This is a genomic window from Phytomonospora sp. NPDC050363 (assembly GCF_040655735.1).
In the GTDB taxonomy this organism is placed as follows: domain Bacteria; phylum Actinomycetota; class Actinomycetes; order Mycobacteriales; family Micromonosporaceae; genus Phytomonospora.
The window spans coordinates 221404-275336 of the sequence record NZ_JBFAKK010000008.1; the positions used below are offsets into that span (position 1 = coordinate 221404).

The 53933-nt window shown below is 70.3% G+C and carries 62 protein-coding genes and 2 tRNA genes (1 of these 64 running past the window's edge); 26 read left to right on the forward strand and 38 right to left on the reverse strand.

The annotated features are described in order from the left end of the window. The 6 genes from AB0I28_RS22925 to AB0I28_RS22950 all read right to left on the reverse strand — a co-directional run. Positions 1-1974, reverse strand: the 5' portion of a protein-coding gene (locus AB0I28_RS22925; protein WP_357496359.1) for a S9 family peptidase. 111 nt of this gene lie to the left of the window's left edge; only the first 1974 of its 2085 coding nucleotides appear in the window; the start codon lies at positions 1972-1974; the stop codon falls past the left edge of the window. Between the two features lie 31 nt (positions 1975-2005). Continuing rightward, positions 2006-2176, reverse strand: a complete 171-nt coding sequence (locus tag AB0I28_RS22930; protein ID WP_357496361.1) for a hypothetical protein — start codon at positions 2174-2176, stop codon at positions 2006-2008. A 131-nt stretch (positions 2177-2307) separates the two neighbouring features. Further along, positions 2308-3333, reverse strand: coding sequence for a class II fructose-bisphosphate aldolase (fbaA, locus tag AB0I28_RS22935; protein ID WP_357496363.1), 1026 nt, complete (start codon positions 3331-3333; stop codon positions 2308-2310). Between the two features lie 175 nt (positions 3334-3508). Then, complete coding sequence (locus AB0I28_RS22940; protein ID WP_357496365.1) at positions 3509-3658, reverse strand: hypothetical protein; 150 nt, start codon at positions 3656-3658, stop codon at positions 3509-3511. 34 nt (positions 3659-3692) lie between these two features. Further along, on the reverse strand, positions 3693-4667 hold the full coding sequence (locus AB0I28_RS22945) for a hypothetical protein (protein ID WP_357496367.1): 975 nt from the start codon (positions 4665-4667) through the stop codon (positions 3693-3695). A 9-nt stretch (positions 4668-4676) separates the two neighbouring features. Further along, on the reverse strand, positions 4677-5483 hold the full coding sequence (locus AB0I28_RS22950; RefSeq protein ID WP_357496369.1) for an SDR family oxidoreductase: 807 nt from the start codon (positions 5481-5483) through the stop codon (positions 4677-4679). Positions 5484-5612: 129 nt separating this feature from the next. Between AB0I28_RS22950 and AB0I28_RS22955 the strand changes: the two genes are divergently transcribed. Further along, the gene (locus AB0I28_RS22955; protein WP_357496371.1) at positions 5613-6179 is read left to right on the forward strand and encodes a helix-turn-helix domain-containing protein; all 567 of its coding nucleotides are present in this window, start codon (positions 5613-5615) and stop codon (positions 6177-6179) included. A 4-nt stretch (positions 6180-6183) separates the two neighbouring features. Here the strand turns inward: AB0I28_RS22955 and AB0I28_RS22960 are convergent, their stop codons facing one another. Both AB0I28_RS22960 and AB0I28_RS22965 read right to left on the reverse strand, forming a co-directional pair. After that, on the reverse strand, positions 6184-7059 hold the full coding sequence (locus AB0I28_RS22960) for a PAC2 family protein (protein WP_357496708.1): 876 nt from the start codon (positions 7057-7059) through the stop codon (positions 6184-6186). Continuing rightward, complete coding sequence (locus AB0I28_RS22965; protein WP_357496373.1) at positions 6945-7784, reverse strand: DUF4291 domain-containing protein; 840 nt, start codon at positions 7782-7784, stop codon at positions 6945-6947. The genes AB0I28_RS22960 and AB0I28_RS22965 overlap by 115 nt, the downstream gene beginning before the upstream one ends. A gap of 87 nt (positions 7785-7871) precedes the next feature. Between AB0I28_RS22965 and AB0I28_RS22970 the strand changes: the two genes are divergently transcribed. Beyond that, on the forward strand, positions 7872-8762 hold the full coding sequence (locus AB0I28_RS22970) for a hypothetical protein (RefSeq protein ID WP_357496375.1): 891 nt from the start codon (positions 7872-7874) through the stop codon (positions 8760-8762). A 46-nt stretch (positions 8763-8808) separates the two neighbouring features. Beyond that, positions 8809-9168: a hypothetical protein gene (locus AB0I28_RS22975; protein ID WP_357496377.1), complete on the forward strand. Its 360-nt coding sequence runs from the start codon at positions 8809-8811 to the stop codon at positions 9166-9168. 32 nt (positions 9169-9200) lie between these two features. On the opposite strand, the gene AB0I28_RS22980 is transcribed toward AB0I28_RS22975, so the two are convergent. The 8 genes from AB0I28_RS22980 to AB0I28_RS23015 all read right to left on the reverse strand — a co-directional run bounded on the left by AB0I28_RS22980 (position 9201) and on the right by AB0I28_RS23015 (position 15655). Further along, positions 9201-9611, reverse strand: coding sequence for a hypothetical protein (locus tag AB0I28_RS22980; protein WP_357496379.1), 411 nt, complete (start codon positions 9609-9611; stop codon positions 9201-9203). Positions 9612-9848: 237 nt separating this feature from the next. Next, positions 9849-10265 carry a DUF3151 domain-containing protein gene (locus AB0I28_RS22985; protein WP_357496381.1) on the reverse strand — a complete coding sequence of 139 codons (417 nt, stop codon included), beginning with the start codon at positions 10263-10265 and terminating at the stop codon, positions 9849-9851. Between the two features lie 132 nt (positions 10266-10397). Then, positions 10398-10583 carry a DUF1508 domain-containing protein gene (locus tag AB0I28_RS22990; RefSeq protein WP_357496383.1) on the reverse strand — a complete coding sequence of 62 codons (186 nt, stop codon included), beginning with the start codon at positions 10581-10583 and terminating at the stop codon, positions 10398-10400. A gap of 94 nt (positions 10584-10677) precedes the next feature. Then, entirely contained in the window at positions 10678-11334 is a 657-nt protein-coding gene (locus AB0I28_RS22995) for a response regulator transcription factor (protein ID WP_357496385.1), read from the reverse strand. After that, positions 11331-12584, reverse strand: coding sequence for a sensor histidine kinase (locus AB0I28_RS23000; RefSeq protein WP_357496387.1), 1254 nt, complete (start codon positions 12582-12584; stop codon positions 11331-11333). The genes AB0I28_RS22995 and AB0I28_RS23000 overlap by 4 nt, the downstream gene beginning before the upstream one ends. A gap of 33 nt (positions 12585-12617) precedes the next feature. Then, positions 12618-12785, reverse strand: coding sequence for a hypothetical protein (locus AB0I28_RS23005; protein WP_357496389.1), 168 nt, complete (start codon positions 12783-12785; stop codon positions 12618-12620). Between the two features lie 59 nt (positions 12786-12844). Next, the gene (locus tag AB0I28_RS23010) at positions 12845-14653 is read right to left on the reverse strand and encodes an NB-ARC domain-containing protein (protein ID WP_357496391.1); all 1809 of its coding nucleotides are present in this window, start codon (positions 14651-14653) and stop codon (positions 12845-12847) included. A 168-nt stretch (positions 14654-14821) separates the two neighbouring features. Continuing rightward, positions 14822-15655, reverse strand: coding sequence for a phosphoribosylaminoimidazolesuccinocarboxamide synthase (locus AB0I28_RS23015; RefSeq protein ID WP_357496393.1), 834 nt, complete (start codon positions 15653-15655; stop codon positions 14822-14824). Positions 15656-15814: 159 nt separating this feature from the next. On the opposite strand from AB0I28_RS23015, the gene AB0I28_RS23020 reads away from it, so the two are divergent. Together AB0I28_RS23020 and AB0I28_RS23025 are read left to right on the forward strand one after the other, a co-directional pair. Continuing rightward, positions 15815-16966: a DUF5925 domain-containing protein gene (locus AB0I28_RS23020; RefSeq protein ID WP_357496395.1), complete on the forward strand. Its 1152-nt coding sequence runs from the start codon at positions 15815-15817 to the stop codon at positions 16964-16966. A 62-nt stretch (positions 16967-17028) separates the two neighbouring features. Next, the gene (locus AB0I28_RS23025; RefSeq protein ID WP_357496397.1) at positions 17029-18177 is read left to right on the forward strand and encodes an AAA family ATPase; all 1149 of its coding nucleotides are present in this window, start codon (positions 17029-17031) and stop codon (positions 18175-18177) included. A gap of 4 nt (positions 18178-18181) precedes the next feature. Here AB0I28_RS23025 and AB0I28_RS23030 read toward each other — a convergent pair whose 3' ends face one another. Beyond that, entirely contained in the window at positions 18182-18646 is a 465-nt protein-coding gene (locus tag AB0I28_RS23030) for a cysteine dioxygenase family protein (RefSeq protein ID WP_357496399.1), read from the reverse strand. Between the two features lie 400 nt (positions 18647-19046). Between AB0I28_RS23030 and AB0I28_RS23035 the strand changes: the two genes are divergently transcribed. Then, on the forward strand, positions 19047-19901 hold the full coding sequence (locus AB0I28_RS23035; RefSeq protein ID WP_357496401.1) for an NlpC/P60 family protein: 855 nt from the start codon (positions 19047-19049) through the stop codon (positions 19899-19901). 1197 nt (positions 19902-21098) lie between these two features. Further along, positions 21099-21356 carry a hypothetical protein gene (locus tag AB0I28_RS23040; protein ID WP_357496403.1) on the forward strand — a complete coding sequence of 86 codons (258 nt, stop codon included), beginning with the start codon at positions 21099-21101 and terminating at the stop codon, positions 21354-21356. 58 nt (positions 21357-21414) lie between these two features. Here AB0I28_RS23040 and AB0I28_RS23045 read toward each other — a convergent pair whose 3' ends face one another. Further along, a complete protein-coding gene (locus tag AB0I28_RS23045) occupies positions 21415-21951 on the reverse strand; it encodes a hypothetical protein (protein ID WP_357496404.1) in 537 nt (178 codons plus the stop codon). 30 nt (positions 21952-21981) lie between these two features. Here AB0I28_RS23045 and AB0I28_RS23050 point away from each other — a divergent pair, with 30 nt between their 5' ends. Together AB0I28_RS23050 and AB0I28_RS23055 are read left to right on the forward strand one after the other, a co-directional pair. Next, positions 21982-22803, forward strand: a complete 822-nt coding sequence (locus AB0I28_RS23050; protein WP_357496406.1) for a winged helix-turn-helix transcriptional regulator — start codon at positions 21982-21984, stop codon at positions 22801-22803. Positions 22804-23031: 228 nt separating this feature from the next. Further along, positions 23032-24018, forward strand: a complete 987-nt coding sequence (locus AB0I28_RS23055; protein ID WP_357496408.1) for an NlpC/P60 family protein — start codon at positions 23032-23034, stop codon at positions 24016-24018. A gap of 148 nt (positions 24019-24166) precedes the next feature. Here the strand turns inward: AB0I28_RS23055 and AB0I28_RS23060 are convergent, their stop codons facing one another. Then, a complete protein-coding gene (locus AB0I28_RS23060; RefSeq protein ID WP_357496410.1) occupies positions 24167-25117 on the reverse strand; it encodes a WYL domain-containing protein in 951 nt (316 codons plus the stop codon). 101 nt (positions 25118-25218) lie between these two features. On the opposite strand from AB0I28_RS23060, the gene AB0I28_RS23065 reads away from it, so the two are divergent. The 3 genes from AB0I28_RS23065 to AB0I28_RS23075 are packed head-to-tail and all read left to right on the forward strand — an operon-like array spanning position 25219 to position 27229. Beyond that, a complete protein-coding gene (locus tag AB0I28_RS23065; protein ID WP_357496412.1) occupies positions 25219-25800 on the forward strand; it encodes a dienelactone hydrolase family protein in 582 nt (193 codons plus the stop codon). Continuing rightward, a complete protein-coding gene (locus tag AB0I28_RS23070; protein ID WP_357496414.1) occupies positions 25800-26312 on the forward strand; it encodes a DinB family protein in 513 nt (170 codons plus the stop codon). The genes AB0I28_RS23065 and AB0I28_RS23070 overlap by 1 nt, the downstream gene beginning before the upstream one ends. A gap of 44 nt (positions 26313-26356) precedes the next feature. Further along, positions 26357-27229 carry a 2-dehydropantoate 2-reductase N-terminal domain-containing protein gene (locus AB0I28_RS23075; protein ID WP_357496416.1) on the forward strand — a complete coding sequence of 291 codons (873 nt, stop codon included), beginning with the start codon at positions 26357-26359 and terminating at the stop codon, positions 27227-27229. A gap of 8 nt (positions 27230-27237) precedes the next feature. Here the strand turns inward: AB0I28_RS23075 and AB0I28_RS23080 are convergent, their stop codons facing one another. Further along, complete coding sequence (locus AB0I28_RS23080; RefSeq protein WP_357496418.1) at positions 27238-27426, reverse strand: hypothetical protein; 189 nt, start codon at positions 27424-27426, stop codon at positions 27238-27240. A gap of 116 nt (positions 27427-27542) precedes the next feature. Between AB0I28_RS23080 and AB0I28_RS23085 the strand changes: the two genes are divergently transcribed. Continuing rightward, the gene (locus AB0I28_RS23085) at positions 27543-28628 is read left to right on the forward strand and encodes a Vms1/Ankzf1 family peptidyl-tRNA hydrolase (RefSeq protein ID WP_357496420.1); all 1086 of its coding nucleotides are present in this window, start codon (positions 27543-27545) and stop codon (positions 28626-28628) included. 55 nt (positions 28629-28683) lie between these two features. Here the strand turns inward: AB0I28_RS23085 and AB0I28_RS23090 are convergent, their stop codons facing one another. From AB0I28_RS23090 to AB0I28_RS23105, 4 genes are all read right to left on the reverse strand, one after another. Beyond that, a complete protein-coding gene (locus tag AB0I28_RS23090) occupies positions 28684-28890 on the reverse strand; it encodes a hypothetical protein (protein ID WP_357496422.1) in 207 nt (68 codons plus the stop codon). 152 nt (positions 28891-29042) lie between these two features. After that, entirely contained in the window at positions 29043-31130 is a 2088-nt protein-coding gene (locus AB0I28_RS23095; RefSeq protein ID WP_357496424.1) for a catalase, read from the reverse strand. An 88-nt stretch (positions 31131-31218) separates the two neighbouring features. Then, complete coding sequence (locus AB0I28_RS23100) at positions 31219-31656, reverse strand: hypothetical protein (protein WP_357496426.1); 438 nt, start codon at positions 31654-31656, stop codon at positions 31219-31221. A gap of 115 nt (positions 31657-31771) precedes the next feature. Then, positions 31772-32974 carry a DUF418 domain-containing protein gene (locus tag AB0I28_RS23105; protein ID WP_357496428.1) on the reverse strand — a complete coding sequence of 401 codons (1203 nt, stop codon included), beginning with the start codon at positions 32972-32974 and terminating at the stop codon, positions 31772-31774. 110 nt (positions 32975-33084) lie between these two features. Here AB0I28_RS23105 and AB0I28_RS23110 point away from each other — a divergent pair, with 110 nt between their 5' ends. After that, positions 33085-33843 (forward strand): TetR/AcrR family transcriptional regulator, encoded by a 759-nt coding sequence (locus AB0I28_RS23110; RefSeq protein ID WP_357496430.1) that lies wholly within the window; start codon positions 33085-33087, stop codon positions 33841-33843. A 136-nt stretch (positions 33844-33979) separates the two neighbouring features. Then, positions 33980-34792, forward strand: coding sequence for a CPBP family intramembrane glutamic endopeptidase (locus AB0I28_RS23115; RefSeq protein ID WP_357496432.1), 813 nt, complete (start codon positions 33980-33982; stop codon positions 34790-34792). A gap of 171 nt (positions 34793-34963) precedes the next feature. On the opposite strand, the gene AB0I28_RS23120 is transcribed toward AB0I28_RS23115, so the two are convergent. The 5 genes from AB0I28_RS23120 to AB0I28_RS23140 form a co-directional block, all read right to left on the reverse strand. Beyond that, positions 34964-35037: transfer RNA gene (locus AB0I28_RS23120), tRNA-Asp, on the reverse strand. A gap of 36 nt (positions 35038-35073) precedes the next feature. After that, positions 35074-35146: transfer RNA gene (locus AB0I28_RS23125), tRNA-Glu, on the reverse strand. A gap of 149 nt (positions 35147-35295) precedes the next feature. Next, positions 35296-36123, reverse strand: a complete 828-nt coding sequence (locus tag AB0I28_RS23130; protein ID WP_357496434.1) for a polysaccharide deacetylase family protein — start codon at positions 36121-36123, stop codon at positions 35296-35298. 143 nt (positions 36124-36266) lie between these two features. Further along, entirely contained in the window at positions 36267-38165 is a 1899-nt protein-coding gene (locus AB0I28_RS23135; protein ID WP_357496436.1) for a DUF2264 domain-containing protein, read from the reverse strand. 6 nt (positions 38166-38171) lie between these two features. Continuing rightward, positions 38172-39176, reverse strand: a complete 1005-nt coding sequence (locus AB0I28_RS23140; protein WP_357496438.1) for a hydroxyacid dehydrogenase — start codon at positions 39174-39176, stop codon at positions 38172-38174. 246 nt (positions 39177-39422) lie between these two features. Between AB0I28_RS23140 and AB0I28_RS23145 the strand changes: the two genes are divergently transcribed. Genes AB0I28_RS23145 through AB0I28_RS23160 form a run of 4 tightly spaced genes read left to right on the forward strand, consistent with a single transcriptional unit; the run spans position 39423 to position 44054 of the window. Beyond that, entirely contained in the window at positions 39423-40439 is a 1017-nt protein-coding gene (locus AB0I28_RS23145) for an ABC transporter permease subunit (RefSeq protein WP_357496440.1), read from the forward strand. Then, complete coding sequence (locus tag AB0I28_RS23150) at positions 40439-41332, forward strand: carbohydrate ABC transporter permease (RefSeq protein WP_357496441.1); 894 nt, start codon at positions 40439-40441, stop codon at positions 41330-41332. The genes AB0I28_RS23145 and AB0I28_RS23150 overlap by 1 nt, the downstream gene beginning before the upstream one ends. 32 nt (positions 41333-41364) lie before the next feature. Continuing rightward, on the forward strand, positions 41365-42993 hold the full coding sequence (locus AB0I28_RS23155; RefSeq protein ID WP_357496443.1) for a hypothetical protein: 1629 nt from the start codon (positions 41365-41367) through the stop codon (positions 42991-42993). 23 nt (positions 42994-43016) lie between these two features. Continuing rightward, positions 43017-44054 (forward strand): LacI family DNA-binding transcriptional regulator, encoded by a 1038-nt coding sequence (locus tag AB0I28_RS23160; RefSeq protein WP_357496445.1) that lies wholly within the window; start codon positions 43017-43019, stop codon positions 44052-44054. 16 nt (positions 44055-44070) lie between these two features. Here AB0I28_RS23160 and AB0I28_RS23165 read toward each other — a convergent pair whose 3' ends face one another. Then, positions 44071-44616, reverse strand: a complete 546-nt coding sequence (locus tag AB0I28_RS23165; protein WP_357496447.1) for a hypothetical protein — start codon at positions 44614-44616, stop codon at positions 44071-44073. Positions 44617-44694: 78 nt separating this feature from the next. Beyond that, positions 44695-45162, reverse strand: a complete 468-nt coding sequence (locus tag AB0I28_RS23170; protein WP_357496449.1) for a peroxiredoxin — start codon at positions 45160-45162, stop codon at positions 44695-44697. Between the two features lie 286 nt (positions 45163-45448). Between AB0I28_RS23170 and nhaA the strand changes: the two genes are divergently transcribed. Both nhaA and AB0I28_RS23180 read left to right on the forward strand, forming a co-directional pair. Beyond that, positions 45449-46735, forward strand: coding sequence for a Na+/H+ antiporter NhaA (gene nhaA, locus AB0I28_RS23175; protein WP_357496451.1), 1287 nt, complete (start codon positions 45449-45451; stop codon positions 46733-46735). 40 nt (positions 46736-46775) lie between these two features. Further along, a complete protein-coding gene (locus AB0I28_RS23180; RefSeq protein ID WP_357496453.1) occupies positions 46776-47393 on the forward strand; it encodes a DinB family protein in 618 nt (205 codons plus the stop codon). Positions 47394-47459: 66 nt separating this feature from the next. On the opposite strand, the gene AB0I28_RS23185 is transcribed toward AB0I28_RS23180, so the two are convergent. From AB0I28_RS23185 to AB0I28_RS23195, 3 genes are all read right to left on the reverse strand, one after another. After that, on the reverse strand, positions 47460-47783 hold the full coding sequence (locus tag AB0I28_RS23185; protein WP_357496455.1) for a DUF3467 domain-containing protein: 324 nt from the start codon (positions 47781-47783) through the stop codon (positions 47460-47462). After that, on the reverse strand, positions 47780-48265 hold the full coding sequence (locus AB0I28_RS23190) for a GNAT family N-acetyltransferase (protein ID WP_357496457.1): 486 nt from the start codon (positions 48263-48265) through the stop codon (positions 47780-47782). The genes AB0I28_RS23185 and AB0I28_RS23190 overlap by 4 nt, the downstream gene beginning before the upstream one ends. Positions 48266-48342: 77 nt before the next feature. After that, positions 48343-48816, reverse strand: coding sequence for a carboxymuconolactone decarboxylase family protein (locus AB0I28_RS23195; protein ID WP_357496459.1), 474 nt, complete (start codon positions 48814-48816; stop codon positions 48343-48345). Between the two features lie 75 nt (positions 48817-48891). On the opposite strand from AB0I28_RS23195, the gene AB0I28_RS23200 reads away from it, so the two are divergent. Beyond that, complete coding sequence (locus AB0I28_RS23200) at positions 48892-49341, forward strand: N-acetyltransferase (RefSeq protein ID WP_357496461.1); 450 nt, start codon at positions 48892-48894, stop codon at positions 49339-49341. Here AB0I28_RS23200 and AB0I28_RS23205 read toward each other — a convergent pair. The 4 genes from AB0I28_RS23205 to AB0I28_RS23220 are packed head-to-tail and all read right to left on the reverse strand — an operon-like array spanning position 49333 to position 51844. Further along, positions 49333-49536 carry a hypothetical protein gene (locus AB0I28_RS23205; protein WP_357496463.1) on the reverse strand — a complete coding sequence of 68 codons (204 nt, stop codon included), beginning with the start codon at positions 49534-49536 and terminating at the stop codon, positions 49333-49335. The genes AB0I28_RS23200 and AB0I28_RS23205 overlap by 9 nt on opposite strands. Next, positions 49461-50690, reverse strand: coding sequence for a hypothetical protein (locus AB0I28_RS23210; RefSeq protein WP_357496464.1), 1230 nt, complete (start codon positions 50688-50690; stop codon positions 49461-49463). The genes AB0I28_RS23205 and AB0I28_RS23210 overlap by 76 nt, the downstream gene beginning before the upstream one ends. A 54-nt stretch (positions 50691-50744) precedes the next feature. Beyond that, entirely contained in the window at positions 50745-51002 is a 258-nt protein-coding gene (locus AB0I28_RS23215; RefSeq protein ID WP_357496466.1) for a DUF397 domain-containing protein, read from the reverse strand. Next, positions 50999-51844 (reverse strand): helix-turn-helix transcriptional regulator, encoded by an 846-nt coding sequence (locus tag AB0I28_RS23220; RefSeq protein WP_357496468.1) that lies wholly within the window; start codon positions 51842-51844, stop codon positions 50999-51001. Before AB0I28_RS23220 ends, AB0I28_RS23215 begins: the two co-directional genes overlap by 4 nt. A gap of 521 nt (positions 51845-52365) precedes the next feature. Between AB0I28_RS23220 and AB0I28_RS23225 the strand changes: the two genes are divergently transcribed. From AB0I28_RS23225 to AB0I28_RS23240, 4 genes are all read left to right on the forward strand, one after another. Continuing rightward, positions 52366-52569 (forward strand): hypothetical protein, encoded by a 204-nt coding sequence (locus AB0I28_RS23225; RefSeq protein ID WP_357496469.1) that lies wholly within the window; start codon positions 52366-52368, stop codon positions 52567-52569. Then, positions 52566-52934 carry a hypothetical protein gene (locus AB0I28_RS23230; protein WP_357496471.1) on the forward strand — a complete coding sequence of 123 codons (369 nt, stop codon included), beginning with the start codon at positions 52566-52568 and terminating at the stop codon, positions 52932-52934. Before AB0I28_RS23225 ends, AB0I28_RS23230 begins: the two co-directional genes overlap by 4 nt. Positions 52935-53077: 143 nt before the next feature. Continuing rightward, entirely contained in the window at positions 53078-53284 is a 207-nt protein-coding gene (locus AB0I28_RS23235; RefSeq protein ID WP_357496473.1) for a hypothetical protein, read from the forward strand. 124 nt (positions 53285-53408) lie between these two features. Beyond that, a complete protein-coding gene (locus AB0I28_RS23240; protein ID WP_357496475.1) occupies positions 53409-53885 on the forward strand; it encodes a carboxymuconolactone decarboxylase family protein in 477 nt (158 codons plus the stop codon). The last annotated feature ends 48 nt before the right edge of the window (positions 53886-53933 follow it).

A 53933-nucleotide genomic window follows, 5' to 3' on the forward strand; every position in this document is an offset into this window, starting at 1 on the left:
CAGGAACGGCCCGCCCGAGGCGACCTCGCGCAGCCGCGCGATCCACTTGGCCGGCTCGTGGAACAGCACCCGTGTGTCGTGCAGCGACGTCACCGCGAGGATCGCCGGATACTCCGTCGCCGCCACGTTCTCGTAGGGCGTGTACGACTTCATGTACTCGTACACATCGGCGTCTTCGAGGGGGTTGCCCCACTCTTCCCACTCGATGACCGTCAGCGGCAGCGAGGGGTCGAGGATGGTGTTGAGCGCGTCCACGAACGGGACATCGGCGACCACGCCCGCGAAACGCTGCGGCGCGAGGTTCGCCACGGCGCCCATGAGCAGGCCGCCGGCGCTGCCGCCGCGGGCGATGAGCCGGTCGGGCGCCGACCAGCCGGACTTCACCAGGTGCTCGGCGCAGGCCACGAAGTCGGTGAAGGTGTTGCGCTTGTGCAGCATCTTCCCGTTGTCGTACCAGGCGCGGCCCATCTCGCCGCCGCCGCGCACGTGGGCGATCGCGAACACCATCCCGCGGTCCACAAGGGACAGCCGGGGAATCGCGAAGTACGGGTCGATCGAGGTCTCGTAGGAGCCGTACCCGTAGATCAGCGCCGGCGCGGAGCCGTCGGGTGTGACGCCCTTGCGGTACATCAGCGAGATCGGCACGCGGGTGCCGTCCTCGGCGACGGCCCACTCGCGGCGCTGCTCGTAGTCCTCGGGCCGGTAGCCGCCCAGTACCTGCTTCTGCTTGCGCAGCAGCAGTTCACGGCTCGCCAGGTCGTAGTCGTACACCGAGTCCGGCGTGACCATCGACGCGTAGGACAACCGCACCTGGCCGCTGACGTAGTCGGGATTGGCCGAGGGGTGCACGGTGAAGATCGGCTCCGGGAACGACAACTCCACCGGCTCGCCGTAGCCCTCGCCCTCGACGAAGTCCAGAATGGACACACCGGTCAGCCCGTCGCGGCGGTACGACACCACCAGGTGCGTGGAGAAGGCGTCCAGGTCGAGGATGCGGGTGTCGGCCCGGTGCGCCAGGATCGTGTGGAAGCTCGACGTGTCGTCCAGCGGCGTCCAGCCCAGCTCGAAGTTCTCGGCGCCGTCGTTGTGCAGCACCAGGAAGCGGTCGCCCTGGTGGTCGACGGTCGCCTCGACACCGTGCGTGCGGCCCGCGCCGAACAGCGCGAACTCGCCGGTCGGGTCGTCGGCGGCCAGGTAGCGGATCTCGCTGGTGATCTTGCTGTGCGACTCCAGGAAGAGGTACCTCTCGCTGCGCGACAGGTCGACGCCGACCCAGAAGCGCTCGTCGGCCTCCTCGTAGACCAGCGTGTCCTCGCCCGAGGCGCCCAGGTCGTGGCGGTGCACCTGGAACGGGCGCCACGACTCGTCGACGCGGGTGTAGAACAGCGCCTCACCGCCGTGGGACCAGGCGCCGCCGTAGAAGACGCCCTCGATGACATCGGCCAGCGCCTCGCCGGTCCGCAGGTCCTTGAACCGCAAGGTGAAGCGCTCGTCGCCGGTGGTGTCGGTGCTGTAGGCCAGCAGGTTCCCGTCGGGCGTGATCGTGAAGGCGCCCAGCGCGAAGAACTCGTGGCCATCGGCCAGCTCGTTCTCGTCGAGGAGGACCGTCTCACCCGGGAGCGGCCCCCCCTCGCCGAGGTCCGGCGGGGTGTCGCCGGTGGCGGCGATGCGGCAGTGGATGCCGTACTGCTTGCCCTCTTCGGTGCGGGTGTAGTACCACCAGTCGCCCTTGCGGCTGGGGACGGTCAGGTCGGTCTCCTTGGTGCGCGCCTTGATCTCACCGAAGATCTTCTCGCGGAGGCCGTCGAGGTGCTCGGTGTGCGCCTCGGTGTAGGTGTTGTTGTCCTTGAGGAAGGCCAGGACCTCGGGGTTCTCGCCGTCGCGCAGCCACGCGTACGGATCGTCGACGGTGTCGCCGTGATGTGTGCGGGGTGCGGGCTGCTTGGCGGCGGAGGGCGCCTGGACGTCGCTCATAAGGGGGGAGCCTACCGCCTGGCGGGCTAGGTCACGTCGGGTCCTGAGGGCGTCGCCGACGGCGACCCCACCACCAGAACGCCGTCCCGATGACCAGTACGAGCACGACGAACGCGAGGAAGAAGGCCCAGCCCGCCCCCGGGCCGTCCGCGGCGAGGACGGGAGCGGGCGCGGTGAAGTGGGGCGCGGAGATGTGAGGCACGGGAATCCTCCTATCGGGATAGGTCCATAGTGCCACAAATCAGGCTCACGACGCCGATCCGGCCCCCGGGCACGACGAAGCCCGGCTCGGTGTTCACCGGGCCGGGCTTCGTGTCAGTGCTTCGCGGGAGACTACTTCCGCAGGGTCGTGCCGACCGAGCGAAGGTCCTCGCAGGCCTGCACGACGCGCTTGGCCATGCCGTTCTCGGCGGCCTTGCCCCAGGCGCGCGGGTCGTAGGCCTTCTTGTTGCCGACCTCGCCGTCGACCTTGAGCACACCCTCGTAGTTGGTGAACATGTGCGACACGACCGGGCGCGTGAACGCGTACTGCGTGTCGGTGTCGACGTTCATCTTCACGACGCCGTAGTCGAGGGCCTCGCGGATCTCCTCCAGCAGCGAACCGGAGCCGCCGTGGAAGACCAGGTCGAAGGGCTTCTCGCGACCGGTCTTGGCGCCGACGGCGTCCTGGATCTCCTTGAGGATCGACGGACGCAGCTTCACGTTGCCCGGCTTGTAGACGCCGTGCACGTTGCCGAAGGTCAGGGCCGTCATGTAGCGGCCCTTCTCGCCGACGCCCAGGGCGGCGGCGGTGGCCAGGCCGTCCTCGACGGTGCTGTACAGCTTGTCGTCGATCGCGCCGACCACGCCGTCCTCTTCGCCGCCGACGACGCCGACCTCGATCTCGAGGATGATGTGCGCGGCGGCGGCACGGGCGAGGAGGTCCTCGGCGATCTGGAGGTTCTCGTCGAGCGGCACGGCCGAGCCGTCCCACATGTGCGACTGGAACAGCGGCGCCTGGCCGTTGCCGACGCGCTCGGCGGAGATGTCGAGCAGCGGACGGACGAACCCGTCGAGCTTGTTCTTCGGACAGTGGTCGGTGTGCAGCGCGATGTTGACCGGGTACTTCTTGGCCACCTCGTGGGCGTAGGCGGCGAAGGCGACCGAACCGGTGATCATGTCCTTCACGGTCGGACCGGAGAAGTACTCCGCGCCACCGGTCGACACCTGGATGATGCCGTCGCTCTCGGCCTCCGCGAAGCCCTGGAGGGCGGCGTTGAGGGTCTGCGAGGAGGACACGTTGATGGCGGGGTAGGCGAACGCGCCGGCCTTGGCGCGGTCCAGCATCTCGCCGTAGACCTCGGGTGTGGCGATGGGCATTTAAGCTCCCAAAAGGTTTCAGTTGCGGATCGTGCCGGACGGCGCTGTCCCTGCCGACGATGAGTCGTACTCGGCCGTACCGGTCACACGCCCCGGCGCGCGGCTTTACGGTGATCCTATGACGGGCCGAGACTGGCAAGACCCAGAGGCACCTGAGGCCGACGCTACTGAGCAGTCACTTCCGGCCGATCCGGCCGACGGCGACGAGGTGGTGGTCGAGAGCCTCCCCGAGGAGGCCGACGAGGGTGACGCCCTCGAACAGGCGCAGGCGGTTCCCCCCGAGGACGAGCGGCGCGAGTAGCGCCGTCCCCAGCTTCGTCCACAAGTTATCCACAGAATCCACAGCTTTACCCACAGGGTTATCCACAGGTTTTCCACCGGCACAGCAGGTTGTCCACAACCGTGAGCCAAGTGCCGTCTCCCTGTGGATAAGCCCCGCTTCGCGGTGCCTCGGCGTACTCGGCCAGACCCAGCACGTCACCGCTGACGGCGTCGACCAGCAGGTGCGCGAAACCGCCCTTGTCGTAGTCCCGCAGGGCCACCAGCAGGGTCTCGGCGTCCACGAAGCCGCCGCTGTAGTCGACGGACCAGTGGACGCCGTCGAGTCCGGCGCGCACGACGAGCCACTCGCCGGGGAAGACGAGTTTCTGCGCGCCCTCGGCGAACCTGTGGACGGAGGCGTCCTCCAGGTAGTGCGCGACGGTGTAGAACTCCCCCGTCTCGGGTGAGATGTGGATAAGTACACGGCCGTCGCCGTCCTGCCGGTGGACCAGCCGCCCGCCGTCGAGCCGGCCCCAGAAAAGCGGCGCCGCGTCCTGCCCCTCGCCGACGGACAGGGCGACGTGCTCGCCGTCGGGATGCAGGTGGTGCTCCGACCCGGCGGCGGCACAGCCGAGCGTCGCCTCGGCGAGCAGCGCGCCGGTACGGGCGTCGAGGACGACCCACAGGTCGCCGCCGTAGGGCTCGGCGTCGGGGCCGAGGACGGTCGCCCACACGTGGCGGCCGTCGGCGGTGACGACCGCCGAACCGCTGCCGTCGGAGGAGTTCCAGTCGGTGTGCGGGAAGGTCCACAGGACCTCCCCGCTTTCGGCGACCGCGGTGAGCGCGTCGCGTCCGGGGATCACCGCGAGACCCGTGCCAGGGGTGACGCTCAAGGCGGCGCGCTCCCAGACGGGGCCGGGGAGCTGGTAGGTCGCCGCCGGGGTGAGGTCGGCGGCGAGCGCCCGTAGCTGCGAGCCGACGCTCATGGCGGGGCCGTCGTGGTAGCGGGCCCCTTCGGGAAGGGGGACCGAGGCGACGAGCTCGGCGATGACGCGGGGCGGCAGCACGGACATGGCTTGACCCTAGGTGTTGACGGCGACGGCGTCGGGACGTCGGGTCGCTCCCACGACGCCGCCGGTGACGCGCTTGGCGATGAGCGCGACGAGCTTGCGCGGGCGGCGAGGCATGAGGTGGGCCAGGGCGAAGTTGCTGCGGCCGGGCACGACGTAGCCGCGGTTGCGCGCGAGGGCTTTCAGGGCGGCGTCCACGACGACCTCGGGGGTGATGAACTTGCCGCCGACGGCCGCCTCGCGGGTGCCGATGACGTCGAAGAAGGACGTCTCGACCGGTCCCGGGCACAGGGCGAGGACGTTGACGCCCCGGCCGCGGTACTCAGCCCACAGCGCGAGGCTGAAGTTGAGCACGAAGGTCTTGGCCGAGGAGTAGACGCTGAAGTGCGGCGAGATCTGGAAGCCGGCGGTCGAGGCCACGTTGATCACGCCGCCGCTGCCGCGGGCGAGCATGCCCGGCACGAGCGCGTGGGTGAGGCCGACGAGCGCGGCGACGTTGACCATGATCTGGCGCCGGTCCTGTTCGGCGTCGATGTCCTCGAAGCGTCCGCAGGTGCCGAAGCCGGCGTTGTTGATCAGCAGGTCGACGGGTTTCCCGCCCAGGGCGGCGAGCACGCGTTCGGGCGCGTCGGGTTCGGCGAGGTCTTGGCCGATGACGTCGACGGCGATGCCGTGGGCGCGACGGAGGCGGTCGGCGTGCTCCTCCATCACCGCGGTCGAGCGGGCGACGAGGACGAGGTCGTGGCCGTCGGCGGCGAGGCGGTCGGCGAAGGCGGCGCCGATGCCCGAGGAGGCTCCGGTGATCAGGGCGGTGGTCATTTTCGTTCTCCTTCGATCAGGGGCTGCGACATCAATGTAGCAAGAAATCCTCCAAGTGCAACACCGCTGTAGCGGATAACTCTCTAAAGACTCCTCAGGTGTAGCCTTTACTGGTCGAAGGGAGACACCATGGCGGCCAAACCGCTCCGCGCCGACGCCGAACGCAGCGTCCGCGCGATCCTCGACGCGGCACAGCGGGTGCTCAGCGCCAACCCGGCCGCGTCCATGGAGCAGATCGCCGAGGCCGCCGGCGTCGCGCGCACCACCGTCCACCGGCGCTTCGCCAACCGCGAGGCGCTGCTGCGGGCCATGGGCCTGTGGGCGTGGCAGCGTGTCAAAGAGGCCATCGAGGCGGCCCGGCCCATGACCGCGCCCCCCATGGTGGCGATGCACCAGGCGACCGCCAACGTCCTGGCCGTGAAGGACTCCTGGACCTTCGCCCTCGACAACGCCGATGCCGCCGACCCGGAGACCGCCGCGGTCCGCGAGGAGGTCGCCGCCCTGCGCGACAACGCCTTCGCGGCCGCCCGCGACGTCGGGATCTTCGCCCCCGACGTCGACCTGGCGTGGCTGGCGCGCGTCTACGTCGCCCTCATCAGCGAGAGCGTCCACGGGCAAGAAGAAGCGGGTGACCCCGACGTGCTGGCCACCCGCGTCATCGACACGCTCTTGCACGGATTCGGTCCGCGCTCGTAGTTCCCTAGTTCTGGTCGCGCCCGCTCTGCTCGGCGAGGAAGCGCTCGAACTCCGAGCCGAGCTCGTCGGCGGTCGGCATGTGCTCCGAGGTCTCCGCCAGAAGACTGCGGCGGTTTCCCGCCTCGGTGAACACGTCGTACTGGCGCTCCAGGGCGGCCACGACGTCGGCGACCTCGTTCGAGCCCTCCACCTGGCGGGCGATCTCGGCCTCGGCGCTCTCGGCGGCGTCGAGCAGCGGACCACCGGGAAGCTCCAGGCCCGTGGCCTCGGTGACCGCGTCGAGCAGCCGCACCGAGGACGACGGGTAGGTCGCCTGCGCGAGGTAGTGCGGGACGTGGACGGCGTAACCCATGGCGTCGTGCCCGGCCTGGCCGAGACGCAGCTCCAGCAGCGCCGAGATGTTGCCCGGCACCTGGAGGGTGTTCAGCCACGGCTGGTGGTCCTCGCCCAGCAGCGCCTCACGGGTCGCGTGGGCCGTCACGCCCAGCGGCCGCGTGTGCGGGACGCCCATGGGGATGCCGTGGAAGCCGACGGTCAGACGCACGCCCCAGCGCTCGATCAGGCCCTGGACGGCGCGGGTGAACAGCTCCCACTCCCGGTCCGGTTCGGGGCCGGTGAGCAGCAGGAACGGCACGCCCGTCGCGTCGTGCAGGAGATGCACGGCCAGCTCGGGGGACTCGATGTCCTCCCAGTGGTCCGAGGCGAAGGTCATGGGGGGACGTTGCGAGCGGTAGTCGACGAGGCGGTCGGCGTCGAAGCGCGCGATCACCCGGGGCTCGAACTCCTCCAGGAGGTGCTCGGTGAGGGCGCGCCCGGCCGAACCTGCGTCCATGAAGCCGTCGAACTGGTGCAGCATGACGGCGCCGGACAGCTCGGGGATGTCGGGGTCGAGCTCGTAGAGGTCACGTGGATCGCGCACCGGTCAACCTTCCATCGACGGTAGTGACTTAACCCTGCAACAGCCCGAGGGGCCGATTCCTTCCACGACGGCCGGAAACCCCGCGCTGCCGTGACGCACGCCACTTTCGAGCCCGCCGGTAAGCGCCCTGCGCCGATCCCGGCGGCCAGTTCGTCCCCGAGGGGGTAGACGCGCTCGGGCGGGAGGAGGCGGCGGGCCTTGTCGGCCTCACCGGCGCGCAGGAAACCCGCGATCCGGCGCGCCCTCGGCGTCAGGTCGGTGATCCCCCGCACCCACTCCTCGGCGTAGGCGCGGATGAGCCCGCGGCCGACCCCGACCTGGATCGAGTAGAAGTTGAGCGGCGCGCCCCGCAGCGAACGCTCCGGATCCCACTGCACATGCACGTCGGCGCGGGCGAGCGCCTCGGTGTCCGCGCTGGTCAGGGCCGCCGCGCCGAGCGCGGTCTCCCACCCTTCCCGGCTGATGCGGACCGCGAGGATCCGGTTCTGCCCGACCTTGCGCGCCCAGTCGCTGCGGTGCATGAGCCACCGAAACGACGGCTTGATCCAGGTCATGCGCCCGTAGGAGAACGGCGGGACGAAGGTGCCGGCCGCCAGGGCCGCGTCGGCGACGCGGGACGGATAGGCCTGGTAGACGACGATGGTCGACTCGTCGAAGTCGGCGCGGATCTCGTGCTGCGCGGTCATGCCCGTACGGTGCCTCGCGGCGGGCGAGTACGCGAGCGTTTATCGGTGGTGTCCTGGGCGCTCGCCGACCTGTAGGAAGATGAGCGGGTGAACCTTTCCCCGCGTCGACGCCTGATCGGACTCATCGCACTCTGGGCCGTGTCGCTGGCCGGGCTGGCGTTCTTCTGGCCCGACGGCGGGCCGACGGTGCGCGAGCAGGTCGGTGCCGGGGTTTCCCGGCCGGTCGCGGCGGCCGCGGTCGCCGCCGCGGTGGCCGAGGCGTCCACCTACGAGGACGCGGCCTTCACGGTCGGCGGTTTCGTCAAGGGAGCGGACTGCTCGCTGACGCCGATCCGGTCGGGGGTCGCCTACTCCCAGACGGTGACGGTGTACACGAGGCCGGAGAACGCCTACTCGCTGCTGGGGAGGCTCTACACCGCTCTCAAGGCGCCCTACGACCTGGTGGGAAACGGTGAGGGCGCCTACCTGGGCAGCGCCGGTCCTTTCGTCGTCGCACGCTTGGAACAGGGCGATGACGGTGCGGTGACATGGACTCTCGACACTGGGTGTCGTCCGGACGAAGACCCGGTGGCGCAGGTCGAGGCGGTGGGCACGCCGGGGCCGACCGCCGCGGCGGTCGCGACGAGTCTGGGCATGACGGCGCCGCGTTGGACGCAGGCCGAAGGAGGGTGCGGGACCGGTGGATCGTCGGGGGCGGCGAGCACGGTGTCGGCGAGCTCGATGCCGGCGAGCGGTGAGGCCAAGGGCGCCGAGCAGAACCCCGCCGGGGTCACCGTCACGGCCGAGACGGTGACGCGCGCCGCCGAGAGCGGCTGGGTCGCCTACTCGGGGCCGGCGGCGGGAGCCGGTGCGGCCGTCACGGAGGCGGGGGCCCGGTGGTTCGTGGGGATGCCCGACGCCGACGGGTCGGTGGCGGTGCTGTCGTGGGACCCGGTGACCGGGGTGGCGACGGTGAGTTCGACGGTGGCCTGCGGGTAGGCGCGCCGACCGGCCTGGTCACACCCTGGTCCTAGACTCCCCGGCCATGAGCGTTTCCCTCTACTACACGGCTCGCCGCGCGAGCCCGATGACCGAGGCCGAGACGGCCGCCGCCGACCGGATCATGGACGAGTGCAACCGGACCTTCCCCTTCGAGGAGAACGAGCCGCTCGCGCGCTACCGGCGGGATCTCGGCGCGGACGCCACGGTCGTCCTCGACGGCAGCACCAAGCTCCCCGCCGATCCGGAGCAGACCGACCGGGCCCTCGTGCACTGGTTCGCGGGGCTCACGCGCTTGCGGCGGGAACTGCCCTCGGCGGAGTGGACCGTCCACCTGGACGACTACCCCGTCGACTGGGACGAAGCGTCCGGCTACGGCCTCCCCGGGCTCGACGGCGCGGAGTAGGCGCTCGCTCGACCGGGAGACCCGGTGAGCGTTCACGTGATCAGCTCCAGCAGCAGGGTCGACAGGCCCGCGCCGATGACGGCGGCCGCGGTTCCCGCGCTGATCGCGCGCCAGGTCGTCGCGAGCATGCGCAGCAGCACGGCCGTCATCAGGCTGGACGCGAAGGCCAGGCCCAGCCATGGAAGCGCCGCGATGATCGCCAGGCGCGGGTCGTCGCCGCCCTGATCGCAGGCGAGACCGGGACCGCACGTGGAAGCCGCCGCGCCGCCACCGAAGAGCATCGACCAGAACACGAACAGCACGCCCGGGACGACATACCAGGCGAGCGTCACGCCGAGGACCGGCGCGTAGACGCGGTCGGGCGGCTCGAAGTCCTCGGGTTCCACGGGATCGTCAGGGCGCTCGGGGACGCGATCGGGGACGCGGGGAGCGTGGGCGGTCACAAGCGGTGAGTTTGCCCGCCGGGGGAAGGCGGCGCAATGTTCGCCTGGTCGGAGGCTGACGAAACGCCTGCCGGGTTGGGGACCACGGCCCGCAGCCGAGGCGAAAGGTCCAGGGACGGAGTTCCCGGTGGGGGTGCGGGGGCGAAGCCCCCGGCCGGGGTTGCGGGTTGCGGGGTGGGCAAGGGCTCACAGGCGCCCGGCGCGGGCCGGGCACACGCCCGGCCCGTCGCCGTCAGGTCAGCCGATGCTGCTCAACGCGTCCGCGGCGGACGGGTCGCTGTCCCGCAGGAACTGCGCGCAGCGCGCGGCCTCGTCGGCCTCGCCGATCTGCGCGGCCGCGACGCTCAGCCGGTACAGCGAGGTCAGGAAACCCCGGTTCGGCTTGTGGCTCCACGGCACCGGCCCATGCCCGCGCCAGCCGTTCTTGCGAAGCTGGTCCAGCGCCCGGTGGTAGCCGGTACGGGCGTAGGCGTAGGCGGCGACGTCGTCGCCACCCTCCAGCGCCTTGGCCGACAACGCGGCCCACGCGGCGGGGAAGTCCGGCCACTTGCGGGCCACGTCGGCGGGATCCTCGGTCTTGAGGGCCTCGACGGCGGGAGTGTTCTCCGGGAGCAGCGTGGCCGGCGGTTCCGGCATGAGGTTCTGCGGCGGCATGTGGTCCTCCGGTGGTTGACGGTCGCCGACGGTTGATCAGTCTTTCAGGCGCGCACACGACCCCCACGGGCACCCGCGCACACGGCTTCGGGGCGCCCGCGCGCACGGACGCCCCGAAGCCGGTCGGTGGGGTCAGGTCGTCAGGAGCCGGCGGATCTCGGCGTCCGGCGCGTGCGCCTTCACCGACTCGATCCCGATCACCGCGCCCGACCGTGACTCGTACGCTTCCCCGACGGCGATGATCTCCCCGTTGCCTGACTTGAGCCGCCAGCGGTACTTGCCGGCCTCGTCGGTGTACAGCTCGAACTTCCCAGCCATTCCGCCCCCTCTGGCCGAGATGAATAGAAGTATTCACATTCTTCCGGATGCGGGCGATCCGGGGCGGGGGTTTCCCGGAGAGCGGGAGGTGGATCTACCCGCCGACCAGACCCGTCTCGTACGCGCAGATCACGGCCTGCACCCGGTCGCGCAGCCCCAGCTTCGACAGCACCTTCGACACGTGCGTCTTCACCGTGTGCTCGCTGACGACCAGCTCCGCGGCGATCTCGGCGTTCGACAGCCCGCGCCCCAGCAGCGCCAGGATCTCGGTTTCCCGCGCGGTCAGCGAGGCAAGCCGCTGCGCGCTCGACGCCCCCGGCGCCGTCGCCGGCCGCGTCGAGGTCAGGTCCGAGATCAGCCGGCGTGTCACCGACGGCGCCAGCAGCGACTCCCCGGCCGCGACGACCCGCACGGCGTGCACGAGGTCGTCGCGCCGCACATCCTTGAGCAGGAAACCGCTCGCCCCCGCGTACAGGGCCTCGTACACGTAGTCGTCCTGGTCGAAGGTCGTCAGCATCAAGACCTTGCAGTCCCCCGACGCGCAGACCTGCCGGGCCGCCTCGATCCCGTCCATGATCGGCATGCGGATGTCCAGCAGCAGCACGTCCGGCCGGTGCTCGCGGACCGCACCGACCGCCTGCGCACCGTCGCCGACCTCGGCGACGACCTCGATGTCCTCCTGGGCGTCGAGGATCATCGCGAAACCCGAGCGCACCAGCTCCTGGTCGTCGGCCACCACCACGCGGATCATCCCGCCACCACCCGCTCATCCTCCCGCGCCAGCGGGAACTCGGCGTCCACCTGGAAGCCCCGGCCGAGCGGCCCGGGCCCGAAGCGGACCGACCCGCCGTGCGCCTGCGCCCGCTCGCGGAAGCTGATCATGCCGTGCCCGCGCCCGTCGCCGACGGTGGGTCCGACCCCGTCGTCCACGATCGACACCGCCACCGTCTCGGGCCGCCAGTCGAGGCGCACGTCGACGCGCGACGCGCGGGCGTGCTTGACGACGTTGGTCAGCGCCTCCTGCACGATCCGGTACACCGAGACCTGCATGTCGGCGCGCAGCGCCACCGGCGTGCCCGTCGACGTGAACCGCGCGGCCGGCCCGGTCTCCCCGACGCGGCCCACGAGCGCGTCGAGGTCGGCGACGGTCGGCTGCGGCGCCCGGACGGCGTCGCCGTCGTTCTCCTTGAGGACGCCGAGCATCCGGCGCAGCTGGGTCATGGCGTCGCGGCCGGAGGAGGCGATGGCGTCGAAGGCCCGCTCGGCGCGGTCGGGGTCGCGGCGCACGGCGAGGGGACCGGCCTCGGCCTGCACGATCATGATGCTCACCGCGTGGGAGAGGATGTCGTGCATGTCGCGGGCGATGCGCGCGCGTTCGGCGGTCACCGCCCGCTCGGCCTCGGCCCGGCGGGTGCGTTCGAGCTGTTCGGCGCGGGCCTCGACGGCCCGGGCGCGTTCCTGCCGGGAGTTCTGGAGCCGCCCCAGGGAGTAGGCGCCGAAGTACGTGAAGAAGGTGAACAGGTACTCGCGTGCCCCGTTGGAGTTGGCCGCCACGGCTAGAGGGATGACGACCACCGCCAAGCCGTTCATGACCATGCGCTGCATCAGCGGCGAGACGGCCGCGACGGTGTAAGCGGCGATCAGCCCCGCGTAGGGAAGCGGCTGCCCGACCCCGTCGATCGCCTGGTTGACCGCCATCGGCACGTTGACGAGGACCAGCACCGTCAGCGGGAAACGCCGCCGCCAGATCAGCGGCAGCGCGCACAGGACCGTCAGCAGGTACGACAGGCTCGACGCCGGCGTCTGCCCGGGCGGGCGCGGCACGATGAACTGCACCGACAGCGCCACCCAGACCAGCAGCGCGACGAGCGTGTCGACGACGTACGGGTTGGTCGAGACGATCCGCCCCCACGTTCGCTCGACCCGCCCCTGCCAGGTCAGCAGCAGCGGCGAGAGGGTCGTGGTGAACCACGCGCGCGCGGCCGCTCGGGACAGGGGCATCGTCAACTCCAAGGGGGGCGGAGTCGATCAGTGTTACACCGTCGGGTCGACGGTGACCACCAGGTCGGACACCTCGGTGAGCTCCCTCTCCGGCTGCGGCGCCGGATGGAGCCGGGAGATCCACAAGGCCAGACCCCCGACGATGACGACCGCCCCTCCGAGCATGCCCCCGACCGCCGCGATGTCGGTCCACAAAGTCATCTGCTTCCCCTTCCCCGTCACTAACTGCGTGTGCATGGAAAGACGAGGTTCGGGCCCTTTCAGGTTGAGTCGGTAGTGGCACGGTTGTGCGGCAATTCCGCAACGGCGCCGATGCGGGCGCGGATCTCCAGCGCGCGCGAACGCGCGGTGACGGCCTCGCGCACGCGCCCGAGACCCCGCAGCGCGGTGCCGAGGGAGTCGAGCAGCCACGCCTCCCCGTACTCGTCACCGCTCTCGCGCGTGCCGGGCAGCGCCGTCTCGACGCAGCCGACCCAGTCGATCTTGCACCCGCATACCTGGAAGAACGGTGCCAGCGACGCCGCCAGCCGCCAGGCCGTCTCGCGCCGCCCCTCGCGCGCGGCGAGACCGACGGCGGCGATGAGGTTGGCGCGTTCGGTCTCGAACCAGGCGAGCACGGCCTCGCGGTCGCCGGGGACGTGCCGCTCGGCCGGTGGAGCGCCGGCCGGCGCGGGCGGCAGCGCGAGGCCGAGCACGCGCGCGGAGTCGTGGGCGGCGTGCAGGTACCAGGCGAGCAGGCCGTCGACGGCCGCGGCGCGCACGTCCGGGTCCTCCTCGCGGTCGCGGCGTTCGGCGGCGTAGTCGGCGAGCAGGTCGTGCATGGCGTAGCGGCCGGGCGCGGGCTGCTCGATCATGTGCGCGTCGGTGAGCGTCTCCAGTTCTTCCCAGGTCTCGTCGGGACAGGTGCCGGTGAGGGCGGCCGCGGCGGGCAGGCCGAGCTCGCCGGGGTGGAGGCTGAGCAGGCGGAAGACGAGCCGGGTGGACGCGGGGAGTTGCCGGTAGGACAGGTCGAAGGCGGCCGGGACGCTGCGGTGGCCGTCGTTGAGGCCGTCGAGGCGGGCGAGCTGGCCGAGGAGCGCCGGGACGGTCCAGTGCGGGCGGTGCTGGAGTTTGGCGCCGGCGAGTCGGACGGCGAGGGGGAGTCCGCCGAGGCGGTCGAGGAGTTCGCCGAGGGCCTCGGGTTCGGCGTCGAGGCGTTCGTCTCCGGCGATCTCGCGGAGCAGTCGGGCGGCCTGGTCGGGGGTGAACGCGTCGAGGGCGATGTGGCAGGCGCCGTCGAGTCCGGTGAGGCGGGTGCGGGAGGTGACCACGGCGGCGCAGCCGGGCCCGGAGGGGAGGAGGGGTTCGAGCTGGGCGCTGTCGAGGCAGTTGTCGATGACGACGAGGGTCTTGGCCGCCGCGGTCACGGTGCGCCAGCGGGCGACGGCCTCGTCGAGGTCGGAGGGCGGCGGCCCGTCGGTCTTGAGGAGGCTGGTGAGGGCCTCGAAGGGGGTGCGCGGGCGGCGGTCGGTGCTGTGGCCGTGGAGGTCGACGAAGCGGACGTCGCCGTGGCCGGGGGCGAGCCGGTGGGCGGCCCGCACGGCGAGGGTGGTCTTGCCGACGCCGGCCATGCCGCTGACGGCGACCACGCCGGCGACGCGGCCGGAGTCGTCGAGGTGGCGGGTGATCCGGGCGAGCTGTTCCTCGCGGCCGGTGAAGTCGCCGATGTCGCGGGGGAGCGTCGAGGCGGGGCGGGCACCCGACCCGCGCAGCGCGCGCCAGGCGTCGAGCCAGCGGGCGACGGCGTCGCCGGGGTCGCGGTCGGCGGCGCGGAAGCAGGCGGCCACGTAGGCGTCCACAAAGGACCGCCGGGGGAGCTGGGGCAGCCGGGCGCCGCGCAGGACGTAGGAGATGGTGCTGACCGGGAGGGCGTCGACGGTGTCGCCGTTGTTCGCGACCGTGGTGCCCCCGAGGATGCGCAGGGTGCGCAGCGAGGGGTTTCCCGCCCACGCGCGCAGCTCGGCGAGGTGGGCGACGAACGCGGCCGGGTCGGCGGCGGTGGACGGATCGGGGGGTTGGCGGACGCCCACGGTGCCTCCCGTTTCGACGCGGTGCGGTGTCTCAGGTCGTCTCACTTCGTCCACGTCCTTCACCTTCGCCGCCGACCCTGCTGGGGTGGGAGCGCGGCCGGAGAACGGCGGCGTCGTGAGGAACCGGCGTGCCGCGCGCCGGACGGGGCGCGCGGCACGCCCGTGGTTCTAAACCCACTCCTCGCCGGTGATGCGCTGGTAGGCCTCGACGTAGAGCAGGCGCGTCCGGTTGGCGATCTCGTCGGGCAGCGCCGGGGCCGGACCGGTCTTGTCCCAGCCGGAGTCCTCGGCCCAGTCGCGCAGGAACTGCTTGTCGTAGGACGGCTGCCGCGAACCGGGCTTCCACTGGTCCAGCGGCCAGAAACGCGAGGAGTCCGGGGTCAAGACCTCGTCGCCGAGCACGAGCTCGCCGCCGCGGTCGATCCCGAACTCCAGTTTCGTGTCGGCCAGGATGATCCCGGCGTCCTCGCAGCGCTCGGAGCCCAGCTCGTAGACGCGCAGCGTCAGGTCCTCCAGCTCGGCGGCGCGGTCCTCGCCGAGCAACTCCTCGACGCGCTCGTAGCTGATCGGCTCGTCGTGGTCGCCGACGTCGGCCTTCGTCGAGGGCGTGAAGATCGGCTGCGGCAGCACCGAACCGTCGACCAGGCCGGGCGGCAGTTCCACGCCCGAGACCGTGCCGGTCTTCTCGTACTCCTTCAGGCCCCCGCCGGTGAGGTACCCGCGGGCGACGCACTCGACGGGGAGCATGTCGAGCTTGCGGCAGCGGATCGCGCGGCCGACGAACTCCTCGGGGACGTCCTCGGCGGAGATGACGTGGTTGGGGACGAGGTCGGACAGCTGCCCGAACCACCACAGGGACAGGGCGGTGAGGATGCGGCCCTTGTCGGGGACGGGTGTGGGCAGGACGACGTCGAAGACGCTCACACGGTCGGAGGCAACGAGAACGAGGTCGCCGCGGTCTTCGTAGACGTCACGGACCTTGCCGGAGTGCAGCAGTCGCATGATCGGCACGCTACCCGGGCGGTGCTGTGTCGCCCTGCCGACACTCCCCCGTTCCACCCCAGGTGGCGGGGGCACATTCACCTCCGACCACCGCAACTCCTGCCCAACTGGCACGAAACCGGGTTGGCGGCTGTCACACCTGTCGGGGATCATTCCAGGATGCAATCGCCGCAGAAGCTCCCCGTGGCGCACGCGGCTCGCAAGCCGGAGCGCGCCCCCGTCGAGCTCAAGACCGCAGACCTTCTGCCGATCGTCATGAACTACGACGACGACATGGACGCCTTCGACGTCATCGACGCCCTCGCGCTCGGCCCCTACGTCCGCGGCGACTACCCGCACGCCCGCTCCAAGTGGATCAACCGGATCCGCAAGGACGCGACCCTGCTCCCTCCGGACGCGCACATCCTCCGCACCGCCGAGCAGGGCGGCCAGCACGCGTTCCTCGCCTCCGGCGAGAACTGGCTGCTCCAGTCGATCCGCTGGTCGAGCGGCAACGGCCGGGTCCGGGTCAGCGCCCGCACCGCCGAACTCGCCGAGACGATCCTCAAGGCCGCCACCGAAGGCGTCGAGGAACCCGAACCCGAAGACGACGACACCGTCATCGACATCGGCTTCTGGCACATGTCGATGCCCCGCGCCAACCGCCTCGTGCGCACCATCGAGATCCCCAAGTGGTCCGACATCCGCGGCAACTACGCCTCCGGCTCGGTCGGGCAGCTCGACTCGCTCATGGCCACCACCCCCGACAACATCTCCGGCCGCCTGCTGCTCCTGCACGGCCCGCCCGGGACGGGCAAGACCACCGCCCTTCGCGCGCTGGCCAACGAGTGGCGCTCGTGGTGCCGCATGGACTGCGTCCTCGACCCCGAGCTGTTCTTCGGCGATCCGGGCTACCTCCTCCAGGTCGCCCTCGGCGACGAGGACGGCGACGAGGAGGACAAGAAGTGGCAGCTGCTGCTCATCGAGGACTGCGACGAGCTGATCCGCGGTGAGGCGAAGGCCGCCGCCGGGCAGGCCCTGTCGCGGCTGCTGAACCTCACCGACGGCCTCCTCGGCCAAGGCCGCAACCTGCTCATCGGCCTGACCACCAACGAGGACCTCACCCGCCTGCACCCGGCCGTGATCCGCCCGGGCCGCTGCCTCGCGCAGATCGAGGTCGGCCGCTTCCCCTACGGCGAGGCCGTGAACTGGCTCGGCCGCAACGACGGCATCGCCGGCGGCGGCGTCACCCTCGCCGAACTGTGCGCGCTGCGCTCGGGCGAGGTGCTCCAGGCGGGCGTCGAGGAACTCCCGACGGGCGCCTACCTGTAAGCGCCCGCGCGCGCAGGGCCGGTGACCAGGCGAATGTCCCACCCACGGCCTATCCTGCCGACATGATCAAGGTCCTGGCCGTCGAGAACTACCGCTCGCTGCGCGACCTCGTCGTGCCGCTCGACGCCATCACCGTCGTCACCGGCGCCAACGGCAGCGGCAAGTCGAGCCTCTACCGCGCCCTGCGGCTGCTGTCGGAATGCGCGCGCGGCGGCGCCGTGGCCGCGCTCGCCGCCGAGGGCGGCCTGCCGTCGACACTGTGGGCCGGACCCGACCACCCACCCCGCGACGGCCACCCCGTCCAAGGCACCGTCCGCGACCGCCCCATCGGCCTGCGCCTCGGCTTCGCCGCCGACGACTTCGGCTACGCCGTCGACCTCGGTCAGCCGCAACCTTCGCAGTCGGCGTTCAGCCTCGACCCCGAGATCAAGGTCGAGGCCGTGTGGGCCGGACCCTTCCTGCGGCCGGGAACCCTGCTCGCCGAACGCAACCACGGCCGCATCAAGGTCCGCGACGGCGACGGCGCCTGGGCCGTCCTCGACCACCGCCTCGCCACTTTCGACAGCATGATCGCCGAACTCGCCGACCCCCGCAACGCCCCCGAACTGCTGGACATGCGCGAACGCATCCGCGGCTGGCGCTTCTACGACCACCTCCGCACCGACGCCGCCGCGCCCGCCCGCGAGACCCGCATCGGCACCCGCACACCGGTCCTCGGCCACGACGGCGCCGACCTCGCCGCCGCGCTCCAGACCATCATCGAGATCGGCGACCACGAGGCGCTGGCCGAGGCCGTCGACCGGGCCTTTCCCGGCAGCCGGCTCGGCGTCGACCTCGACGGCGGCAGACTCGGCGTGCGGCTGCGCCAGCCCGGCCTGCTGCGGCCGCTGGCGGCCGCGGAACTGTCCGACGGGACCCTGCGCTACCTGCTGTGGGCCGCGGCGCTGCTCACGCCGCGCCCGCCGGAACTGTTCGTGTGCAACGAACCCGAGACGAGCCTGCACCCCGAACTCATCGCGCCGCTGGCCGGACTGATCGCGACCGCCTCGAAGGACACGCAGGTCATCGTCGTCAGCCACTCCGCGCAGCTGGTCGCCGCCCTCGAAGGGCAGGGCGCCGCGACCGTCGAGCTGCGCAAGGAGGGCGGCCGGACCGTCGTCGCCGGGCAGGGGATCCTCGACGGCCCGCCCTGGCACTGGCCGAAGCGCTAGACCCTCACCAGTCCGCGCCCGCGCGGCGGATCGCGCCGAGCGACAGCCCCGTCTCGTCGAAGAGATACGACCGCATCCGCACCAGTTTCGGCGCGTACACGTGCACGCTCACCGCCGGTTCGGTCGAGTCGTTGCGAACGGCGTGGATCGTGCGCGGCGAGACCGAGACCGACTCGCCCTCGGCGACCTCGTGCGAGGACAGGCCGGGGAATTCGCCGGGAACGACCGTGTACTCGCGCAACCGTCCGGAAACGACGGTGAAGCCCGCTTCGGCCGGCAGGTGGTCGCCGCCGTGGTCGTGCAGCTCGGTGCTCTGGCCGGGAAGCCAGGCCATCAGCCACGCCTCGTGGTCGTCGGCCGCGACGAGCCGGCGGGCCGTGCGGCTGCGCGTCGAGAAACGCGGTTGCGGGGTGCTCTGGGCGTAGAAGGCCGAAAGGGCGGAAAGGACGGTATGGGTGAGAGAGCTCACGAGAGACCTTTGTGGACGGTGCCCGAATTCACGGGCAGGATCGGCTGTCGGCTGCTGGGGCTAACAACAGCGACAACAGGCGCCAGATGTGTCGGCGATCACTCGAATGAGGTCCACAATCGGCCATGTTAACGCACAGAGAGTCCGATGCGTTGTCACGCTGTGCTGATTTCTTAATGGAAGCGCGAAAAACCTCCGTTCCGGGCTTCAGTTGTCCCCCGAACGTGCAGTAGTCTCGCCGATGGTCCGCCCGCTGAAGAAGGAGCGAATGTTGCTCGGGAAAGCAGCACGCAGCACGTCACGTCTACGCGCGTTGGGAATTGTCGCGCTCGCTGCGGTCGGAGTCCTCATCTCCTCATCCCCTGTCTCGGCCGATCCGGTCGACGACAAGGAGAAGCAGATGGAGGAGCAGTACCACGACCTCGAGGCGATCATCGAGGACTACAACAAGGTGAACCTTGAGTTCAAGGACACCAAACGCAAGATCGCCAAGCTCGAGAAGAAGCTCGCGCCCTTCGAGGAGCAGCTCGACGTCCTCTACGAGGAGGTCGGCAAGATCGCCTCCGCCTCGTACATGGGCGGCAACATGTCCGGCCTGACCGCCGTCTTCACGACCGGCTCGGCCGACAACCTCGCCGACCGCATCACCCTTCTCGACCAGGTGACCGTCGACGACCACGACGCCATCGAGGCCCTCAACGAGGCCAAGGCCGAACTCGACGAGCAGAAGCGCGTCCTCGACGGCCTGTACGAGACGCAGTCGGAGCAGGAGGAGGAGCTTCGCTCCAAGAAGGAGACGATCGAGACCGATCTCGACCGGCTCCAGGAAGAGCGCGAGACCGCCTACCGCGACTCCCGCGGCATCGCCGACGACGGCTGGGTTCCGCCCTACGTGCCCGGTGACCGCGGCGAGGTCGTCCGCTTCGCGCTGAAGCAGGACGGCGAGCCCTACATCTTCGCCTCCGCCGGACCCGACGGATGGGACTGCTCCGGGCTCACGCTCGGCGCGTGGAGCCAGGTCGGAGTGAACCTGCCCCACAACGCCGAAGCCCAGTGGAACATGGTCCAGCACATCTCCCGCGATGAGCTGCAACCCGGCGACCTGGTGTTCTACAACGGACTCAGCCACGTCGCCCTCTACATCGGCGACGGCCACGTCATCCACGCGGCGACGAACTACTCGAACGTCTACATGACGACCATCGACGCCGCCGCCAGCGACTACTACGGGGCGGGCCGCATCCCCGGCTGGTAACGGGTCGGGTGCACGACGGCGTTCCGCGCCGCCGGGCCGCCGCACCGCACACAGGAACACCGACACACAGACTCCAATGCCCCCGCCCCCACCTGCCCCCGGGTGGCCCGCGGGGGCATTGGTCTGGGCTGACAATTGCTCGCTTCGCTCGCGGGTGGGGGAGACTCCGTCTCCACCCACACCCCCTCTGGGTTGGTTCGGCGGGGTGAGGTGCTCCTGGATGGGTTGGCGTGGGCGGTGCGCCCCGCCCGTCACCTGCCGGTTTGTCATCGTGCGCGCGGGCGGATGGGTTTGCGGCGGTGGGAGGCTCTGCCGCCACCTGCCACCCGCCACCCGCCACCCGCCACCCGCCACCCGCCACCCGCGGCGGCGCCACGCGGCCGGTTTGTGATCGCGCTCGCCGGTCCCGGCAGTGGGAAAAGGGTCCCTCTCCCACTCTCTGAGCCGCCTCTGTTCTGCGGCGGGCATGGGCGGCACTTCCTTGCGGCGTTTCCCGGCGAAGCGCCGTTTCCGCAACGCGAAGCTTCAAACTTCCAGCAGCAGCCCAGCAGCCCAGCAGCCCAGCAGCCCAGCAGCCCAGCAGCCCAGCAGCCCAGCAGCCCAGCAGCCCAGCCCTGGAGCCCAGCGCCCTGCGGCCCGGAGGACCGGCGGTGGCGAGCCCCGCCCGTCACCTGCGGGCTTGTTACCGGGCGCGCCCTGGTCCGGCGTGAGGGAAGGGGGCCATCTTGTCGTCGCCGCGAGCTGCCGTTCAGTTCCCGCGAGGGGTTGCGGCCATACTCTGTCGCCGGTGTTCCCCAGCGGAGTTCTTCCGGAGTGCGAAGCCCCTGGCTGGCGGGCTGGCCGGATGGCGTTGTGTGTCGCCCGTTTTGGCGGGCCGGCTCCCCCTCCCGCGTTGCCGCCAGTCGGATTCGCTCGTTGCCCGCTCGTCGTTGGCTTGTGAGCGCCGGCCATCCGGCGCAAGTCTTCTGGCCCCGGCACCGGCATCAGTACCCGGGCGCGGCCGGTCCCGCGTGTCATCCGCGCCTGATGTGTTCGGCCCGCCGTGCCCGCCGTGCCCGCCGTGCCCGCCTTGCACCGTTCGGCCACCGCGCGCAGGGCCCATCCGTTGTCGGGTGCCGCCGGTCGGCTGCGCAATGCCCCCGGCCCCGGCCGTTCGGTGGTCCACAGTAGACCCGCGACGCGTCTAGGCTGGTGGACATGGACGTCGGGCTGATCGTGCTTGTCTCGATAGTGGTGGTCGTCGGGGTGCTGGCCGCGTGGGGAGCTGTCGGGGCGTTCCGGTCCGCTCGGCGCAGACGTCGTGTCGACCGTGACCCGCGAGCAGTGTGGAAGGGCGGGCGGAAGGTGCTGCCCGAAGACCTCAAGCGCGTGCGGTACCGCGATACGGACGGCCGTTCCAATCCGCGCTCCTACCCCGGCACCGGCACGGGTACTGACACCGAGAACACCCTGTGACGAGCGTTCCCGCCCGCCCGCCCGTCCGCACCATCGTCGGCCGATTCCCTCCGCCGAGCTAATCCCAGCCGTACTCGCCGTAGATCGCCGTCGCGAAGTGGATACCGCGATCCAGGTGCTCGACGTAACCGGTGTCCTTCACGGTCATCGTGAACTCCGCATGCGGGTAGTCGTCGAGCCGTAGGCGGGCTTGGCGTCGTTTGTAGTCGGCGATGTCGAAGGGCTCGTCGAAGTCCTCGAAGCCGTTCTCCTCGAACTCGGCTATCTCCTCGTCCTCGTACTCCCACGGCGGCGGCAGGCTCTTCATGGCGCCCAGGCGGTAGTCGGTGACGATGGCGAGGGCCTCGGCGTAGAAGGCCTCGGGCCTGCGTTCGGCCTGGAGGTACTCGACGCCGTCGAGCAGGTTGATGCTCAGCCGCTTCACACCGTAGGTCTTCATGAGCCGGCGCGCGGTGGCCTTGTCGGCGGCCCGGATCTCGGCGGCCTGTGCCGGCGTGAGGTCGATGCGGGCGCCCCGGTCGAGGTCGTGGAGACGCCGGAACTCCCCGGCGAGTTCGAGATCGTTCGCGAAGGCCTCGACCCGGCTCAGCGGCACGTGCACCCGGTCTACGCCGTGCCACCGTCCATGATCGACACCGCGACCGAACTCACCCGATCGCTGCACGGGATCGCCGGCAACCTCCTCTCCCAGCGACTGCGAACCCTTGAGGCCGCGGGGATCGTCGAACGGCGGCTCGGGGACGCCGGAGTCCTCTACGCCCTGACCCCTTGGGGCGCTGGGCTTCGGGAGCCGATCGAAGGACTCGCGCGGTGGGGGATACCGCTGATGGTGACCGGGCGGGGCGGCGACGCGTTCGAGCCGCGCGGTCTTTCCGGCCGGGGCCCCACCGAAATCCCGTTCCGTCTAGGCGAACCGCCGGGCAGACTCCTTACCGTGCCCGAGTCCGAACCCACTCCTCATCCCCTGTGGTGCATGGTCGCCAACGTCGTCCCCGAGCGCCCGCTCGCCGACGCCGACGGCGAAGTCGCCCGCATGCGGGGCCTGCGGCTCTTCAGTCCCGGCGCGAAGCTGTACGTGCTCGGCGCGTTCAGTGGGGACGGCGGCGAGAAGATCAAGGTCGTCGGCCGCTGCCGGCGGGGCGGCAATCGGCGTTATGTGCCGGCGATCGTGCTGCGCAAGTGGCTGGGCGGCTGGCGGGTGCGGGCCGTGTACAGCCCGGCCGCCCTGCACCGTCTACATCAGACCGGACCCGGGTGGTTCAGGTCCCCCGACGTGGACCTCGGCGATGAGAAGCGCGCCGAACTGGAAGGCCTCGCCTGCCGGCACTCCCGCATGGCGCGCGCCGAGCGGGCGTCGTCGCGTTGGTGGGTCGAGGGCGGATTCGCCGAAGTGGACACCGACTGCGGTGTGCACGGGGCCGAGTGCGCCGGAATGCGTCTGCGTTAGGACCGTGCCCGATCCCCGCTATGGCGGCGATCCCGGCGTTCGCGCGCTCCGCGATGCGACTCACCGTCACCTTTCCTTCACTCTCGCGACACGCCGTCCGGTCTCCTTCACCCCAGTTGATCAGGCCATCCATCACCGGGCCCTGGTCCGTTCGGGTGAGAGTCCCACTTCGGGCGACCCCGATGCAGTACGCTCGCTGACGGTTCGATAGCTGATAAGGAGCAACTCTTGCTCGGCAAAACAGCACGCAACGCGAGCCGTGGGCTCCGCGCGTTCGGGATCATCGCCCTGGCAACGGGAGCACTCGTGCTCTCGGCGGCCCCGGCGTACGCCGATCCGACCGACAAGATCGAAGACGAGATCGACAAGCAGTTCCACGATCTCGAAGCGGTGATCGAGGACTACAACAAGGTGAGCATCGAGTTCAAGGAGACCAAGAAGAAGGTCGCCAAACTCGAAAAGGAGCTCAAGCCTTTCGAGGAACAGCTCGAGGTGCTCTACCAGAAGGTCGACGTCATCGCGTCGAACGCCTACATGGGCGGCCCCGTGTCGGGCATGACGGCCGTGTTCACCACCGGCTCCCCCGACACCCTCGCCGACCGCATCACCCTCCTCGACCAGGCCACCGCCGACGACGCCGACGCCATCGCCGAACTCAACACGGCCAAGTCGGACCTCGACGAGCGCAAGGCGGTCCTCGACGGGCTCTACGAGACCCAGTCCGAGCAGGAAGCCGAGCTCAAGGAGAAGAAGGAGTCGATCAAGGCCGACCTCGATCGCCTCTCCGACGAACGCGACACGGCCTACCGCGACTCGCGGGGCCTGTCCGACGACGCCTTCGTTCCCCCGCACGTCCCCGGTGAGCGCGGCAAGGTCGTCGAGTTCGCGCTGGCACAGCAGGGCGACGCCTACGACATGAACGCCTCGGGCCCCGACGTGTGGGACTGCTCGGGCCTCACCATGGGCGCCTGGCAGCAGGCCGGCGTCAACCTCCCCCACAACGCCGCGGCGCAGTGGGCCATGATGCAGCACGTTTCCCGTGACGAGCTCATGCCCGGCGACCTGGTGTTCTACAACGGTTTGAACCACGTGGCCATGTACATCGGCGACGACCACGTCGTGCACGCCTCGACCTACGGCGTCGGCGTGATCGTCTCGACCGTCGACCAGGGCGGCAGCCCGTACTACGGCGCCGGACGGCCCGCCGGCTGGTAGGCGCGTCCCGTTTTGCGCATGGACCGGTCCCGGACATCATCGGGGGCCGGTCCCTCTTCTTTTCTCCCAGGTTTCGCTCTCATGTGGACGGTGGCGTCCGCGCGCTGAGAGTCGGGAAGCACGCCCCGAGGCGACCGCGCCGCCGCGCTCACCCGTACCGCGCCGCCGCCGCGCGGACCTGCCCGGACACCCACTCGCGCATCCCGTCAGGCGCGAGGACCTCGACAGCCCCGCCGAGCCCGAGCAGCGCCCAACGCGCCCACGACTCGCTCTCGAAGGGGATCGTCAGCTCGACCTCGCCGGTCGCGGTGACCGGGACCCGGTCCTGCCCGTGCACCGGCACCATTCCCCTCAGCCGCGGCAGCATCTCGGGCTGGACCCGCAGGGTCACCTCGATCGCGGTCTTCTCGGTCTCCAGCTCTTTGCGCGAGCGCGCCCACGACTCGGCGAGGTCGAAAGCCGCGGGGCGGGCGGCGGGCTCGTCGAGGAGTTCCACCGACACCACCCGCGACACCCGGTAGGTGCGCCTCTCCCCGTCGCGCAGCGCCACCAGATACCAGTCACCGGCGGCCAGGACGAGTCCCATCGGATCGATCTCGCGGGTGCGCGCCTTTCCGCCGCCGACGTACTCGACGCGGGCGCGGCGGTCGAGCCACACGGCCTCGGCGAGCCGCGTCAGCATCGGCACGGGCTCGGGCGTGCCGTACCAGCGCATGGGGTCGAGGTGGAAGCGCTCGGCGGTCTGCCGGGCCTGCTCGCGGGCCTCGCCGGTGAGGCTGGCCCAGACCTTGATGCGCGCGCCCTCCAGGATCTCGCCGAGGCCGAGCTGCTGCGCGGGGCCGGCGAGCCCGAGGAACGCCAGCGCCCCGGCCTCGTCGAGGCCGACACCGGTGAGGCGGGTGCGGTACCCGCCGTCGAGCCGGTAGCCGCCGGCCGGCCCGCGCGTCGAGCGGATGGGGATCCCGGCGGCGGCCAGGGAGTCGACGTCGCGCTGGACCGTGCGCTCGCTGACCTCCAGCAGCGCCGACAGCTCACGTCCGGTGGCGTGGCCGCGCACCTGGAGGTGGAGCAGGAGGGTCATCATCCGGGAGGCGCGCATGAATCCATGGTGACCTGTGAACCCGACAGAAGGTGTCGGGAATAGGGGGCATGATGAATCCGGCGGTGCCGCAGGGGTGCCGCCGACGAGAGGGAATCACCATGTCCGAGCTTCTGCTCTTCCACCACGCGCACGGCCTGACCGAAGGCGTGGTCGCCTTCGCCGACGATTTGCGCGCGGCCGGCCACACCGTCCACGTGCCCGATCTCTACGAGGGCCGCGTCTTCACCGACCTCGAAGAGGGCATCGGCTTCGCTCGCGAGACCGGTTTCGGCACGGTCCTCGAACGCGGGGTCGCGGCGGCCGAGGGCCTGCCCGAAGGGCTCGTCTACGCCGGGTTCTCGCTGGGCGCGATGCCCTCGCAGAAGCTCGCCCAGACCCGGCCGGGCGCCAAGGGCGCGCTGCTGCTGAGCGGTTGCGTGCCCGTCGGCGAGTTCGGCGCGAGCTGGCCGGAGGGTGTCCCGGTGGAGATCCACGCGATGGACGCCGACGAGTACTTCGTCGAGGAGGGCGGCGACATCGACGCCGCCCGCGCGCTGGTGAAGTCCGCCGACGACGCCGAGCTGTACCTCTACCCCGGTGACCGCCACCTCTTCGCCGACAAGTCCCTGCCCGACTACGACGAGAAGGCCGCCGCCCTGCTGACCGAGCGCGTGCTGGCCTTCCTCGCGAGGGTCGGCTGATGTCCACGCCTCCCGACGAGCGTCCGCGCGGGGAGATGACCGGTGGGGAGAGCGAGGTGCTCACCGGTTTCCTGGAGTTCCAGCGGGAAACCCTGGCGTGGAAGTGCGCGGGCCTGTCCGACGATCAGCTGCGTGCGAACGCCGTGGCCAGCTCCACGCTCTCCCTGCTGGGCCTGGTCCGGCATGCCACCAACGTCGAGCGCGGCTGGTTCCACGAGGTGCTCGGCGGCGGCGAGTTCAGCCGGGCCCTCGACCTCGACAACCGGGGCGACGCCGACTTCGACGAGGTCGACACCGCCGACGTCGCCGGGTCGATGGCCGCGTGGCGCGCCGAACGCGAACGGTCCGTCGCGACCGTCGCGGGTCTCGGCCTCGACGCGACGGGCCGCACGCCCTGGGGCGAGGAGTGCTCGCTGCGGTGGGTGCTGGTGCACATGACGCAGGAGTACGCCCGCCACAACGGGCACGCCGACCTCATCCGCGAGGCGCTGGACGGCGTGGTCGGGGAGTAGCGGCGTGCGTTGGGGTCGAGGACACGCGTGAGCGAGAATGCGCCATGAGGCTTCTCGTGTACGGCGCCGGGGTTCTCGGCAGTCTGTCGGCCGCCCGCTTGCACGGGGCAGGGCACGACGTCTCGCTCCTCGCTCGGGGCGAGCGCCTGACGGATCTGCGTCGGCATGGTGTGCGGCTCGCCGAGGGCGACAGTGCGGCGGTCAGGCGGGTGCCGGTACCGGTGGTCGAGCACCCGGACGGCGGGTACGACCTCATCCTGGTCTTCGTGCGCACCCACCAGGTGGACGCGGTGCTGAAGCCGCTCGCCGACGTCGAAGGCGATGTGCTCTTCCTGCACAATTGGGCGGCCGGCGCGCGGCCGCTGGGGGCGGTGATCGGCCATGAGCGGGTGCTGCTCGGTTTCCCCACGGCCGCCGGCACCATGGACGGCGACGTGGTCCGCTACCGCGGGTCCGACTTCTTGACCCGGCGGGTGGCGATGCCGATCGGTGAGCCCGACGGCCGCACCACCGCCCGGCTGGAGCGGATCGTGGAGACGTTCCGCGCCGCCGGGATCAGGGCCCGGGCCGAACCGCGCGTGGACGCCTGGCTCAAGACGCACGCTGCCTTCGAGGTCCCCCTCGGGCAGGCGGTGCGCGCGGCGGGTGGGCCGGTGGCGCTGGCCGACGATCCCGGGGCGGTCCGCGGGATGCTCCACCTCATGCGGCGAAACCTCGCCGCGATGGCGACGCCCCCGGTGCCTCGCGCGTTCGGCGCCTTGCGGACGCTGCCGCAGGGTCTGCTCGTGCCGGTCCTGCGGCGTTTCCTGAAGAGCCCGGCGGCCGTGCACAGCGGGCTCAGCAATCCCTCGCCCGCCGCGGTGGCGGAACTCCGGAAGTTGGCCGAACAGCTCGGCGGCCCTGCGGGAGCCCGCTGACGCGGCGGCTAGTTGTCGAGGGTCGAGCGCGGGTTTCCCGGTTCCTCGGGGTTGTCGCGCTCGGGGTCGAGGTAGCCGGGAAGCTCCTCGTCGGGCAGCTCCTCGGAGCGTTCCTGCCTGGCGAAGGTCTCCTCGTCGGGCCCGGTGGTCGGGTCGTCGGGATCGTGCGGGTCTCGTTCCGGCATGGCGATGCTCATGTCCTCCACGCTAGATGCGCCTGACCCGGCGCAGGCGCGTTTTGGCTGCTTACGGATAAGTCGGGCGTGAGATGGGTACGCCATCGGGAGCGGACCGCACCGATGGAGGGATCATCATGGATCTGGCATTCCTGCGCCCCATGTACGAGCGCACCGGCCCGTGGACCTCGGTCTATCTCGACGCGTCCCGGGACACCCATGACGCGGCCAAGGTGATCGACCTGCGCTGGAGCGCGCTGCGCGACCATCTCGCCGGGGCCTGCGACCGCGACGTCGAGGCCATCGCCGCCGCCGTCCTCGCCGACCGCGACCCGGGGCGCCACGGTCTGGCCCTGTTCGCCAACGGCGGCGAGGTCGTCGTCCGAGAGGAACTGCCGACCCCGCCCACCCATGACCAGGCCTCGCACAGCCTGCTGCCCTACGCGATGCCGCTAGCGGTCGCCCACGGCGAGGAGGTTCCCTGGATCCGGGTCGTCGTCGACCGCACCGGCGCCTCCATCACCGAGGTGACCGGCGGGGCGACCGCGCGCACCTCCACCGTCGAGGGCGGCGAGACCTTCGGGCTCACCAAGTCCAAGCCGGGCGGCTGGTCGGCTCCCCGCTACCAGCGCGCGGCGGAGGAGGCCTGGGACCGCAACGCCGGCGACGTCGCCAAGGCCGTCACCCAGCTCGTCAAGCGCACCGGGGCGGAGATCGTCATCCTCGCCGGGGACGTGCGCGCACGCGGCGCCTGCAAGGAGAACCTGCCGGCGGCGATCCTCGACCGCGTTGTCGAGACCGACGCCGGCTCGCGCGCCTCCACCGACACGCACGCGCTCGACCAGGCCGCCGAGGTGGCGATCGCCGAGCACATCGCCGCGCGGCACGTCGCCATCACCGACCGCTTCCGGCAGGACAGCGGCCGCAACGCCGTCACCGGTCTCGACGACGTCGTCCGCGCGCTGGCCGAGGCCAAAGTCGACACCCTGCTGCTGGAGAACGACCCCTCCTCCAACGACCACGTGTGGATAGGCGAGGCGCCCTCTCAGATCGCCGTGAGCGAGGAGGAGTCGCGCGCCCAGGGCGTGGAGTCCCCCGAGCGCGTTCGCGCCGACAGCGCGATCCTGCGCACCCTGGCGATGACCGACGCCTCACTGCTCACCGTCGAGAGCGGCGACGTGGCCATGTCCGACGGGATCGGCGCGCTGCTGCGGTACCGCTAGACCCACGCATGGAAAACGGCCCGCCGGAGATCCGGCGGGCCGTTCTTACGCCTGATCACTCGACGTCGACCAGCTTCGGGTCGAACAGCCGGTTCTTACCCCCCGAGCCGCCGTTGCGTCCTCGCCCGGTCTCACAGATGCCGGGTACGCACTCGTGCGGCTGCCGGACCTCGTCGGCCGGCAGATAGCGGCCGAGCACCTCCTTCGGGTCGGCGTAGCCGCTGCCGAAGGCCTCGATGTGGTCCACGAAATGCCGTTCCATCAACAACACCCCTCTCATCGACATGAGAAGTTTTCCCGTTTTGTGGAGCCGTGAAACACGGAGGGTAATCGTATGACTTCTTTTCATGTTGTTGGGGCGCAAGGAAAAACCGGGCGACGGGAAGTCCCGTCACCCGGTCCAGGCACGCCTGGTCAGGCCGCGATGCCGTCCACATTGCGGTCGAAGTGGCGGTGCGCGCCGATCGCCGCGGTGAACCCGCCGCTGAACTCCTCGCCGACCGCCCCGCCGCCGTCGTGGACCAGCACGCCCGGCGCGTCGTCGGGCAGGCCCGCCTTGGCCAGCAGCGCCGCGCCCTCACCGGCGGCCGCGATCGGCTTGGCGTGCTTGTACGCCTCGGCCACGAAGTGGACGGTGTACCCGTCGGCGCTCAGCGCGTCGGCGGAGTCCTTCCCGGCGGGCACCGCCACCGCGTCGTAGAGGACCGAGGCCATCGTGGTGATCGCCCGGTCCACCGCCAGCTCCCCGCCGGAGGCGGTCCGCACCGAGCCGTCCGCGGGGGCCAGCACCTCGGGGATGGCGCCCTGCGCCTTCAGCGCCTCGACCAGGCTGGTGGCGCTGTCACCGTCGACCCCGTCGGCGACCAGGACCGCGATCTTGCGCGTCGCGATCCCGTCCCCGGGAAACGCCGTCTGCGACAAGAAGTCCGAGCGGCGCCCGTGGTTGCTGCCCTGCTCGCCCGGCGCCTCGACCCCGACACCGGCCGCCACCTGCGCGGCGAGCTCGTGGTCGACGTGGTTGATCAGCTCGACCACCCGCTGCCGGATCTCCAGGTCGGTGACCTTGCCCAGCTCGAAGCGGTAAGCGGCCACGATGTGCTTCTTCTCCCAGTCGCTCATGCTGTTCCAGAACAGCGTCGCCTGCGAGAAGTGGTCGGAGAAGGTCGGGCTGCGGCGCCGGACCTTCGGCCCCTCGACGGGCTCGGGGAAGTGCACGAAGGCGCCCGGGACCGCGCCCGGCACGACCGGGCAGCCTCCGCCGATGGTGTTGGGGTGGTAGTTGGCCGTCCCGGTGCGGATCGCGTGCTGCCCGAAGCCGTCCTGCTGGTGGTTGGTGACCGGCGCGACGGGCTGGTTGATCGGGATCTGCGCGAAGTTCGGCCCGCCCAGGCGGGTGAGCTGCGTGTCGAGGTAGGAGAAGACCCGCGCCTGCATCATCGGGTCGTCGCTGAAGTCGATGCCCGGCACGACGTTGCCGACGCCGAAGGCGACCTGCTCGGTCTCGGCGAAGAAGTTGTCGGGATTGCGGTCGAGCACCAGCCGCCCCACCGGTGTCACCGGCACCTCGTCCTGCGGGACCAGTTTGGTCGCGTCGAGGACGTCGACCTCGCCGTACAGCTCCTTCTCGCCGAGGAACTGAATCCCCAGCTCCCATTCGGGAAACTCGCCGGCCTCGATGGCGTCCCACAGGTCGCGGCGGTTGAAGTCGGGGTCCTTCCCGCCGATCTTTTGCGCCTCGTCCCACACCAGCGAGTGCGTGCCGAGCTTGGGCGTCCAGTGGAACTTCACGAAGGTCGACCGGCCCCCGGCGTCGACCAGGCGGAAGGTGTGCACGCCGAAGCCCTGCATCGTGCGGTAGCTGCGCGGGATCGCCCGGTCCGACATCAGCCAGATGATGTGGTGCATCGTCTCCGGCTGGAGGGACACGAAGTCCCAGAACGTGTCGTGGGCCGAGGCGGCCGTCGGGATCTCGTTGCCGATCTCGGGCTTGAGGGCGTGCACGAGGTCGGGGAACTTGATGCCGTCCTGGATGAAGAAGACCGGCATGTTGTTGCCGACAAGGTCGAAGTTTCCCGCGCGGGTGTACATCTTCACCGCGAAGCCGCGCACGTCGCGGGGCGTGTCGGAGGAGCCGCGCCCGCCCTGGACGGTCGAGAAGCGCACGAACACCGGCGTGCGCGCGGAAGGGTCGGTGAGGAAGTCGGCGCAGGTGTAGCGCTCCAGCGACTCGTAGACCTCGAAGTAGCCGTGCGCCCCGGCGCCCCGCGCGTGCACGACCCGCTCGGGGATGCGCTCGTGGTCGAAGCGGGTGATCTTCTCCCGCAGGTGGAAGTCCTCCAGCAGGGTCGGCCCGCGTTCGCCGGCCCGCAGCGAGTTGTCGGTGTCCTCGACGCGGACACCCTGGTCGGTGGTGAGGTTTCCCTGGAGCGGGTCGGTCCTCACCGCGTCGAGCTGCTCGTCCTTCGTGGTTCGCTCTGGTGGGCGCGATGCGTCGGCGGTCATGTTCCAGCCTCCCGGCAGTTGGCGGTCTGCCCGGTAGATACCAGTGCGGACGAAGCGCCAAACCCCGGAGGAGAGGAACTTTTCGGACCTATCGGCCGCTGAACTCGGTCCCGTAGTAGGCGTCCTCGACCGCCTCGGCCGGGACGTCCTCGCCGTCGGCGGGCTCGATGAGCAGCTGATCCTCGGTCACCGTGTGCATCGCCGCCTGCTCCGGACCGGCCGTCGGGTCGGCGCCGGCCTCGAAGGCCGTCATGCCGCGATCGCCCATCAGGACGGCCGAGGTCGGCCCCACCGTGGTCTCCTCGGCCGGGCGCGGCCCGTCGCCCCGCTCCTGCATCAGGTGGAAGTCGACGCGCTCGCCGTCGCGGGCCTCCTCGGGAGTGGTGCCGAAGCGGTCGGCCTCCCGGTAGTCGTCCTGGAGCAGGATCTCGTCCTCCAGTCGCTGGTCGGGCTCCTCGACGAGATCACCGTCGTCGACGAAGCCGTAGGGGGCGTTGTCGGTGGCGTCGAACGACTGGCTGGACATGAGCGCTCACTCCCTCGGGGGTACTCCTGGTCTAGATCAACACCAATACCCGTTTCGCCCCCGCTCATGCCTGTACGGCGCAGGGCTCCCCCTTTCAGGGAAGCCCCGCCGCGTGTCAGGCGCGCTTGCCGTAGGTCAGGCGACGCAGGACCAGTTCGCCGGGACCGGCCATGCCGCGCCGGTCGAGCATCCGGGCGCCGACGACCGTCGCCAGCCAGACCGCGACCGCGATGACCAGGCCGGTGAGCGTGGGACTGCCGAAGCGGTCGCCGAGGTCGAGCGTGAACGGCAGCAGCAGCACGAGCCACGCCACCGACTGGAAGAGGTATCCCGACAGCGAGCGCCGCCCGAGCGCGGCGAGCGCGCCGGCGACCGGGCCGGGCCGGGTCAGGTGCATGGCGACGAGCCCGAAGACGGCGACGTAGCCGGGGCCGGCGAACATGCCGCTCGCGCCGTGGAGCATCAGCATCAGGCCGGCGGTCGACGCGTCGACGTGCGCCCAGCCCGCGCTCAGGAGGGCGGCGGGCAGGCCCCCGGCGACGGCGATGCCGAGTCCGGCGACGGCGGTCCAGACGAGCAGTTTCTTGTGGCGGGCGGGTTCTTCGAGGACGCGGCGGCGGGCGGCCCACATGCCCAGCCAGGCGATGACGATGAACGGCACGACGGTGAGGGTGTGCGTCGGCCATTCGGCGAGCCGGTCGAGCATGGACTGGAAGTAGTTCGTCGCGGCGAGCGAGTCGACGTGGGCGGCGGGCATGGCGGCGGGGGCCTCCTGGCCGCCGCCGAGCATCCCGGCCAGCACGACGGCCCCGAGGACCACGACCTCGACGGCCGAGATCGCCCAGATGACCAGCGCGACGCGGTGGAACCTGTCGCCCCGGCGCAGCAGCACGAGGGTCATGACGACGCCGACGATGCCGTAGGCGGCGAGGAAGTCGCCGTAGTAGAGCAGGGCGGCGTGGGCGAAGCCGAGGGCGACGAGCCAGAGGTTGCGGCGCAGCAGGATTGACCGGACCTGCTTGTGGGTGGCGCCGGAGGCGTCCTGGCGGCGGGCGAGCTGGACGAGTCCGTAGCCGAACATGACCGCGAAGACCGGGTAGCCGCGGGCGTGGACGAGCTCGTAGAGCAGGAAGTTCAGGCCCCGGTCGGCGCCTTCGGGTGTGGTGTCGAGGCCGGGTTCACCGGCGAAGACCACGCCGGCGACGTTGGCCAGCGCGATGAGGAGCAGCATCGCGCCCCGGGCCAGGTCGGGGGCGAGGGCGCGTTCGGCGCGCCGGACCGGTCCTCTCGTCGTTCGTGCGGCGGTATCGGTGCTCATGAGCGGTTCTCCCCGGGAGCGGTCATTAGTTTCTCAGGCAAAGTATCACAGACAAACTAATGAGGTCTGGCATGATGGGGGCGGATGCGACGGGGGCGAGCGAGGGAGCCATGACCAGCGAGGACTTCGTTCCGGCGCCGCTGCGCCGGCTGTGGGGCAGGTCGGAGGCCTCACGGCTGGGCAGGCCGGCGGCCCTCGACGTCACCCGGATCGTCGCCGCGGCCGTGGAGCTCGCCGACCGCGACGGCCTTGAAGGCGTCACCCTCCCGAAGGTCGCGGCGACCCTCGGGGTGACCGGCATGTCGCTCTACCGGCACGTCGGGTCGAAGGACGAACTGCTGACCCTCATGGCCGACTTCGGCGTCGGTGCTCCGCCTGAAGGGCTCGACGCTCTCGGCTGGCGCGAGGGTCTGCTCGCGTGGGCGGTGGCCCAGCGCGCCATGTTCCGTCGGCGGCCGTGGCTCACGCGCGTGCCCGCCTCCGGGCCCCCGTCGGGCCCAGGGCAGATCGCGTGGATGGAGTCGGCGCTGGCGATCATGGCCGGCACGAGCCTCGACTGGGCGCACAAGGTCGGCGTCCTGTCGCTGATCAGCGGGTACGTCGTCCACTCGGTGCGGCAGTCGAGCGACCTCGCCGCCGGCCGTGCCGAGGGGCAAGGGCAGGCCGACGCCGAACGCGACTACGGTCGCGCGCTCGTCCGGCTGGTGGAGCCCGAGCGTTTCCCGCAGACCGCGCGCCTGTTCGCGTCGACGCTGTTCGAGGCGCCGCCGTCGGACACGCCCGACGCCGCGGTCGAGGACAAGGACTTCTTCCTGGGGCTGGAGGTCATCCTCGACGGGGTGGCGGTGAGGGTGGGGCGGGAAGGGTGAGAGGGGCCGGCGGCGCCTGCAGGTGCGCACCGGAGCACTACTGGTGATCGCCGGCGGGATCCGTCTGTCAGTCCACGCGTCATCGCGTCAGGGACGTGTCAGGGCCGCGACAGTCGTCCGGGCGAGCCTCTACGACATGGAGAACACGCAGATCCCCGCAGCCACTGCGACCACCCGCCGATCCAGCCGTTTCGTCGAGCGCCTGCTCGCCGACCGTCACTCCATCCCGCTGTCCATCGCGCTTCACCTGGTGCCGGGCGCGCTCATCGTCGCGGTCTATGTGTTCATGGCCGCACCCCTGGTCGACTCGATCGAGTATCCGCCGTTCCTCGCCTGGGCCATCGCCCTGTCGATCGTGCTCTTCCCGCTCCAGCTCGGTCTCCTGTGGCTGGGCAAACAGAGCACCGGCAAGTACTCGCTGCGCGGCGCCTTGCGCTACATGGACAAACCGGTGCCGCGCGGCAAGCTCACCGGCCTGATCATCTTCAGTCTCTTGTGGATGACAGTGGTCTCTCTGGCTCTCCTTCCGCTGGACAACGTCGTCTACGACGCGTTCTTCAGCTGGATCCAGTACGAAGGCGCCGGGGCCAGTGCGACGACCTACCTCGACGGCTTCTCACGGGAGATGCTGGCGATCACCCTCCTGGTGTGCCTGCCCTTCACCGGATGGACCCTGCCGCTCATCGAGGAGTACTACTTCCGCGGATTCCTGTTGCCGCGCCTGCCGCAACTGGGCAGGTGGGCGCCGCTGTTCAGCACGCTCTTCTTCTCGATCTACCACTTCTGGGCGCCCTGGACGGTCCTGTCGAAGCTGGTCTTCCTGTTCCCGGGCATCTGGTTGGCCTGGAAGAAACAGGACATCCGCATCTCGATCGGCATGCACCCTGGATCGGCGCTCCTCATGGCGACCTTCGGCACCATCGCCGTCGCTCTCGGCTACATGGGCTGAACACGCGCGAAAGGGGGCGCCGTCCGTAGTGGACGGCGTCCCTCGTCATCCCCGGACGTAGCCGCAGGAGTCGGTCTCCGTATCGGGTGCGTTGGCGTCGGGTCAGCTGGAGAGGTCCCGAGCCGGAGGCAACAGAAAAGGCCCCCTCGCAAGAGGGGGCCTTATCCAACGCGGTCCCGACGGGACTTGAACCCGCGACCTCCGCCTTGACAGGGCGGCGAGCACTCCAACTGCTCCACGGGACCTCGTGTGCTGCTACATCTTAACCCCGACCGAAGTCGTGCCCCCAACGGGATTCGAACCCGTGCTACCGCCTTGAAAGGGCGGCGTCCTAGGCCACTAGACGATGAGGGCGCTTCGCCATCCTGACACAGTCGCTGAACAGAGTCAGCTCAGTATCTTTCGGCGAACTGCCTCCACCCGGTCGCGCCGGAGGCTTCGAAAGCATACGTGAGGCGCGTCCGGGCGCGAAATCCGGGGGGCGTCCTGCGCGTATCCCCTGTTCAGTGGCGTAGGGCGACGAGTTTGAAGCGGTCTTGGAGGTTCGGCAGGATCTTGTCGAGGGCCTCCAGTGTCCGCGAGCGGTCGCCGCCGCCGTCGTGCATCAGGACGACCGATCCCTTCTGTGTGTCGTCGATCACGCGGGCGGCGATCGTCTTGGCCGGCGGCTTCTCCCAGTCGGCGGGGTCGACGGTCCAGTTCAGCGACTTCATGCCGAGCTCCTCGGCGACGTCGATGGCCTTGTTCGTCCAGGCGCCGCCGGGGTGGCGGAAGTAGGCGATGTCGGCGCCGGGCGCGCCGCGGTGGATCGCGTCGTTGGTGCGCTGCATGTCGGCGCGGATGTCCGCCGGCTCCTTCTTCCCGAGCTTGAGGTCGTGCCCCCAGCTGTGGTTGCACAGGGTGTGCCCGTCACGGACGATGTCGGCGACGAGGTCGGGGTACGCGTCGGCGTTCTTCCCGATGAGGCAGAAGGTCGCCTTGATGCCGTACTCGCGGAGTTTCCCGAGCACCTTCGGGGTCCAGGTGGGGTCGGGCCCGTCGTCGAAGGTGAGGGCGACGCTCTTGCCGCCGGTGGTGTACATGACCCGGTCGTACGGGTTGTCGGACTTCTTCGGCGGCTTCTTGTCCTTGTCCTTCGACTTCGACGGGCTCGGCGACGGCGGTGTGGTCGGCGGCGGTGGCGGCGTCTCGGAGGGCTGCCCCGAGTTGGGGTTGGCCGACTCGTCGTTCTGCGGCCCCGCGATCGCCGGGTTCCCGGCCTGGAGCGCCGGGTCGTCGAGCGCGAACTTCACGCCGACGCCGAACAGCACCGCGACGGCCGTAGCTCCCATTAGAACTAGTTTCGTCTTCTTTGTCATCCCCACGTGCGCCCTCCAGACGGATCCCGGTCACCGTACCGGTCCGGCGCAATTACGGAATGCATCCGCGCCGCTCAATGTAAGCGATGCCATGAGCGACGCGGACGCCACAGTGGTCAGTCGACGAATTCCGACAAGTCCACAATGACCGTTTCGCCTCCGCGCCACTCGACCCGGACGGTCGTGTCGTCTACAGAGACGCTCGCCGTGGTCTGCCAGGTTTCCGCCGAAACGGCGATGTCCTCGGTCCGTCCGAGAAAATGCAGCGCCACATGGACGGTGCGGCCGCCCGGGGAGGCGCCGTGCAGGGCCGGGGTCGACTGGTGCGAGCCGAGAATGCTCGCGTCGGTGTGCGTCACCGTCTCGGCGCGCTCGTAGCCGTGCAGTCCCAGCACGGCGGCGGTGAGGCCGTCGGCCCGGCGCGCCCAGGCCGCCTCGCGGTGCAGGCCGTAGGGGACCGGGACGTCGTCGGCGACGGCGTGCGCGCCCTCGCGGACGGCGGTCGGCCGGTCGGAGTCGAGCAGGTGGCAGCGGACCTCGTAGGGCCCCGACACGATCGACACCGTGCGCAACTGCGCGCCCTCCCTGGGCGCGCAGCGCGATCCGGCGACGTTCCCGCGCACCCGGTGGGCCAGGATCGGCCCGCGACGCGAGGGTTCGCCGTCGAGCAGCGCGAAGGCGCCGTCCACGTTGTCCTCGAAGGCGGCGGCCATGCCCGGCGCGGTGTGCGTGCTGTAGCCGAACTTCACGTAGAGCGGATCGTCGTCGGGCGTGCCGGCCGTGTGGTGGTCGCTGCCGTGGTTGACCAGGCGCACGATCTCGTCACCGGAGGTCGAGTGCGCCAGCCAGCCGTTGCCGTCGAGCCCGAACACGCGGTCGCCGGTCTCCGCGGGCTGCTGCTCCTCCTTCTCCGTCCACACCGGATGGTCGGCGGGCAGCGCCAGGCCCATGAAGCCCATCCCGGCGAAGTACGGCGAGCCCGGTCCCGAGTAGTACTGGGTCACCGGCAGGAACTGCTCACCGCGCCACCCCAGCGACAGCGGCCCCTCGACGCCGGCGCCGTGGTCGGTGAAGTACTTCAAGGTCCCCGACGCCAGCCGGCGTGTCGCGCCCGGCGACAGATGGCCGCGCCCGGTCAGCGCGCCCAGCCACACCGGCGCCAGCGTCGCCGTGCGGTAGGTCAGCGAGCGGCCCTGGATCAGCGGGGATCCGTTGCCGCCGAACAGGCGCGGGTAGGTCTCCAGGTAGCGCCCGAGCCGGTTCTCCCACAGCCACTTGGCGTCCGGGTCGCGGTCGCCGACCATCTCGTACCAGGCCCACAGGAACGGGTGGATCACCCAGGCGTTGTAGTAGTCGATGTTGCGCCGGACGCCGTCGGTGTACCAGCCCTCGCCCAGGTGCCACGACTCCACGCGGCGCACGTCGGCGGTGCTGTCGTAGGCCGAGGTGTCGATGCCCTTCGAGGCGAGGAAGGCCTCGATCACGGCGGTGAACAGCAGCCAGTTGTTGCTCCAGGCGACCTTCGACGCGTGGTGCGCCAGCCACTGCGCGACCTGCTCCTTGCCGGCCTGGTCGAGGCGCCCCCAGACGTGGTCGCCGGTCAGGTGCAGGGCCCAGGCGATGTTGGCGGCCTCGACGATCGGCTGCGTCTTCCCGGTCAGCGGCGGCGTGCAGTCCACGCCCCACAGCCACTCCTCCGGGCCGCCCCTGGTCGTCCCGGCGACCAGGCCGGCGGCGTAGACGTCGGCCAGGCCCAGCGGGTCGTTCCCGCCTGCGCCGACGATGCGGGGCGCGGCGATCAGGAAGGTCCGGGCGAAGCCCTCCAGCGCGTCCGACTCCGGACCGCTCGCGGCGTGCCTGCCGGGGATCTGGAACAGCGCGTTGTTGGGGGACGCGAAGGACAGCGCGGTGGCCAGCCAGTGGTCGGCGACGGCCTCCCAGTGGGCGCGGGTGTAGCCGGTGTACGGGCTGAGGTCATGATCGAAGTCGGGGATGGAAAGCGCTTTCAAGCTCATGGCCGGTCAGGCTAGCCGGGGAAGTTCGGCCACGTCAACGGCACCGAGCATGGACTTTCCGGACAGGAAGCGCTCCAGGTCGGCCACCGCGTAGTCGCCGAGCAGGGCGATCTCGGTGCCCTGCGCGCCGGCCAGGTGCGGGGTGACGAAGACGTTCGGGAGCCCCAGTAGGGGGTGGTCGGTGGGGATCGGCTCGGGGTCGGTCACGTCGAGGACGGCGTCGAGGCGGCCGGTGGCGCACTCGGCGACCAGCGCCTCGGTGTCCACGAGCGATCCTCGCGCGGTGTTGATGAGGATGCCGCCGTCGGGCATCAGCGCCAGGCGCCGGGCGTCGATGAGGTGGCGGGTCTCGGGCAACTGGGGGGCGTGCAGGCTCACGACGTCCGATGTGGACACCAGCGTGTCGAGGTCGACCAGCTCGACGCCGAGCGCGGCGGCGCCCGCGGCGTCGAGATACGGATCGCTCATGAGGATCCGGACGTTGAAGTCGCGCAGCCGCTCGACCACGAGCCGCCCGATCCGTGAGGCGCCGACCAGCCCGATCGTGCGCCGGACGATGCCGCTGGGCTGCCGCCGGTCGGGGCCGGGCCAGCCGATCGTGGTCAGCTGCGCCGAGAGCGTGAAGGTCCGCTTGAGGGCCAGCAGGATCATCGCCCGGGTGTACTCGGCGACGGGGGCGGCGTTGGCGTCGGCGGCCGAGGAAACCGCGATCCCGCGCCGCCAGACCTCCTCGCTCACGTGGTGCTTGACCGAGCCGGCCGCGTGCACGACGACCCGCAGCTTCGGCATCGCGTCGAGGGCGGCGGCGTCGACGGCCGGGCAGCCCCAGCCGGTCACCAGGAACTCGGCGCGGCCGAGCACGTCGCGCAACGCCGGGTCGCCGAAGTCGCCGACCAGTAGCGCCGGGTCCACCTCCGCGAAGCCGCTCAGCCGCGCGATCACGTCGTCGGTCAAAGCGCTGGCCCGCGCGTATGGCGCCATGGCGAGCGCTCCGTACGGCCGTTGACTCACGTGCCCTCCTCAGGGTCACCCAGTTGCCTGCCGGTCCATCATCGCGTTTAGAAACCGGTTTCTCAAGTTCAGCACACTAGGGCCGAGGATTGCGAAGGTCAACAGTGACCGGAACGCTACATCTCGGGTTTACCAGCCATGTTATCGAGTTGAAACATTCTCGGGGCTTGTCCTGGCTCACAGAAACCGTCTATCTTCAGCTCCACCCCGCGGCGTTGCCGCCCCGAACCAGCGAGGAGGTCACCGTTGACCGTCACCGCAGCGACACCAGGCGAATCCCCCGCTTCGCCGGCTGCCGCGTCCGACGGTGCGCCGCCCGGCGGACCGCAGGCGAAGGGCAGGCGCAAACCGAAACCGAAGCGGTCGCGGGCGCAGCGCCTGCGGCGTGACCTCTTCCTGATCGGGCTGATGCTGCCCGGCGTGATCTACTTCGTGGTCTTCCACTACGGCGCGCTGTTCGGCAACATGATCGCGTTCAAGGACTACGTGACCTTCATCGGCGTGTGGGACAGCGCGTGGGTGGGCGTCGACAACTTCACGGTGCTGCTGGCCGACCCGGACTTCTGGAACGCCGCGGGCAACACCGTCACGATCGCCGTGCTCCAGCTGGCCTTCTTCTTCCCGGCGCCGCTCGCGCTGGCGCTGCTGCTCAACAGCCTGGTCGGCGACAAGATCCGCCGCTTCGTGCAGAGCGTGGTCTACCTGCCGCACTTCATCTCCTGGGTGATCGTGGTGGCGCTGTTCAACCAGGTGCTCGGTGACGTCGGGGTCCTCAACGGGATCCTCGACGACAACGGCCTGTCCACGATCGACATCATCGGCAACGCCGACGCCTACAAGCCCCTCGTGATCGCGCAGGTGATCTGGAAGGAGGCGGGCTGGGGCACGATCATCTTCCTGGCGGCGCTGGCCAACGTCGACGAGCAGCTCTACGAGGCCAGTGCCATCGACGGCGCCGGCTGGTGGCGGCGCCTGTGGCACGTGACGCTCCCGGCGATCCGCCCGGTGATCGTGCTGCTGCTGATCCTGCGGCTCGGCGACATCCTGACCGTCGGCTTCGAGCAGTTCTTCCTCCAGCGCGACACGGTCGGCCCGGAGGTCGGCGAGGTGCTCGACACCTTCATCTACTGGAGCGGCATCCAGGACGGCCACTTCGGCGTCGCGGCCGCCGCCGGCCTGATGAAGGGCGTTCTCGGGGTGGCCCTCATCTACGCCGCCAACAAGATCTCGCACAGGCTCGGCGAGCAGGGGGTGTACCGGTAATGGCGTCCAAGATCAACCGTCCGCTGTGGATGGGCAGGCCGCGGTGGTACACCCGCCTGGCGAAGGCGATCGCGCTGACGATCGTGGTCGGGCTGGTCGTGTTCCCGTTCTGGACGATCGTGGCGACCTCGGTGGCCTCCCCCAACGAGGTCATCGAGAACGGCGGCTGGGTCGTGTGGCCCACCACCCTGGACTTCTCGGCGTACACCAGCATCTTCAAGGGCGACGTGATCACCCGCGCGCTGCTGATCAGCGCCGGGGTGACGATCCTGGGCACCGCGACGAGCCTGGTCGCCACGATCGCGCTGGCCTACGCGCTGGCCCGGCCGGGTGTCTTCGGCGGCAAGCCGGTGCTGCTGCTGGTGCTGTTCACCTTCCTGTTCCCGCCGGCGATGATCCCGTCGTTCCTGGTGGTGAAGGAGCTGGGGCTGCTCAACTCCTTCCCGGCGCTGGTGCTGCCGGTGCTGATCAACGTGTTCAACCTGGTGATCATGCGCGGCTTCTTCCAGGGCGTGCCGACCGAGCTGATCGAGGCCGCGCGCCTCGACGGTGCCGGGGAGTTCCGGATCCTGACGCGCGTGGTGCTGCCGCTGTCGAAGTCGATCGTCGCGGTGGTCGGCCTGTTCTACGCGGTGTCCTACTGGAACGCGTTCTTCAACGCCGTCCTCTACATGGACGCCTACAACTACCCCGTACAGGCGGTCCTGCGGCAGTACGTGACCCAGGGCGCCTCGCTGACCGACATCGGCAACGCCGAAGCGTCGATCCTGAACTCCCCCCAGTCGGTGAAGATGGCCGTCGTCGTCATCGCCACGCTGCCGATCATCCTCGTCTACCCATTCGTGCAGCGCTTCTTCGTCAAGGGCGTCCTGACCGGCGCCATCAAGTCCTGACCCCTTTTCCCATTGCTGTGAAAGGAAATTCCATGGCTCTCAACCGCCGTGACACCCTCCGGCTGTTCGGCGCCGGCGCCGTGGCCATCACCGGCGCGCCCGCGCTGATCGGCTGCTCCTCGGACGGCGGCTCCTCCGACGTCGGCAACGAGGGCAAGGAACTGGCCGCCTTCCCGACGTACGTGCCGCTGGTGGGGCCCACCCCCGACCTGCCCGGCGACGACCAAGGCGTGCAGAACGCCTACCTGCGCTACCCGAGCGACATCAAGCCCGCCGGTTTCAGCGCGCCCGGCGACGGCTCGACGGTCACCGCGACGGTCATCACCTACGGTGTGCCGCCGACCCCGGTCGAGCAGAACAAGTTCCACCAGGCGATCAACGCCGCGCTCGGCATCAAGCTGGAGCTCCAGGTCATCCCGGCGGCCAACTTCAAGGAGAAGATGGCCACGATGATGGCGGGCAACGAGCTGCCCGACATCATGATGTTCGGCGCCGGTGAGGTCCTCCCCCGCGAGGAGCAGTTCATCGCCTCGGCCTGCGCCGACATCTCCGAGTACATCAGCGGCGACGCGGTCAAGGCCTACCCCGGCCTGGCCAACATCCCCGCCTACGCCTGGAAGGGCCTGGGCCGCATCGGCGGTCGCCTGTACGGCATCCCCGTCGAGCGCCCGGTCTTCGGCGGGTCGCTGATGCTCAACCGCACCGCCGTCGAGAAGGTCGGCGCGAAGCCGGACTGGGACAAGCAGGGCTTCATCGACGCGATGAAGGGCGTCACCGGCGGCCGGAAGTACGGCCTGGGTCTGGCGATGGCCCCGTCCATCGACTACTACGCCGGCGGGCTCGGCGCGGGCAACGTGTGGGACGTCGGCACCGACGGCAAGTTCACCACCGCCTACGGCTCCCAGCAGTTCAAGGACACGCTGGTGATGCTCCAGCAGATGTTCAAGGACGGCACGGTCTACCCCGACGGCGCCTCGACCTCCGCCACCGACATGAAGACGGTCTTCAACAACCAGACCGTCGCGGCCTACCGCGACGGGTGGGGCGGCTACTCCACGCAGGTCCTGGCGATCGCCAAGGACAAGTGGACCCTCGACTTCGGCCTGCCTTTCGCGGGCGGCAACTCGTGGGGCAGCCTCGGCCGCTTCGGCTACACGGTGTTCAAGAAGGCCGACCCCAAGCGCATCCAGATGCTCCTCGGGGTCGCCAACTTCCTCGCCGCGCCCTTCGGCACCACCGAGTGGGAGCTGATCAACTACGGCGTGGAGGGCACGCACTTCACCCGCAGCGACGACGGCACGCCGACGCCGACGGACCTGTGGACCAACAGCGAGAACACCACCAACCTGCCGATCAAGTACATCTCCTCGGCGCCGCTGGTGCTGCACTACTCCGGCTTCCCCGACGCCACCGAGCGCGTCTACGAGTGGGAGAAGAAGGTCGCCCCGATCACGATCCCCGACCCGTCGAACGGCATCCGTTCGCAGACGTGGACCGAGAACGGCGCCGCCCTGCAGAAGACGCTGACCGACGCGTGGATGGGCATCATCTTCCGCGGGGAGGACATCTCCACCTACGACGCGGTGATCGCCAAGTGGGGCACCGACGGCGGCACCAAGGCGGCCGAGGAATTCGCCGCCGAGTACGCGGCAAGCCAGTAGCGAACGCCACTTAACCTCTAACCATGGCCCGATCCACCATCAGGGACGTCGCCGCGCACGCGGGCGTCTCGGTAGCCACAGTGTCTCGGGTGCTGGGCGGCAACTACCCCGTCGCCGCCCGCACCCGGACCAAGGTCCTGCGCTCCATCGAGGAACTCGACTTCGTGGCCAACGCCCACGCCCGGGCGCTGTCGGGCAGCTCGTCGAAGCTGGTCGCGATCGTGACCAGCACGATGAACGCCCCCTTCTACGCCGAGGTCGCCAGCGGGGTCGAGGCGTACACCAGCGTCGAGGGCCGGCTGTGCATGTACGTGTCGACCAACGGCGACGTGCAGCGCGAACTGGAGGTGCTCGGCCTCATGCGCGAGCAGCGGGCCGAGGCGGTGATCCTGGTCGGCGGTGTGGCGATGACGCCGGAGTACCACGACCGGATGGCCCGCTACGCCCGCGGACTCGCCGCCGTCGGGGGCCGGCTGGTCTTCTGCGGACGGCCATCGCTGGGGCCCGACGTGCCCGCCGTCGTCGTCGAGTACGAGAACGAGGGCGGCGCGCACGCCGGGACCAGCCACCTGATCTCGCGCGGGCACCGCCGGATAGTCCTCCTCGGCGGGATCCCCGGGCAGACCACCGGCGACGACCGCATCGCCGGGTACCGGCGGGCGATGGCCGAGCACGGGATACCGGTCGACGAGGCCCTGATGATGCCCGGCCAGTTCGGGCGGCGCTTCGCCTACGACCGCATCCGCGAGCGCCTCGACGCGGGTCTGCACGACTTCACGGCGATCTTCGCCCTCGACGACATCCTCGCCGGCGCGGCCATGCACGCCGTCCGCGACGCCGGCCTGCGCGTGCCCGAGGACGTGTCGATACTGGGGTACAACGACTCCGAGATCGCGCTCGACCTGTACCCGGCGCTCACCTCGGTGCACATCCCGGTGCGGGAGCTGGGCCGGACGGCCGCGCGGCTGGCCCTGCAGCCGGGCGAGGGCGTCGTCCGCGACCACGTGATGCTGGGGACGCACGTGGTGGTGCGCGACTCGGTGGTGCCGCCGGTGCGGTAGGGGTGCAGGCCCCGCCTCAGCCCACCTTCCGCTCCCCGCCGAACACGCCGTACTCGTCCGGGCCGGCGAACTCGACCACGCGCGCGTTCACGACCGTGCCCGCGCGGCCGCGCACCGCACCCCGCCCGCCGGGCCGCGTGACATGTGCGGCGTCGTAGGCCTCGGTGACGACCTCCCACAAACCGTGCCAGTCGCGAGGAGCGACGGCCGCCCGGCACGCCGCGACCCACGCCTCGGCGAGCTCGACGCGCTCGTCGAGGTCGAGGACGTCGAGCAGGCCGGCGGCGGTGCGCGGGCAGCGCGGCGCGAGCGATCCCTCGCGCGTGCCGGCCGCCTCGCACATCCGCGACCACTCGGCCCGGGTGAAGTCCGCGCGGAGCGGATCACCGCCCGAGACCAGCCACCAGCGGCACACCAGCAGCACCAGGGCCTCGGCGTCGAAGTCGCGTTCGGCGGCCGCGAGCGCGGCGTCCCACTCGGCGTCGAAGGCCTCCCGCGCGTCGTCGACGAGGCGCTCGTAGGTTTCGGGCCCGGTGAGCAGGTCGAGCGGTGTGTACTCCATCTCCGCAGCGTGGCACAGCGGCGGCGGTGGATTCGCCGCCGCGCGCCGGTGGTCGGGCTTCCGACAGGCGTGGAAGCCCTACCGGGCGGCCTCCCGCAGGATCGCGAGGGCCTCGTCGGCGTGGCCGTTCATGTTGACCTCGCTGCGGATCACGGCGATGACGCGGCGGTCGGTCCCGATCACGAAGGTCATCCGCTTGGTCGACAGCGCGCCCAGCGCGAGCTTGCGCTTGACGCCCAGGGCGGTGGCCACGGTCCCGTCGGCGTCGGACAGGAGCGGGTAGTCGAAGCCGTGCTTCTCGCTGAACTCGCGCTGCTTGTCGACGGAGTCGCGGCTGATGCCCACGCGCTGCGCCTTGACCTCGGCGAACTCGGCGGCGAGGTCGCGGAAGTGGCAGGACTCGGCGGTGCAGCCGCGGGTCATGGCCGCCGGGTAGAAGAAGAGCACCACGGGGCCGTCGGCGAGGAGTTCGCTGAGGCGGCGGGGTGTGCCGGTCTCGTCGGGGAGGGTGAAGTCGTCGACGAGATCGCCGGTCTGCGCGCTCACGGTGTGGATCCTTCCGGTCGGCGGGGGACCAACGCTAGCGGAGGCGCCGGAGACCACGACGCGGGCTCGGCTCGCGGACGCCGAGGTGTCCCGTGGAGCGTGCGAAGCCCGTTTCCGCCTCTCTCGACGGCACCGGGGATCAGACTGAACGCGTGCCTCCTTCCGATCCGATAGGGTGTCAAGATCGCGTCAACGGCCGTCGGAGGGCGGCCACGTTGGGGCATGGAGTGCCGGGAAGTCTGGTCGGCGTCGCAGCCGCATGCACCCCAGCCGCCACGGAGGCGCCGTGAACAGCCCCGACCGCCGGACCTTCTTCGGTCTGCTCCCCCTCATCGAAAGACGGGTCGTCACCCGCGCGCTGCGGACCGAGACCGTCGGCGGGGTCGTCCTCCTGGTCGCCGCCGTCGTCGCCCTCGCGTGGGCGAATTCCCCGTGGGCGGCCTCCTACGAGAGCGTCCGCGACTTCCACTTCGGCTTCCCCGCCATCGGTCTCGACCTGTCGGTCGGGCACTGGACCTCCGACGGGTTGCTCACCCTGTTCTTCCTGGTCGCCGGGATCGAGCTCAAGCGCGAACTGCTCGTCGGCGAGCTCCGCAAGCCGGCGGCGGCCGCGCTGCCGGTCATCGCCGCCTTTTGCGGGGTCGTGCTGCCGGCCCTCATCTACGTGGCGATCGTGGGCGCCTCGGGCGGGAAACTCCACGGCTGGGCCGTTCCGATGGCCACCGACATCGCCTTCGCCCTGGCGGTGCTCGCCGTCATCGGCACGTCCCTTCCGGCGGCGGTGCGGGCGTTTCTGCTGACCCTCGCGGTCGTCGACGACATCTTCGCGATCCTGGTGATCGCGGTCTTCTACAGCGGGACACTCGACTTCGCCGCCCTGGGCGCGGCCGTCGCGGCGCTCGTGGTGTTCTGGCTGCTCCAGCGTTTCCACGTGCGCGGCTGGTGGTTCTACGTGCCGCTCGGCCTGGTGATCTGGGGCCTGACCTACACCTCGGGGGTCCACGCGACCGTCGCCGGTGTCGCCATGGGTCTGCTGCTGCGCACGAAGGCCGATCCCAGGCACGACCGCGACGAAGATCCGCCCGGTGAGCGCACCGAGCATCTGCTGCGGCCGCTGTCGGCGGGGGTGGCGGTGCCGTTGTTCGCCCTGTTCGCGGCGGGCGTGAGTGTTTCCTTCGACGCGCTCAACGGGGTGTTCACACGCCCCGAGCCACTGGGCGTGGTCGCCGGGCTCGTCCTCGGGAAGGCCGTCGGCGTCTTCCTGGGCACCTATCTCGCCGCCCGCTTCACGCGCGCGAGCCTCAACAGTGAACTCGGGTGGGGCGACGTGTTCGCCGTGGCGGTGCTGGCCGGGATCGGGTTCACCGTCTCGCTGCTGATCGCCGAGCTGGCCTTCGACGACGAGGTGATGATCGAGCAGGCGAAGGCGGCGGTGCTGGTCGGGTCGCTGATCGCGGCGCTGCTGGCGGCGCTGCTGTTGCGCCGGCGCAACCAGATCTACCGGCGGATCTACGAGGAAGAGGAGCGCGACGACGACGCCGACGGGATCCCGGACGTGTATCAGCGCGACTGAGCGCTGGTTTCCCGTGTCCACACCTGGCAGGCTCACGCCCGTGATCGACGATTTCGCGAAGAACTACCTCCACGACGACCTCCGCGAGATGCGCGAGGTGCTGGTCTGGAAGCTCGACGGACTCTCCGAGTACGACGTGCGCCGCCCGCTGACCGCGACCGGGACGAATCTCCTCGGCATGGTCAAGCATTACGCGTACTCCAGTGCCCGGTACTTCGGGGAGGTCTTCGACCGCCCCTTCCCCGAGGACGCGGTGCCGCGCTGGGACGACGAGACGGCGTGGAAGAACGAGCTCTGGGTCGCCCCGCACGAGACGCGCGAACAGATCCTCGACCTCTACCGGCGGGTGGCCGAGCACGCCGACGCGACGATCGAGGCCCTGCCCGTCGACGCGCCCGGCAACGTGCCCTGGTGGCCGCGACCGAACGTGAAGCTCTTCAACGTCATGGTCCACTCGCTCACCGAGGCGGCCCGGCACGCCGGACACGCCGACATCCTGCGCGAACGGCTCGACGGCGCGATCGGCGTGGGCGCGTGGAGCGAGAACCCGCACGACGCGCAGTACTGGGAGACCGAGCGCGCCATGATCGAGCAGGCCGCCAGGGCCGCCGACCCGGAAGGCGCCGACCGGGCGGCTTCCGATCCGGGGCCTGCCTAGGGTGTGTCCTGGTGGTCTTGTGGGTGCGAGTCCGCCGCAGCCCCACAGTGATCACCCGGACACGGCCTAGTCCTCCGCCGAGGTTTCCCGCCTGCTGCCGGTCTCGGTCTCCCACGCGGTGAGCTGCCGCTCCAGCGCCTTCATGATCTCGAAGACCTGCGAGGGCGGGATCTTCACGCGCGCGACGACCTTCGCCGGCGTGTTCAGGTAGCGCTCGCCGGTGTTGGGGTCCTCGTGCGGCTGCGGGGGACGCGTGGTGGTCGCGAAGTCGAGGGTGAAGCTCTCGGCGTCGTGCCAGATCGCCACGAAGTTGGCGTACACGCCCGACTCCAGGTCGGCTGGCATGTCCAGGGAGATGCGGCGGTCGGGGGCGCTCGGCTGCTCGCTCATCCGGCCGACGTTACCGCATCCTCGGCCGCCAGAACCCGACCGAAATGAAGTGCGCCGTCGGCCTCGGCGTAGAAGCCGAAGGGCTCGATCGCCGCGTACCCCATCGACGTGTAGAGGCTGATCGCCTCGGGTTGCTCCCCGCCGGTCTCCAGGATCATCCGGCGGCGGCCGGCCTCGCGGGCGGCGTCCTCCAGGACGGCGACCATGCGCCGGGCGAGTCCGAGCCCGCGCGCGGCCGGCCGCACGTAGAGGCGTTTCATCTCGGCGTCGGCGTCGCCGTGGGCGCGCCAGGCGCCGGTCGCGGCGGGTTCCCCGTCGAGGTAGGCGACGAAGAACACGCCGTTGGGCGCGGCGAAGTCGGCGGCGGTCAGCACCGTCTCGTCGGGGCCCCCGTAGCGGCGCACGTACTCCTGCTGGACCTCTGCGATGAGCTCCTGGGCGGCGGGGCCGTCGTAGGACTCCAGGCGGAACTCGACACTCATGCGCGCGAGGCTAGCCGATCCCCACGGCCCTCAGCGAGGGCCGGAGACGGCGGACACATCCGCCGTCTCCGAGGCCTTCAGCCGAACTGTCCGACCTGGTAGTCGCCGCCGGCGTTGCGCACGATCACGTTCATCCGGTTGGCGGTGCTCATGAAGGAGACGAGGTAGACCAGGGCGGCGAGCTGGTCCTCGTCGTAGTGTTCGGCGGCGTCCGCCCAGACGTCGTCGCTGACTCCGGCGTCGCCGTCGGCGAAGCGCGCGGCCTGCTCGGCGAAGGCCAGGGCGGCGCGCTCGGCGTCGGTGAAGACCTTCGACTCCCGCCACACCGCGACCATGTGCAGGCGTTCGTGGGTCTCGCCGGCGTGGACGGCCTCCTTGGTGTGCATGTCGACGCAGACGCCGCAGCCGTTGATCTGGCTCGTGCGCAGCGAGACGAGTTCCTGGGTGACCGGGGGCAGCTTGAGTGCCGTGATGGCCTGGCCGGCGGATTGCAGGTATTTGGCGATCTTGGCCCGCTCGGGGGTGCCGATGAGGTCGAGACGAGGTTCCACGGGTGGCTCCTTGGTCGTTTCGGGCTGTACACCACCGAGACGAGACCGCGCGCGATTTCGTGACATGCTGCCGCCATGGTTCCTGACGACTTCGACGTCCCCCGCGTCCTCGACGCGCCGCCGTTCCACCTCGAACCCCTCGGGCCGCAGCACAACGAGGCCGACCACGCCGCCTGGACCTCCTCGATCGAGCACATTCGGGCAACGCCGGGCTGGGCCGGCGGGACCTGGCCGCCCCTGGAGGGCATGTCGCTCGAACAGAACCGCGGCGACCTGGAAGAGCACGCCGCAGACTTCGAGTCGCGCAAGGGATTCACCTACACCGTCCTCGACGCGCGGACCCGCGACGTGATCGGCTGCCTGTACATCTACCCCCACCGCGACGGCACGCCAGGAACGAAGGTCCGCTCGTGGGTCAGGGCGAGCCACGCGCACCTCGACGGGCCCCTCCACGACGTGGTCAGTGAGTGGATCGCCGACTGGCCGCTCGCGAAGGACGCCGAGTACGCCAAGCGGTCAGGCTAGCGGCCACCCCCGGCCGGGGACCTCGGTCCACGCGGCGATGCCGAGGCCCTCCTTGCCGCTCGGGGCGCGTGTCGACCCGACCAGCCACAGCGTGTCCGTGCCGGGAAGGTAGGCGCCGGTCAGGTAGGTGGCGAGGTCCTTGTGCTCGGGTACCTCGTAGTGGATCGGGTGGAAGCCGTTGAAGTGAATGAGCACGTCGCCGGTCTCGCCGAAGGGGTCGCGGTTGGCGACGAGGGAGACGTCGCCGGTGCCGGATACCGCCAGGCCGGCCGACAGTCCCTCGTCGAGCCCGAGTTCGGCGTCGATCCAGTGGCCGTCGCCGTCGTAGTGCCGCAGGTAGGGCCGAGGTGTCTCGGCCTCGGTCCACATGGTGCCGGCGACCCAGAAGCCGTCGCCGCGCTCGTCGCGCCGGCGTCGTAGTCGCCGTCGATGCTCGCGGCGATGGCGGTGTGCTCGTCGAGGAAGGTCGCCGTGTAGCGCCAGCTGGGCAGTTCGCCGGCGGCGTCGAGGGCCGGTGGGGTGAGCTCGCCGACGGGGGTGTCGTCGCTGGTCCGGTGCAGGGTGAGCGCGCTTTGATCGTGGGCGACGGTCAGGTAGTGCTCGCCCGACGGGCTGATCGCGGTGATGATCCGGTCGTCGCCGACATGGGTGGTGTGGAGAGTGGTGGGGAGATCGGTGGGGAGTTCGACGGGGGGTTCGATTCCGTCCCAGGCTCCCCAGAGGAGGGGGACACCGTCCTGGCCTTCGCCGACACCGAGGGCGACCCGGGTGGGGTCGGGGACGGCGAAGTGCGCGGAGCCGTGGGCGTAGGTGCCGGTGGGTGCGGTGGCGAGGACGCGGCCGTCGGCGGCGTCGATGACAAGCCATTGTTCGGTGCCGTCGGGGGAGATCTCGGGGGAGATGTCGGGGGAGATGAGGTGTGCCCAGACGTGGCGGCCGTCGTTGGAGACGAGGGCGGAGCCGGAGTCGGGGTGGCTGTGGGCGAGGTCGGTGGAGTAGTCGTCGAAGGTGGTGTGGGTGGTGCCGCAGCGGGACCAGCAGCCGTGCGGGAGTTCCCAGCGCAGGGCGCCGGAGGTGTTGACGGCTCGCAGGGCGTGGGTGCCGGCGAAGACGGCGAAGTCGAGGGCGGGGGAGACGGCCGCGCGGGTGTGCCGACGTGGCCACGGTAGGGGGAAGAGGGTGGGGGTGCCGGTGCCGGCGATGAAGTCGGGGAGTGAGTGGACCGCGAGGTGCGTGTCATCCACGACGGTGAGGAGGGCGCGGGGGACGTCGACCTCGATGCGGGCGCCGGGGGCGATGTCGCGGAAGGTCGCGAGGAGGCGGGCCGTGGGGCGGGCGGTCAGGGGCATTCTCGGATTGTCCCTGCACCGCCCGCCGGGTGATGGTCTTAGAGGTGATTGCTTCTAGAGGTCGAAGTCGCCCGACTTGACGGCGGCGACGAAGTTCGTCCACTGCGGACGGTCGGCGGTGAGGACCGGACCGACGCGGTGCTTGGTGTCGCGGACGGCGACGCCGGTCGTCGAGGCACCGATCTCGACGCAGTTCTGTCCGCCACCGCTGCCACTCCGGCTGCTCGTGCGCCAGGCACCGACCTCGACGCAGTTACCGCCGGCTCCGCTGCCCCCGCTACGACTGCTCTTTCGCCAGGCACTGACCTTCACAGCTTGTCCCTCTCAGCGATGATCAGGTGTCGCGATGCCGCTGGATCAAGCGCGGCACCCAGGAGGCGATCATACGCTTCGGACAGCTGCTCAACCGGTTCTCCTTCGAGGCAGATATCGCCGGCGGGAATAACCGCGTAGGCGACTTCCGGATACGGCTTCGCGAGACCAAAGACCTCAAACGATCCGCCGAGTCCGGTAGTCACACCCAGCGGAAGTACGTGGACTTCGATGTTCGGACGCTCGCTGAGTTCAAGCAGCCGATCGAGCTGCACCCGCATTGCCTTCGCTCCACCGGTTCGTGACCCCAGTAGATGCTCACTGATGATCGTAGTGAACCTGATCGGTCGGTGCTTGGAGAGGATCTGCTGCCTGTTCATTCGCAACGCGACCCAGCTCTCCACGCCGGAGTCCGGCACCTCGGGATGCCAGGCCCGCATCAGCGCCTCGGCGTACTCGGGCGTCTGGAGCAGGCCCGGAAGGTAGGTCAGTTCAACAGTCCTGATGGCGTGTGCCTTGGATTCCATCCAGGCGCGGTCCATCAGCAGCGGCGCCACGTCGGCGCGATAGCCGTCCCACCAACCGGTCTGACCGACGTCCTTGCGGATGGTGAACAGATCCGAGCGCCTACGCGGATCGGAGACGCCGCACATCTCCAACCACAGATCGAGCCTTTCCGATGTCACCGGCATCTCGCCCGCTTCGATTCGAATGATCGAAGAAGCGTCGCAGCCGAGATGTGCGCCCGCGTCTTTCGAACTCAATCCGGCTTCGTCGCGGATCTCGCGTAGGGCCTGGCCAAGCCACACCGCGCGGATCGTCGGCTTCCTGCGCCTGACCATGAATCCCGCCTCCGAAATTGCTTGTCCAAATCGGAGGGTCAGTATTGCACACTCATGTGCAGCCTGGTAGAAAGGGTGTGAGCCACTCATCACCAAGAGTGATCAGGTGGGTTGGCTTGCAGGAAAAGAAAACGACCGGGGCGGGTTCCCTGATTGGCGTCTGGCCCCGCCCCGGTCCTCAACAACCGGAGGTCCGCGTGCGGAGTCCCCGATCACCTATCTGTCTACCACCAGGGTCGGACAAACTGCGCATCGGTCAGCCGAGCGCTCCCTACTCGACCCCACCTGACCCAGCCTGATCCCGCCTGACCTCACCCGAGGTCACCGCACCTACCCGACCTCACCTGACCTCACCTGAGGCTCCCCCGGCGTCTTCCCGGCCGTCGGGGTCGAGGGGGGCGGGCAGCACATCACGCGAACGCCGCCATCACCGCGGACGGGCCGACCTCCCCCAGGCACCCCGTCCGGGCGGTTCGTGCTGCCCGCCCCACCCCACCGACTTTGCGAAGGGACCACTTCCCATGCCTTCCGTCAACCGCGAGTGGGCCGCCTACTGGCGCTCGCTTCTCGCCTGGCACGTCAACAACCCCCACGACGACATGTGCGCCTGCGGCGACCGCTCCACCGACTGCCGCATCCGCCGCGTCGCCGTCAAGAAGAACATCCTCCGCGACATCACCGAGAACCTCGACCACATGAACGCCGGCCCCGGGAGCGGACTATGACCGTCCTGACCCCATGGCAACCGACCTACGTCGGGCCGGACGCTCGCCCCGAACCCCGCAAGCCCCGACCGGTCCCCCGGCAACGCGTCGCCTCACCCGTCGAGTTCCACCTCAACCTCGCACTCATCAAACACCGCCGCCAGCAATCCATCCTGCGCGAACACCGCCCCACCCGCCGACGCATCCGCATCGTCCGCTTCGCCGGCTTCCCCGTCCCCGCCCTGATCACCCGATGCCACTGCTGCAACGCCATCTGGCCCTGCCGCGAACTCATCACCGTCCTACGCAACAAATTCGGCTGGACCCGACGACTCGACCACGCCCTCGCCGCCCTCCGTAAAGGAATCACCATCGAACCCGGCTGACCCGCGTCACCCGCCACCCGTCACCCGAGCAAGGTTCGTGCAAGGAATTCCCGCGCCCACCCGCATAGGTTGACGCCCATCGACAACCCCGCCGCCTCCGTCCACATGCGACCGAGACGCCGGACAGGCTCCAGGAGGCCATGATGAACAGGCTCAACGCTTTAACCGACCGGATCCTCGGCTGGTTCCTCACGTCGGGCACCGCCGCCGCCGACGACTGCGTGCGAGAGGTCCAGACCCGCTATCGCCTCTGCACCCGCGGAAGCTGCTACGACCGCCGCGTGTGCAGGTACTGCGTCCTTGGCGGAAACCACTGCGGGGAGTGGTCCATCTGCACCTGCCCCGCCTGACGAAACCGTCAGCGTCGGCCACGGCCGTCGAACCCGGCCGGTAGCCGAGACGCGGGTCACTGTCACCGCACGTCGGGCTGTCCTGTCGAAAGGGGTGTACCGCTCAACAACGAAGGAGCACCCCGTGGCAGCCCGACTCAACCTCTTCGAGATCCCCACCATCGCCAAGGCCCTCAAGCAGTTCGCCGCCGGCAGCCGAACGGTCATCACCGAGAGCACCCTCCCCAAGGTCACCCAGGACCTGGTCACCCTGCGCGCCAGCCAGATCAACGGCTGCGGCTACTGCACCGACGCGCACAGCAAGGACCTCGCCCACGCCGGTGAGAGCGCCACGCGCGTCAACCTCGTCGCGACCTGGCGCGAGTCCAATGTGTTCACCGACGCCGAGCGCGCCGCCCTCGAACTCACCGAGGAGGGCACCCGGATCGCCGACGCGGCGGGCGGAGTCGGCGACGAGGTGTGGGCCCGCGCCGCCGAGCACTACGACACCGAACAGCTCGCGGCCCTGGTCTACATCATCGCGGTCATCAACGCCTCCAACCGTTTCGGCGTCATCAACCGCCAGGCCGGCGGCGACTACGTGCCCGGCCAGTTCGGCTGACACCGGCCCACCGACCGATCGCCCCGCCTCGGACGCCGGACTTCCGGA

Coding starts and splice junctions, on each gene's coding strand:
- AB0I28_RS23095 (WP_357496424.1), bottom strand. CDS start 31,130: ATGACCGCCGACGCATCGCGCCCACCAGAGCGAACCACGAAGGACGAG.
- AB0I28_RS22990 (WP_357496383.1), bottom strand. CDS start 10,583: ATGGCTGGGAAGTTCGAGCTGTACACCGACGAGGCCGGCAAGTACCGC.
- AB0I28_RS23020 (WP_357496395.1), top strand. CDS start 15,815: ATGCAATCGCCGCAGAAGCTCCCCGTGGCGCACGCGGCTCGCAAGCCG.
- AB0I28_RS23190 (WP_357496457.1), bottom strand. CDS start 48,265: ATGAGTGTCGAGTTCCGCCTGGAGTCCTACGACGGCCCCGCCGCCCAG.
- AB0I28_RS22975 (WP_357496377.1), top strand. CDS start 8,809: ATGAGCGTTTCCCTCTACTACACGGCTCGCCGCGCGAGCCCGATGACC.
- AB0I28_RS23160 (WP_357496445.1), top strand. CDS start 43,017: ATGGCCCGATCCACCATCAGGGACGTCGCCGCGCACGCGGGCGTCTCG.
- AB0I28_RS23090 (WP_357496422.1), bottom strand. CDS start 28,890: ATGGAACGGCATTTCGTGGACCACATCGAGGCCTTCGGCAGCGGCTAC.
- AB0I28_RS22995 (WP_357496385.1), bottom strand. CDS start 11,334: ATGATCCGCGTGGTGGTGGCCGACGACCAGGAGCTGGTGCGCTCGGGT.
- AB0I28_RS23235 (WP_357496473.1), top strand. CDS start 53,078: ATGAACAGGCTCAACGCTTTAACCGACCGGATCCTCGGCTGGTTCCTC.
- AB0I28_RS23210 (WP_357496464.1), bottom strand. CDS start 50,690: ATGCCCCTGACCGCCCGCCCCACGGCCCGCCTCCTCGCGACCTTCCGC.
- AB0I28_RS23040 (WP_357496403.1), top strand. CDS start 21,099: ATGGACGTCGGGCTGATCGTGCTTGTCTCGATAGTGGTGGTCGTCGGG.
- AB0I28_RS22965 (WP_357496373.1), bottom strand. CDS start 7,784: ATGACCGCGCAGCACGAGATCCGCGCCGACTTCGACGAGTCGACCATC.
- AB0I28_RS23075 (WP_357496416.1), top strand. CDS start 26,357: ATGAGGCTTCTCGTGTACGGCGCCGGGGTTCTCGGCAGTCTGTCGGCC.
- AB0I28_RS23050 (WP_357496406.1), top strand. CDS start 21,982: ATGATCGACACCGCGACCGAACTCACCCGATCGCTGCACGGGATCGCC.
- AB0I28_RS23130 (WP_357496434.1), bottom strand. CDS start 36,123: ATGGGAGCTACGGCCGTCGCGGTGCTGTTCGGCGTCGGCGTGAAGTTC.
- AB0I28_RS23065 (WP_357496412.1), top strand. CDS start 25,219: ATGTCCGAGCTTCTGCTCTTCCACCACGCGCACGGCCTGACCGAAGGC.
- AB0I28_RS23080 (WP_357496418.1), bottom strand. CDS start 27,426: ATGAGCATCGCCATGCCGGAACGAGACCCGCACGATCCCGACGACCCG.
- AB0I28_RS23085 (WP_357496420.1), top strand. CDS start 27,543: ATGGATCTGGCATTCCTGCGCCCCATGTACGAGCGCACCGGCCCGTGG.
- AB0I28_RS23015 (WP_357496393.1), bottom strand. CDS start 15,655: ATGCGACTGCTGCACTCCGGCAAGGTCCGTGACGTCTACGAAGACCGC.
- AB0I28_RS23225 (WP_357496469.1), top strand. CDS start 52,366: ATGCCTTCCGTCAACCGCGAGTGGGCCGCCTACTGGCGCTCGCTTCTC.
- AB0I28_RS22985 (WP_357496381.1), bottom strand. CDS start 10,265: ATGCCGCCGCAGAACCTCATGCCGGAACCGCCGGCCACGCTGCTCCCG.
- AB0I28_RS23025 (WP_357496397.1), top strand. CDS start 17,029: ATGATCAAGGTCCTGGCCGTCGAGAACTACCGCTCGCTGCGCGACCTC.
- AB0I28_RS23165 (WP_357496447.1), bottom strand. CDS start 44,616: ATGGAGTACACACCGCTCGACCTGCTCACCGGGCCCGAAACCTACGAG.
- AB0I28_RS23150 (WP_357496441.1), top strand. CDS start 40,439: ATGGCGTCCAAGATCAACCGTCCGCTGTGGATGGGCAGGCCGCGGTGG.
- AB0I28_RS23105 (WP_357496428.1), bottom strand. CDS start 32,974: ATGAGCACCGATACCGCCGCACGAACGACGAGAGGACCGGTCCGGCGC.
- AB0I28_RS23220 (WP_357496468.1), bottom strand. CDS start 51,844: ATGGTCAGGCGCAGGAAGCCGACGATCCGCGCGGTGTGGCTTGGCCAG.
- AB0I28_RS23135 (WP_357496436.1), bottom strand. CDS start 38,165: ATGAGCTTGAAAGCGCTTTCCATCCCCGACTTCGATCATGACCTCAGC.
- AB0I28_RS22945 (WP_357496367.1), bottom strand. CDS start 4,667: ATGTCCGTGCTGCCGCCCCGCGTCATCGCCGAGCTCGTCGCCTCGGTC.
- AB0I28_RS23005 (WP_357496389.1), bottom strand. CDS start 12,785: ATGACTTTGTGGACCGACATCGCGGCGGTCGGGGGCATGCTCGGAGGG.
- AB0I28_RS23060 (WP_357496410.1), bottom strand. CDS start 25,117: ATGCGCGCCTCCCGGATGATGACCCTCCTGCTCCACCTCCAGGTGCGC.
- AB0I28_RS23155 (WP_357496443.1), top strand. CDS start 41,365: ATGGCTCTCAACCGCCGTGACACCCTCCGGCTGTTCGGCGCCGGCGCC.
- AB0I28_RS23230 (WP_357496471.1), top strand. CDS start 52,566: ATGACCGTCCTGACCCCATGGCAACCGACCTACGTCGGGCCGGACGCT.
- AB0I28_RS23110 (WP_357496430.1), top strand. CDS start 33,085: ATGACCAGCGAGGACTTCGTTCCGGCGCCGCTGCGCCGGCTGTGGGGC.
- AB0I28_RS23000 (WP_357496387.1), bottom strand. CDS start 12,584: ATGCCCCTGTCCCGAGCGGCCGCGCGCGCGTGGTTCACCACGACCCTC.
- AB0I28_RS23100 (WP_357496426.1), bottom strand. CDS start 31,656: ATGTCCAGCCAGTCGTTCGACGCCACCGACAACGCCCCCTACGGCTTC.
- AB0I28_RS23185 (WP_357496455.1), bottom strand. CDS start 47,783: ATGAGCGAGCAGCCGAGCGCCCCCGACCGCCGCATCTCCCTGGACATG.
- AB0I28_RS22950 (WP_357496369.1), bottom strand. CDS start 5,483: ATGACCACCGCCCTGATCACCGGAGCCTCCTCGGGCATCGGCGCCGCC.
- AB0I28_RS23115 (WP_357496432.1), top strand. CDS start 33,980: ATGGAGAACACGCAGATCCCCGCAGCCACTGCGACCACCCGCCGATCC.
- AB0I28_RS23200 (WP_357496461.1), top strand. CDS start 48,892: ATGGTTCCTGACGACTTCGACGTCCCCCGCGTCCTCGACGCGCCGCCG.
- AB0I28_RS23035 (WP_357496401.1), top strand. CDS start 19,047: ATGGAGGAGCAGTACCACGACCTCGAGGCGATCATCGAGGACTACAAC.
- AB0I28_RS23070 (WP_357496414.1), top strand. CDS start 25,800: ATGTCCACGCCTCCCGACGAGCGTCCGCGCGGGGAGATGACCGGTGGG.
- fbaA (WP_357496363.1), bottom strand. CDS start 3,333: ATGCCCATCGCCACACCCGAGGTCTACGGCGAGATGCTGGACCGCGCC.
- AB0I28_RS22955 (WP_357496371.1), top strand. CDS start 5,613: ATGGCGGCCAAACCGCTCCGCGCCGACGCCGAACGCAGCGTCCGCGCG.